Source organism: Polaribacter sp. IC066 (assembly GCF_007997085.1).
In the GTDB taxonomy this organism is placed as follows: domain Bacteria; phylum Bacteroidota; class Bacteroidia; order Flavobacteriales; family Flavobacteriaceae; genus Polaribacter.
Genome location: NZ_VORR01000027.1, coordinates 1 through 55839, shown reverse-complemented (window position 1 = coordinate 55839; position 55839 = coordinate 1). Strand labels below are relative to the sequence as shown.

The window sequence follows — 55839 nt, the reverse complement described above, 5'->3', positions numbered from 1 at the left end:
ATTTTTAGATTTGTAGTGGTTCCATTTAAATGGATATACCATTCCAGACAAAATATCCTAAAATTGTATACCAAAAAAGAGTATCCTCTGCTAATTTAACCATTAAAATTTCTTGATAAAGTAAATTACTTAAGATAATTACGACTACTACAAAAATACAACTTAATTAAAATAAGATAGTTAAGTTTTTTGTTCTTTTGATTTCTTCCCTAAAATGAAATTTCAATGATTTAAACCTGAAATAGAAAATAAAGGTAAAAAATAAGTAAAAACGAACGTTGAAATAGCAATTAATTGAAAAGTTGCATCATTCTAAATACAACTAAAATGAACTCAACTAGCCTAATATGTTACTTGCGGATTTAAGGTACTATACTTTTAGTGCTTTAAAATTTATATTTCTTCAAATAGACAGCTTAATTTACGGAAACATTTTTTTAGTCAGTTTCCTTTTTCAAAGCAGGAAAAAATTTATGAATAAAAAAAGAAATTGGCCTTCCATTAACGCATCCCTGTTTACAGGGATAAAAAGGCTAAAATATCCCTGTAAACAGGGATGCGTTAATAGAGCATTAGTACTGAAATAATTTTATTATTTTTGTTTTTATGAAAAGAAAAGATTGGACAAGTTTTTTTGTAAAAAAAGAATACCATGCTATTTTAGTGAAATTAATTTCTATGAGAACTGAAAAACGACTAACTCGAAGTAATGTAGGTGAAAGACTTAATTTAAGCGGCACTGCATATTCAAAAATAGAAAATGGTCATGTAAAGTTAGATATGCCAAGATTTTTATTTATTTTGAAGATATTTGATATAACAGTAGAAGAGTTTTTTAAAGATTTTAAAGAAAAATAATTTGTAGTACAACATAAAAACCCAAAACTAAAGTTAGTTTTGGGTTTTTTATATGTTCTCGATACAATTTTTCAAAAAAGAAAAATCACTCGAACTGACAGTTTAATAATTAATTATATAGAGGCCTTCATTAATTCTCTATTCATTCTTGCGATGTTGTCTAAAGAAATTCCTTTCGGGCATTCTACCTCACAAGCACCTGTATTTGTACAGTTTCCAAAACCTTCTAAATCCATTTGAGCAACCATGTTTTTAACACGATCTGCTGCTTCTACTTGTCCTTGTGGTAATAATGCATATTGAGATACTTTTGCGCCCACAAATAGCATTGCAGAGCTATTTTTACACGTTGCTACACAAGCACCACAACCAATACATGTTGCTGCATCCATTGCCGTATCTGCTGCATGTTTAGAAATAAGAGTTGCATTTGCATCTTGTGTGTTTCCTGATGTATTTACAGAAATATAACCACCTGCATGTTGTATTCTATCAAAAGCAGATCTGTTTACGACTAAATCCCTAATTACAGGAAAAGCTGCTGCTCTAAAAGGTTCTATAGTAATTGTATCGCCATCCTTAAACATACGCATGTGCAATTGACAGGTTGTTACGCCTCTATCGGGTCCATGTGCTTCTCCGTTAATATACATAGAACACATACCGCAAATTCCTTCTCTACAATCATGATCAAAAGCCACTGGCTCTTCACCCGCATTTACTAACTGCTCGTTCAAAACATCCATCATTTCTAAGAAAGACATACTTCCTGAAATTTCCGTCACTTTATAATCGACCATCTGACCCTTTGAACTAGCGTCTTTTTGTCTCCAAATTTTAAGTGTTAAATCCATTTTTTTTAGTTTTTGGTTTTTAGTTGTTTGTTGTTAGTTGCTGTTTCCATCAACTAACAACCATCAACCATAAACTATATTATTTATAACTTCTTTCTTTAACTTCTATATTCTCGTACTCTAAAGACTCTTTATGCAAAACGGCATCTTTTGGCTCTCCTTTGTATTCCCATGCAGAAACAAACTGAAAATCTTTAATTCTTTTTGCTTCACCTTCTGGTGTTTGGTGCTCTTCTCTAAAGTGCCCACCCGCAGATTCTTCTCTTACCAAGGCATCTTTTGCAAACAATTCTCCTAATTCTAGAAAATCTGCTACTCTACCCGCTTTTGCTAATTGCTCATTATATTCTGTATCTGTTCCAGGAACATTTACATTTTGCCAAAAGTCTTTTCTTAATGCAGAGATTTCTTCAATTGCACTTTCTAAACCTTCAGCATTTCTAGACATTCCACATTTATCCCACATAATTTTTCCTAATTTTTTGTGGTAATAATCTACAGAATGTGTTCCTTTATTGTTTATAAGGAAGGCAATTCTTTCTTTTACTTCTTTCTCGGCAGCATCAAATTCTGGAGTTTCTGTTGATATTTTTCCAGTTCTAATATCATCTGCTAAATAATCTCCAATGGTATATGGTAACACAAAATAACCATCTGCTAAACCTTGCATTAAAGCAGAAGCGCCTAATCTATTTGCTCCGTGATCAGAGAAATTAGCTTCACCAATTGCGTAACAACCAGGAATTGTAGTCATCAAATTATAATCAACCCAAACACCGCCCATTGTATAGTGCACTGCAGGATAAATCATCATCGGAGTTTCATACGGATTTTCATCTACGATTTTCTCGTACATTTGAAATAAATTCCCATATTTTGCCTTTACAATTTCTTGCCCTAATTCTTTAATTTTCGCTTCCGAAGGATTTGAAATATTATGAATCTTCGCTTGTTCTTTACCATAACGCTCAAAAGAAGCTGCAAAATCTAAATACACTGCTTCACCAGTAGCATTTACTCCATAACCTGCATCAGAACGCTCTTTTGCTGCCCTAGAAGCAACATCACGTGGTACTAAATTACCAAAGGCAGGATAGCGTCTTTCTAAATAATAATCTCTTTGTTCTTCTGTTAACTCGGTAGGTTTTTTCTTTCCTTCTCTAATGGCCAAAACATCTTCCATATGTTTTGGAACCCAAATTCTACCATCGTTTCTTAAGGATTCTGACATCAATGTTAACTTCGATTGGTAATCTCCAGAACGCGGAATACATGTTGGGTGAATTTGTGTATAACAAGGATTCGCAAAATACGCTCCTTTTTTATGCACTTTCCAGCCTGCAGTTACATTAGAACCCATTGCATTGGTCGATAAGAAATATACATTTCCATAACCACCAGAAGCAATTACAACAGCATGTGCAGAATGTCTTTCAATTTCTCCTGTTACTAAATTACGTGCAATAATTCCTCTTGCTTTACCGCCTACAATAACAACATCTAGCATTTCATGACGATTGAACATCTCAATCTTACCTCGAGCAATTTGTCTGTTCATTGCAGAATAAGCACCTAATAATAGTTGTTGCCCTGTTTGCCCTTTTGCATAAAAAGTTCTAGAAACTAAAACTCCACCAAAAGAACGATTGTCTAACAAACCACCATAATCTCGTGCAAAAGGAACCCCTTGTGCCACACATTGATCTATGATATTTGCAGAAACCTCTGCCAATCTATATACGTTAGATTCTCTAGATCTATAATCGCCACCTTTTACAGTGTCGTAAAATAAACGATATGTAGAATCTCCATCTCCTTGATAATTTTTTGCGGCATTGATTCCTCCTTGTGCTGCAATTGAATGCGCTCTTCTTGGAGAGTCTTGGTATGCAAATGCCTTTACATTGTAGCCTAATTCTGCCAACGTTGCAGAAGCAGAACCACCTGCTAACCCTGTACCTACAACAATAACATCTATATTACGTTTATTTGCAGGGTTTACAAGGTTGATATGATTTTTATAGTCTGTCCACTTATCTGCAATTGGACCTTTTGGTACTTTTGAATCTAAAGCCATAATTTTTTTTAAGATTAATGGTTAAAGTGATGATAAATTGCAATAAAAATAAAACCTGCTGGAATTATAATTGAATATGCCTTACCAATAGTTTGTAATGTTTTCTTTCTTCCTGCGGTGCCTCCCATCGACTGAAAAGCAGATGTAAAGCCGTGTGCTAAATGCAATCCTAGAAATATAAAAGAAATTGTATACGCTGCAACCCTAACAGGATTTGCAAACTTGTGAACCAATTCTTCATGATAACGAAAACCTTCTACACCTTCCATGGTTCCAGACCAATCTCCCTGAATAAATTTTGTATTCATTTCTGGAAACCAAAAATCTACAAAGTGCAAACCAATAAAGGCTAAAATTGTCAAACCACTCCAAATCATATTTCTACTAAACCAAGTAGAGTTTGCAGCTCCGTTATTTTTGGCATACTTAACTCCGTTTGCTTTTCTGTTTCTTAATTCTAGAACAAAACCCATCACAAAGTGAAAAACAACTGCAAAAATTAATATTGGCTGCAAAACAAATTGCACTAAAGGATTTGTACCCATAAAATGAGATACCTCATTAAAGAGTTCAGGATTTAAAACTGATAAAATATTTATTGATAAATGCTGTAATAGGAAGAACATTAAAAAGAATGCTGAAAGTGCCATTGCCACTTTTCTTCCAATTGAAGATTTGAAAAATCCGCTCATTGTTTAATTGATTATGTTTTGTGAGCAAAAATACAGCTAAAGGAAATGCATTACAAGGAATTTACAACGTTTTCGCTTATATTTAGAATAATTTTAAATAATTCTTACTTATTTTTATCAGAAGCCACTAAACACTTATTATTTTTCCATTTTCCTTTTAACGAGGCTAAACTTATTTTTGTTCCTTCGGATGTTAAAAAATTCCCCTCTTTATCCTTTTTGATAATTTTCATTTTCCCTGCCCTAATCGCATTCACTATTTTATAAAGGAGACTTTCTTGCGATGTTTCACTTCTTCTTTTAATCAATTTTAAACCCTCTTCATTGTTGTACAAATCCATGGTTGATGAAATTTTATCTGGTACAACACCGTCTTCTAATTCTTTTTTCTTAAACGTTAAGTAATTATCTTTTTCATGCGCTTTTCCTAAAGAGCGTGCTGCTCCTCTTCCTATTTCTTGGTGTAATCTTGCCAACCAGTAGGCATGTCTAAAAGCATCTACTTGGCCACCAGAAGCATCACCATCTAATAAATTTGTCTTTGCAACAGAATCTGAAACCTTATTGGCTTCTAAAGAAATTTTTAACGCTTTTTTTGCCTTAAAAGGATGAAGCACTACCCAAGTTTTTATAGGACAAGAGGATTTTAGAAAATTTTTGAAATTAGATTGCGCACTCAAAGAAATTGAAAAAGTGAAGAAAATTAGAATTAACGTTTTTTTCATTTTTAGAGTATGCTTTTATTTCCGTAAAGAAACCGTTTGTTATTTTTTTTAACGGCACTTGTTTAAAACGAGCGCTGGCGTCAGTTAGCGTCAAAAAAATATCTTATTCAATTAATTAACCTCAAATTCCGATTTTGCATCACCTATTTTAACAACATACTTTCCTTTTGCTAAATAGAAAACTCCATTTTTTGCTTCTTCTACATCAGTTTCTTTATTCGCTTTTTCAAAAGCTGTTTTTCCTTTTTTAGAGAAAGAAACATCAAAAATTGCTTCGTTAAAACCTTTGTTTGCATCCACGGAAATTGAATTTACAACCACATCTTTGTAATACACTTCTAAAGTAACTTTTTTATCACTATTTGAATAAAAGGGAATTTTAATTTCTGGTGTGTTTGCTTCTCTCCATTGGCTCCAAGAACGTCCCCAGTTATTACTTTTTCTAATGTTATCAACAGTAAAAATATGAGCAGGTTTTTCTAAAATTTCTACATTCATTTTTTGCAACGGAGCAATTGCTGCTTTGTATAAACTTCTACCATGCGTGGCAACAATTAAATGTTTTGCGGTTGGCTGAATAACCAAATCATGGACAGCAACATTAGGAAAATTTTTACTAAAAACATTCCAAGATGCGCCTTTATCAAAAGAAACATACAAACCATTGTCTGTACCCAAATACAAAAGGTTTTCATTTTCTGGATCTTCCTTGATTACATTTACAGCAGCTGTCGGAATCGATTCACCAATATTTGTCCAAGTTTGTCCATAATCATCAGACCTATATACATACGGTGTAAAATCATCAAATCTGTAACCGTTTAAAGTAACATAGACTCTTTCTTTTTTGTGTGATGATGCAATGACTCTAGAAACCCATAGATCTGTTGGAAAAGAATCAGAAATTTTTATCCAATCTCCTCCTCCGTTTTTCGAAACATGCACCAATCCGTCGTCAGAACCAGCGTATAGCAATCCGAATTGAAACGGACTTTCTGAAATTGAGGATAAAGTTCCGTAAGCAACATTTCCTTTTTTACCTCCTGTTGTTAAATCGTCTGAAATTGTTTCCCAATCATCACCCTGATTTAAAGATCTGTGTAATTTATTACCTCCTAAATATAAAATATCTTGATTGTGTTTTGATAAATGTATGGGCGTTTGCCAGTTAAAACGATACGGATTTTCGCCTAAAGTATGTTTTGGCTGAATGTATTTTCGCTTTTCTTTTTCTCTATCAATTCTATAATAATTACCAAATTGATAACCTGTATACACAATATCAGGGTTTCTATCATCTACCTGAACTTGCATTCCGTCGCCACCCATAATGGACTCATATGGGTTTTGACCCGATTGTTGCCAACCTTTATCTATTCTTGCATTGTTGTCTGCAACCCAAACACCATTATCTTGCAAACCCCCGTATACTTTGTAATTTTTTTGATTGTCTGCGTATACGGAGTAAAATTGCCCAACGGCTGGATCATTTAATTTCGTCCAATTTTCACCATCATCATAAGACATGTTTAAACCCCCGTCATTCCCGTTTAAAAGATGACCAGATTTCTTCGAATTTACCCACAACGCTTGGTGGTCTGCGTGTACATTTTCTTTACCAATAGAAGTAAAAGTTTTTCCGCCATCTTTCGATTTTATAATCGGAACCCCTAAAACATAAATTCCGTTTTCATCTTGTAAATCGACTCTAATTTCACCAAAATAATAACCATAAGAACTATAGACATCATCTAAAAAATTATCATGCGTTTTTTTCCAAGACGCTCCGCCATTGGTGGTTTTAAAAACTTCTGCACCGATTACTTGTGTATCAAATAACATAGCATTTGCATCTTCTAAATATTTTGCTAAATCGATGGGTTGCACATTTCGAGAACGCACCATTTGTTTTACATTTTCTGCGCTGTACTTTTCTTGAAATCCGTTATTCTTTAAAAATGTATTTAATTTTTTATCTGCTACTTGTAAGAAATCATCAGCAGACATTGCCTTAAAATCTTCTTTTGTTAATTCATCAGAAGATTTTTTATTTTTATCTTTTGGTCGTCTAAATTGACTATCGTGCAAGGCATATACTGTCTTTTCATTAAAAACAGCTAAACCAATTCTACCAACCTCATCTCCTACCGGAAAACCACTTTTATCAGAAATCTTTGTCCAAGAAGTTCCTGCATCTATACTTTTATAGATGGCAGAATTTTTACCATCACCATCAAAATTCCAAGCTTTTCGATTACGTTCCCAAGAAGCCGCATACATAATATTAAAATTTTCTGGCGCAACGGCAACATCAATAATTCCTGTATGTTCATCAATAAATAATGATTTTGTCCATGTTTTTCCTCCATCCGAAGTTTTAAAAACCCCTCTTTCTGCATTTGATGAATATAAATGACCAATAACACCCACAATTACCTCGTTTGTATTGTTAGGATTAATGAGTATTCTACTAATATGATGCGAATCTAACAAACCAACATTTTGCCAAGTTTTTCCTTTATCCGAAGATTTTAACAGACCAATACCTGCATACGAAGAACGTGATGAATTTTTTTCACCGGTTCCTACCCAGATAGTTCCAGAAGGCCAATCTACAGCAATATCACCAATGTTTTGTGTTGGAGAATTGTCTAAAACTGGTGTAAAGGTTGTTCCGTTATTATTGGTATACCACAATCCGCCAGAAGCGTACCCAACGTAAAATTCTGAAGTATTGCCTGGGTTTACAGCAACATCTACTACACGACCACTCATTACTGTGGGCCCAATATTTGTGAAATTAACGTTCTTAACTAATGAACTTTCTGTTAGTTTTTCTTTTTGGGTAATCGAATTTTTTATTGTTATTGAGCTTGTTGATTGTTGTTGAGAAAGTACTATTTGAGAAATCATCAACAATAAAAATAGAAAGTTTTTGTTCATTTTAGAAATTATTTTCTCTCTATATATAAATTTTAAGATGACTTATTTTTAGGCAAAAAAAGTATTATAAATAAGTGAGAGCGCTATGATTAATTATATTTTTTACTAAATTAGCACAAATTAATCAATTAATATTTACAAATTATGGGGATTTTATACACAATTATCATTGGAGCAATCTGCGGTTACATTGCAGATGTTTTAATGAGAGATAACGGTTTTGGATTGGTCATTAACATAATCATTGGTATTGCAGGTAGTTTTGTTGGAACTTGGGCTTTTGGAAAATTAGGAATTAACGTAAATGTTGGCTATCCTATTTTAAATGATATAATAGTTGGTGCGTCTGGTGCTGTACTTATTTTATTTATTGTCGGTATTTTTAAAAGTGGCGGCAGAAGAAGATAATATCCTCTAAAAAGTCTAAAATTAAAGATGCTTTATAGCATCTTTTTTTATGCTTAAAATTTAGCAATAAATATTATTGGACTATTAAGAGAGTACAAACAACAAATGAGCGTACATTTACGGCTTATTTAGAGACAATAAATATAGTTGTTTCTTTAAAAAAACAATTATGTCGTTCAAATCATTAGGATTATCTGATGCTTTAGTAAAAGCAGTAGAAGAAAAAGGGTACACAGTACCGTCACCCATTCAACAAAAAGCAATTCCACATATTTTAGAAGGAAGAGATATTTTAGCTTCTGCACAAACCGGAACCGGAAAAACAGCAGGATTTACTTTACCCGTTTTACAATATTTATCTGAAACAAAACATCCAAAATATAGACCTTTACGGGTATTAGTTTTAACACCAACCAGAGAACTTGCCGCGCAAGTGCATGAAAACGTTAGAGAATATAGCAAGTATGTAAATATTAAATCTACCGTAGTTTTTGGTGGTGTAAAAGCAGCTGCACAAATAAAAACCTTAAAACAAGGTGTCGATATTTTAGTAGCAACGCCAGGTAGGTTGTTAGATTTACACGATCAAAAAGCAGTTTCTTTTAAAAGAATTGATGTGTTGATTTTAGATGAAGCAGATAGAATGCTTGATATGGGTTTTGCAAGAGACTTAAACAAGTTGATTAGCTTTATGCCTGCAAAGCGTCAAAATTTGATGTTCTCTGCAACGTTTTCTAACGATATTAAAAAATTGGCAGAAGGAATTTTAAATAATCCTGTTTCTGTAGAAACGGCTCCACAAAATGCAACTGCACAAAAAGTATCTCATAAAGTATATCAGGTTGATAAAGGTCAAAAAACACCTTTAATGATTAAGTTGATAAAAGACAACGATTGGAGTCAGGTTTTGGTTTTTACAAGAACCAAACACGGCGCTAATAAATTGACAGAAAAGTTGATAAAAGCAGGAATTTCTGCAGCTGCCATTCACGGCAATAAAAGTCAAGGCGCAAGAACAAAAGCATTAAAGAATTTTAAAGATAACACTATAAAAATTTTAGTAGCAACAGATATTGCTGCCCGTGGTTTAGATATCCCTTTATTACCACATGTAATTAATTTCGAGTTACCCAATGTACCTGAAGATTATGTGCATAGAATTGGTAGAACAGGAAGAGCTGGTGCAGAAGGAGAAGCAATTTCTTTTGTTTGTAGTGAAGAAACTGAATATCAAAAGGAAATAGAAAAAGTTTTAAATGAAAAATTAAAAACATCTATTTTAGACGGTTTTGAACCTACCGATACTGCCCCACCAAAAAGAGCAGCATCGCAAAGTAAAGGTTCTTTCGGTAAAAAGAAAGGCAACGCTAATGCTCAAGGCGATAAGCCAAAAAGAAAACCTCATTTTAAAGGAAATACAACAGCAGGCTCTACTTCTGGACGCGGCAGAACCGGCGCTCCTAAAAAGAAGCGGTACTAGCTAATTTTATACATCACACAAAACCTGCAAGATTCTTGTGCTGAATTTATTTCAGTATCTAATTTTGCAGGTTTTTTTTGCTCGATTTGACGACGAGAAAATCCGCCACTAAAATAAGTTTCATACAAGAACCCGCATAGAAAACTTACTACAAAACCTATCTTATTTCAAGTTGCTGTTTATTATTCCTACCTTTGGCTACTAAATTTAAATACGCATGAAATACCAAGCTATAGAATCACAACTTTTTATTAAAAACCGTAAAAACTTTACCGCAGCAATGCAGCCTAAAAGTATTGCTGTTTTTAATTCAAATGATGTGTACCCAATAAGTGCAGATAGTACAATGCCTTTCGAACAACACAGAGATATTTTTTATCTAAGTGGTGTAGATCAAGAAGAAAGTGTATTGCTATTATTTCCAGATTGCCCCAATGAAGATTTACGAGAAATATTGTTTGTAACAGAAACGAATGCTCATATTGCTGTTTGGGAAGGTGCAAAATTAACCAAAGAAGCGGCTTTTAAAACCAGCGGAATCAAAACAGTATATTGGTTGCAAGATTTAGAAAAAATCTTGTTTGAAATGTCTACATATGCCAATACTTTTTACATTAATACCAACGAACATTACAGAGCAAGCTTAGAAACTGAAACTCGCGAAAATCGTTTTACAAAATGGTTGCTAGCTAAATATCCTGCGCATTCTGTGGCAAAAAGTAATCCTATTTTACAAGCTTTACGTTCTGTAAAAGACCCAATAGAATTGGATTTGATGCAACATGCCTGTAATATTACAGAAAAAGGTTTTAGAAGGATTTTAGACTTTATAAAACCCGGTGTTTGGGAGTATGAAATTGAAGCCGAATTATTGCATGAGTTTATAAGAAACAGGTCTAAAGGATTTGCATACACGCCAATTATTGCTTCTGGTAATAATGCAAATGTGTTGCATTATGTAGAAAATAATCAGCAATGTAAAGACGGCGATTTAATTTTGTTTGATATTGCTGCTGAATATGCAAATTATAAAAGTGATTTATCGAGAACAGTTCCTGTTTCTGGTAAATTTACGAAAAGACAGAAAGAAGTTTATAATGCTGTAAATCATGTTAAAAAAGAAGCGACAAAACTATTAGTTCCTGGAGCTTTATGGAAAGAATATCATAAAGAAGTTGGTCATTTAATGACTTCAGAATTGTTAAATTTAGGTTTATTAGACAAAGCCGATGTGCAGCATGAAGACCCAAAATGGCCTGCTTATAAAAAGTACTTTATGCATGGAACTAGCCATCATATTGGTTTAGACACCCATGATTATGGACTTTTACACGAGCCCATGACTGCAAATATGGTTTTTACAGTAGAACCCGGTATTTACATTCCTAAAGAAGGTTTCGGAATTCGTTTAGAAGATGATGTTGTGATTCAAGAAAAAGGAGAACCTTTTAATTTAATGGGAAATATTCCTATTGAAGCTGATGAAATTGAAGATATGATGCAAAGTTAGCCTTTGATCTTACTATTTTAAAAGCGGGCTTTATGCTCGCTTTTTTTTTTACCTCAACGAATTTATAAAACGAATTGTTTGGATATTAAAAGTCTGTGGTTGTTCTACATTTACAACATGACCACAATTATCAATTACAAAAAGTGAAGAAGTAACATGCTTTGCAACAATGTTTCTTATAGAAGGTAAAAACAAATGATCTTCAGCGCCCATCACATACAGCGTGGGTATTTTGATGTCTTTTGCTCTAAAAAACCGTAAAAGAGGATTGATTTCTGATGTTAATTTAAACCAACGAATAAATTCTTTTTGATATAGTTTTTTAGCTTCATTTACAAATAAAGACCTCGACTTTTTATGGTTCTTTTTTGGCATAATAATAAATGCGAAAAGCTTGTACAACAACATATAAGGTACAATAGATTTAAAAATTACACCTAGTTTTATAAGTACCTGAGAACGGAAATTCAATTTTATGATTGCGCCACCCATAATCATGCTTTGTACTAATTCTGGTCTTTTTTCTGCTAAATTTCGTATTAAAATTGTGCCTAAAGAAATCCCTATAAAATGTGATTTTTCAATCTTTAAGTGCTCTATAACCTCTACAATATCATTGGTAATAGAATCAAAAGTATATTTAGGGTTAAACGTATCTTTTAATCTTGGTTTGCTATTGCCATGACCTCTTAAGTCTAAAATTAGCACATTAAAATGTTTCTTAAAATCTCTAATTTGTTTAAACCAAATAGAACTACTTCCCCCTGCGCCATGCACAAAAGTTACCCATTTTTCAGAGGTTGAATGCGGATATGAATAGTAGTTTAACAAAGGTTTATATTAAATTTTAAATACCAAAAATAAGACTTTTAATTTTAAAAGCATTTAAGCTCGTGTTAATTAGTTTTTTATATTCATTTATCTCTTTATTTAGTTGCTAAAAAAAACCAACTTGCTCCTTAAAAATATCTTAAATACTATGTTATAAATAGTACCGAAAATTAGTGATTAGATTTATTCTTTTCGATTTTACAGAACCAAACATCTTGTGGCAGAAAAGAAGAATATTCCTTACTCACAATCTTTCTTCTCATTCATAGCTTTTATTTAACATGACTAGAAATTTTCTAGACCAATTCAGTATAATTATCATATTCATGTACTTTAGGATAATCCTAGATTTTAATTACGCAACAATTTTCTTATTCAAAAATAGTGTGTAGCATTACTATCTCTGATAACTCACAAGAATGTGGAGTGTCTGCCTTTGATTTGACGGTTTTTATGAACATATAAATTTTATATTTGAGTTACGGTAAAAAAGTATGACAATGAATCTAAAGTTATGATTTTATAATCAGTTATATGAGTCCGTTGATCACTATATTCATTGGTGTAATACAAAAATTACATTCTAGTTTAGGTTATAGCTCTCCGCTAGAAATAGAACTAAAAGGGTTTATTAAAAGTATAACCTAAAATAGTCAAAATTTACTAGGTAGCCCGACTTTACCTGTCAAATTATTTTGGAATAGAACCCGAAAAATAATTTAAGTTTTAAATTAAAGATAAGACTAATTTTAAGGATGGTAAACCTCATTGATTAACGTGCTCTTTTTAAATTCAACACTACAAAAACCAATAAAGCAGGCAATACCCAACCCAAACTATGCACTGCTAAAGGAATCATACTTTTAACTCCGGTTAAGCTTTCTCTGGGAATAATAAAACCTAAAAAATCTGTAATACTAAAAACAAAAGTTACAAAGACCACACCTCTAAACACTAGTTTCGAAGCGTATTTATCGGGTACAACATTTAATAAAATTAGTACAATTGTTATAGGATATAAAAACATTAATGCTGGCACCGCTAATGTAATGATAAAATCTACCTGATAACTCCCTACAATAACACCAATTAAAGACGCAACTGCTGCGGTAATCATATAAACTTTTTTAGAATTATTACAAATACCTTTCATATAATCTGCCGTTCCTGTTACAATACCAACAGCAGTTGTAAAACAAGCTAAAGCCACCAAAACACTTAAAAAAGTAGTACCAAGATTGCCCAACGTTTGTGTGCTTAAACTTGATAAAACATCAGTTCTTGAAGCATTTTCTGCAAAGGTTGAAGAGAATAAAGAACCGCTTAAAATTAAACCGCCATAGATTACGAACAAACCGATGCCTGCAATAAAACCTGCTTTTCTTATCAATGTTCTTTTTGCCTCAAAAGTTGTGTGGCTACTATAATCTAAAGAAATAATAATAACGGCGCCAACGACAACACCTGCAATGGCATCAAAAGTTTGATACCCTTCTAAAACCCCATCTATAAAAGGGTTTTTAAATGAAGACGGGGTTACACTTCCTGGCGCTGTAAAAAATGCAATTCCGATAATTATGAGTAAAATAATTACAATGATTGGGGTTAAAAACTGGCCAATTAGACTAATAATTCGAGACCTATTTACAGCAAAAATAAAGACTAAAACAAAATAAAAAATACTTGTTAAAATAGGTGCGGTATCAAAAAAAGGTTCGACGGCAATTTCATGAGTTACTGCAGCTGTTCTAGGCGATGGAATAGCCACTGCAATTATATAAATTAAGAAACAAAAAATAGTGCTGAAGACAGGAGAAACTTTCTTGCCAAAATCATATAAAGTTCCTTGTAATTTTGCGTGTGCAAAAATTGCCAAAATAGGAATTGCGATTGCCGTAATAATAAAACCCAAAACAACAATCCACCAATCTGGCCCAGAATTAAAGCCTAAAGTAGGTGGTAAAATTAAATTTCCTGCTCCGAAAAAGAGTGAAAAGAGCGCAAAACCTGCAATCCAAATTTCTTTTGTTTTGTTCATGGTAAACTTTCACTTGGTGGCCGAAATATACATATTTTTGTGTGATGCAAAAGTCAATCACTTTTAAAAATTCAAATATTTCTTTTTCTGATCATGGAAAAGGAATAACGGTAGTTTTAATTCACGGGTTTTTAGAAAATGCTACGATGTGGAAAAATATGATTCCAGAGCTTTCTAAAAAAAATAGAGTGGTTACGGTAGATATATTAGGCCACGGAAAAACAGCTTGTTTGGGGTATGTGCATTCTATGGAACTTTTTGCAGAAACCATTGATGCCGTTTTAAGACATCTAAAAATTAGAACTTATATTTTGGTGGGGCATTCTTTAGGCGGCTATATTGCATTAGCACTTGCCCAAAAAAAATCAACTAAAATAAAAGGGTTTTGTTTATTAAATGCTACCTCTAACGAAGATTCTGAAATACTAAAGACCAGAAGAATACGCGCTATTAAAATGGCACAAAATAACTTTGCCAATTTGGTAAGAATGTCTTTTATGAATTTGTTTGAAGAACAAAGTAAAACAGTTTTTAAAACTGAAATTGATCAAGCTTTACAAGAAGCATTACAAACTCCTATTCAAGGATATATTGCAGCACAAGAAGGCATGAGATTGCGCCCAAACAGAAATCATATATTAGCTAACAACACTTTTAAAAAATTAATCATAGTTGGCAAAAAAGATCCTGTTTTAAATTATCGAGTTTCCATACTAGAAGCCGAGGATACAAATTCAGAAATTATAATTTTACCTGGCGGTCATATGAGTTACATCGAAAACAGCGTCCAGCTCATTAGTGTTTTAAAAAGTTTTATAAAAAATTGTAAAACTTAGTGCTATCAAAAAAAAAGAAGTAAGTTTGTTTAGCCTAATTGTATAGTTAGCTAAACAAAAATTATATTTTAAAAATACTTTGATATGATTAAAAAAAAGGAATTAGTATTAGTTATTTTTGAAAAGCTTTTGTCGGAAAAAACTCGTGAGAAAACTGAAAAAATAATTCTTAAAATAGCGATCTTCAGTTTTTTTATTCATTTGGGAATTATCTATTGTATACAGTTTGGATTTTTAGATATTCTGCAAAATTCATCGTTATTTAACAACCCCATATCCGCAGTTTATACACCTTTTTCTTTTATTCTTATTTATGAGGTTTATTTGTTAATCTACTATTTACCCAAATCTTTTACCACCTACATCACTAAACAATACGAAATTATCACATTGATCATTATTCGTAAATTATTTAAAGATTTGTCAGATTTAGAGCTTACCACCAATTGGTTTGAAATAAAAGGTGATTTACAATTTACCTATGATTTGATTGCTTCTCTTTTACTCTTTTACCTAATATTTCTCTTTCAAAAACAAGGAAAGCGAAAAATAATTCATCAAATAAAAAGCAATGCTACTATTCAAAGGTTTGTAGAAAGAAAAAAATTAATTGCTATTATTTTAGTGCCATTATTTTTTGTAATCGCCTCATACACCTTAATCGATTGGTCTGCCGGAACTTTCGTGTCGTTAAGCACCTTACCAACATTTGAAAATATCAACAACCTCTTTTTCGATCAATTTTTTACTGTACTAATTCTAGTGGATGTTGTCTTACTATTAATTTCGTTTTTTTATACAAGCCAGTTTCATAAAATTATGAGAAACTCTGGGTTTATAATTTCAACCATTTTAATACGAATGTCTTTTGGGGTGAGCGGATTAATTAGCACTATTTTAATTGTTGTTGCGGTTCTATTTGGGTTAGCCATTATTTCAATTCATAATAAATACGAAAAAAATATTGAACCTAATGCAAGCAATGATTCGTTAGTTGATTCTAGTACTTCATAAAAAACTAGTTTTACCTTACATCATTTTTCTATATTATTTTTATAAATTACGTTGCTTTTACCAATACTCGTTTTAAAAATAAAATACTATTTTTATCTATTTTTTATTAACAGATACATAATTTTGTTATAGTTGGCGTATTCGATTTTATAATCGTGCTACTCTTTTTATTTTTTTCTAGTTTTCTCTTAACCGTTAAAACAGATAACAATTTAAGCAACAGGCTACTTGTGGCATTCCTCATCGTTACGGTAGTAAATATCAGCGTTTTTTCCATCCTTTTATTCAATTTCCGCTTGCCATAGCAATGCTTCATATTCGAACTTCAAGTTTAAAAAAAACCGCTACTTTTCCGCTATATTTTAGCTATCCTTTACCTCAATTTTCAGCCAAAAAAGAAATATTTAATTCACTTTTACCTTGCCTAATAAATATTACTATTTTTATTCCTAACTTTTTTTGGTTGATGAAAACTAAAAACTAAAAATTTTTAATACCTATAACCAAACTTTTCAAAGGTTGTTCTTAAATCGTTTTAGTGGCATAATTTCGGCATATTATTTTATTACTGAAAATGATGAAAGGAATCAATATCATACATTATTGTTAGAAAATTACAATTAGCCGCAGCATATAACGCTACGGTAAACGGAATAGCGCAAATTTACAGACAAAATGAAAGCACTATAAACTTTAGAATTTCAATTTCTTATAATTTTGGAAATAAACAGGAAAACAAAGAGGTTTTGGCAATGATGAAGAGCGAAGAAGGAGTATTCATAAACGCTACTTGCTTAAAAAACGCTAACTTCGTTTCATTGCATGTTGTAAAACACTGATTTTCAATTTGATTTAACGTGAGGACTAAAAGTCAAAAATTAGTATTTAAAACATTCTTTTCAAAACTAACAGGTTGATAAAAATTTAAACCTAAATTAATGAAAGAACAACTTTACCATATAAAAACAGCCGATAACGAAAGTATTGCTCTTTGGAAATTGAATTCAGAAACGATAACTGGAAAACACATTTTCTTAACGCATGGAGCATTTTCTAATAGAAAGATACTCGATGGTATTGCATCTTATTTAACAAAAAAAGGATTTACCTGTTGGATAATGGAATGGAGAAACCATGGTGAAAGTTCAAAAAGCACTCAAAAATTTAATCTCGAAACCATTGCAAAATTTGATCTAAAAGCAACCTTTAATTTTCTATTCTACCAACAAAATTTAAAAAGTATAGATTGTATTACACATAGTGGTGGTGGCATTATATTAACCATGTTCTTAATTAACAATCCTTGCTATAATTCAAAAATTAACAGCATAACCTTATTTGGCTCACAAGCATTTGCCGCCGGAGAAAAATTTAGTAGCAGAATAAAGATAATAGCCAGCAAATACCTAACCGCATTATTAGGCAAAGCGCCTGCTAAAACGGTTGGCTCTACAGAACACAGCGAGCGCTATTACACTATGAAACAATGGTATAACTGGAATTTAAAGAAAAATTTTATAGGCGAAAATAATTTTGACTATCTAAAAAAAATGAACACCGTTACAGTTCCTATCATCTCAATTTGTGCAAAAGGAGATACTTTTATAGCGCCAAAAGAAGCCTGTGAAAAATTTCTAAATGCCTTTAAAAATAAAAAAAATAAACTGCTTTTCTACTCACAAGAAAACGGAAATTTAGAAAACTACAATCATAGTAGAATTTTAAAATCTCAAAATTCTAAAAAAGAAATATGGCCAACTGTAGAAAATTGGATTGTACAAAACAAAACAATTGCTTATTAATTGCTACTGAAAAGTTAACAAAAGAGTAAGAACCTCACAAAACAATGATAAAATTTTTTAGAAAAATTAGACAAAAAATGCTAACGGAAAATAAGTTTAGTAAATACCTTTTATATGCAACGGGTGAAATTATTCTTGTAGTGGTTGGAATTTTGATTGCATTGCAAATTAATAACTGGAATGAAAACAAAAAAAACAAACAGCAAGAACTTATAATTCTAAAAAATATATTGCAAGATTTAGAAAAGGATAAGCTAGGGTTGACCAAAATTATTGACACCAGAATAAGCAAAGCGACTTCAGCAAAACAAATGGTGAGCTATTACGAAGGTGTTAAAATAAAAAAACTATCAGATTATTATTTTCATTGGACCAATGTACTTTATTGGGAAGTATATCACCCAAGAAATATTGCCTTTAAAGAATTAGTCAACTCAGGAAACACATCCATCATTAAAAATGCTGCCATTAGAAACACACTTCTAGACATTGATGCTTCTTATGAAGTACTATTTACTGAAAGAAATCATTTATATGACGATTATACAACTTATCTCTACCATCACTTCGCTGAAATTATAGATTATGGAGACGGAATTAAAGTTTGGTCGAACCCGAATATAAAAATAGAATTATCTGAAGAAGATGTTGCTGTTGCCTTGAAAAATAGAGCCATAAAAAATGGTTTTACATTAGCGTCTTTCAATCATATTCTACTGAAAGATCAACTAACTGAAATATTAAAAAATGTAGAAGCAACAATTGTAAGGATTCATCAAGAAATTGAAAATTAGACGCAAAAAACAGTCTCTTTATCAACAATAAGGAGTACCCAAAAAAGCGTTAGTTTGGCTTTCTCCCAAAAAAGCGAACTTGATTGCTATTTTGATATCAAATATTAAAACATTAAACATCAATATAAACGTTGGATAAAACTTTAAATTACTAAACAAAACTTTATGAAAAACTTCCATATATTTTTATCTATTTACTTATTTTTCAATTCTTTTTTATTAATAGCGCAAACTGCCTCGAACCAAATTTCACCGATTCTTACGGAAGGAAAAGCTGCAGACGTGGGTATTTCTGATAAAAGACTCGCAAGAATTGATTCGATGTGCATCACAGCAATTCGAGAAGGTAACTTGCCTGGATTGGTTGCTTTGGTTGCTAGAAATGGTAAAATTATTTACCACAAATCTTTTGGAACTTCAGATGCAATCACTAAAAAGAAGCTTTTAAAAGATGACATTTTTCGGCTGGCTTCCCAATCTAAAGCCATTACCGCAACTGCCGTTATGATGCTCTGGGAAGAAGGTAAATTCAGACTCGATGATCCAATTTCTAAATACATCCCAGAATTTAAAAACCCTCAAATACTTGATTCACTTTTATCAGACGGAACGTATTTAACAACTCCGGCTAAAAATGAAATTACAATTCGCCATTTATTAACCCATACTTCTGGTATCGGTTACGGCGAGCTTGATAGCGATCCAAGAATAAAAGAAATTTACAAGGAAGCAGGTATTGTTGATTTATTCACAACAAAAAAAATCACGATTGGTCAAAATATTAAGAAACTGGCAACACTTCCGCTTCATCATAATCCAGGTAAAGCTTTTACCTATTCAGAAAGTTATGATGTGCTTGGCTATTTCATCGAAGTTATTTCTGGAATCCCTTTTGATGTTTTCTTGCGTACTCGCATTTTTGATCCTTTAGAAATGGATGATACCTGGTTTTATTTACCTGAATCGAAAGCAGCCAGATTAGTATCCGTACAAACAAAAAAAGACGAACAATGGATTAATTATCCTACTACTTTTTATGATCCTCAATATCCTATTAAAGGAGAAAAGCAATTTTTCTCTGGTGGTGCTGGCTTAAGTAGCACGGCTTTAGATTATGCAAAGTTCTTGCAAATGTACCTTAACAAAGGTGAATTGAATGGTAAAAGATTATTAAGCCGAACCACTGTTAATGTAATATTGGCCAACCATATAAGTGATTTATGGGGAAAAGATAATGGCGCTTATTACGGATTGGCATTTAGGGTTCAAAATCAAAATGGAGAAGATTCTGGTGGAAGTGGAAGTTTAGGTTCTTTTAGTTGGGGCGGTTATTTTAATACACAGTATTTTGCAGACCCTAAAGAACAGATCATCGGAATTCTTTTAAAACAAACACAAAAGATTAAATCAGATGAAACAGGTTGGAAATTTCCAATATTAGTAGGACAATCTATTGATGATTAATTTTTAAAGCGATAAAGACAGCGTAGCTTAAAATTATAATTTTAAGCTACTTTTATTTACGAAATAAAAAGCAACTGTTAATTTAATAATCATTGCCAAAAGTACAAAAAAAAAAAAGGATATTAAATACCAAATTCATTTGATGAAAAGGATTGAAGAAATAGATGCTTTAAGGGGTTTTGCATTATTCGGCATTATTATGACCCATATGTTTGAAGGTTATTTGGCGAGTTTGACTCCACCTCAATACACCGGATTTAATATTTTACTTCCCATCGATACCTTTTCTAAAACGGTTATTCAAAATCTCTTTGTTGGGAAATTCTATGCAATTTTCTCGATGCTTTTTGGTTTAAGTTTCTATTTGATATTAGACAAAAAAAATGAGGCAAGCCCGCTAAAGTTTGCTTGGCGTTTAGTACTTCTTTTCCTGATTGGTTGTATTCATCATATACATTACCGCGGAGATTTTTTAACGGTTTATGCGGTATTCGGATTAGCTCTCATTCTATTTAGAAAAGTGCCCACGAAATTCATCTTAATTATTGGGTTATTCTTTGCCTTTAATATCCCCACGGTTTTAATCAAAACCATCGCATTAATTCAACCTCCAGTTCTAGAAAGCTTGCAAATCTCAACGAGCCCAAACCCTGTAGAAATGGCGATTAGCTATTATGATTTGATACTTAACGGTGAATACAAAAAATTACTTGTTTCGAATAGTACTACAGGGTTCTTAAATAAATACAATTATCTAAAATTTAGTGGTAGGCTTTGGGTAATACCTGGTCTATTCCTTTTGGGTCTATGGATCGGTAGAAAAAAATGGCACGAAAACCTAGATGAAATTCCACTTGCAAAACTCATTGGTGCTTCCTTTTTGATCGGAACGCTATCGTTATTACTTAATTACTCTTTGTCCACACCTTCCAATTCAGAAGTCGCTAAATATATCGGTTCCATTGCAAAAGATGCATCCAATATTTTTATACCCATACTTTATATTGGTTTAGTGCTTCTCTGTTATAAAGCAAAACTCACTAAAAATATTGTAAAACAATTAATTCCTGTTGGTAAAATGGGGCTTACAACCTATGTTCTACAGTCTTTTTTTGGCATTTTCATCTTTTACGGTTACGGATTAGGATTGTTACTAAAACTTTCAGGAACCGGCGCATTAGGACTTGGAATGCTATTCTTTCTGATACAAATAGTGTTCAGCAAATGGTGGTTCAGTAACTTTAAATTTGGACCCCTAGAATGGCTTTGGAGAAATGCAACCAATCGAAGTTGGCAATCTATTAGAATAAGAAATCCTAACAGTAATAAAACCGAATTACCCATTGAATGAACAACCTCGAGGCAGAGCCATCGAGGTATCAAGCGGAAAAACCCAGGTTTTCAAACTTTCCTCTTGACCACCGATGCAGAGCGTCGGGGAATTCTATCGATTAAACAAAAAGCGAACCACTAAAACTGGAGACATTAATTACTGTATTGGTTTGCTTGCCAAAGTAGCCCCTCGAACAATCAAAAATGAAACGAAACATTCAAAAAACCTTCATCTTTTTTTACCCCATTCAAAAATTGAAAGATTTTAAGTTCTCTTTTAGGGTATCAATATCAAAAATTACCCCTTTCTTTTTAATCCAAACAGTGCCAAGAAAAAAGAAATAACTAACAGTGCTGCTAAAAAAAGATAACTTGTAGTTAAAGTACTCCAATTAGAGATTGCGCCTAATAAAACAGGACCAATCAAAAAGCCAACAAATCCGAATCCAGAAACAAAAGAAATTGCCAAAGAAGTATCGATTTCTTCAGTTTTACCTGCTAATCTATAAATTTCAGGAATAATTACAGACAAACCAAAGCCTAAAAGTCCAAAACCTAAAACACTAATATATAAATTAGCGGTGATAATAAGCATGTAGGCAATAAAAGCAACTACAGATCCAAAAACAATCGTTTTTATAGCGCCTATTTTTTGGCTAACACCATCTCCAAGAAATCTGCCGATGGTCATTGTTAAGGAGAAAATGATAAAACCAAGACCCGCTTTACTTTCAGAAACTTGTACAACATCAAAAAGGAATAAGTTGCTCCAATGTTCCACAGCTCCTTCATTAAACATAATAATAAAGGCAATAATAGAAAGCACCAACAAAGGTTTTAAATAGCGGTACACAGCAACTTTTTCTATTGATTCTTGAACAGGAATATTTTTTATGTTTTCATAATTTTTAGCAAGTACAACCGATGTTAAAATGATAAAAATAGAAATTCCCAACATGTGAAATGAAGGATTAGAAAACTGACTCATCAACAAACTACCAACACCCGCGCCAATGAAACCACCCAAACTAAAAAAACCATGCGTTGCCGACATAAAATTCTGATTTTCTTTTTTTTCAATCGTAGCAACTAAAGCATTCATAGAAATACCTGTAAAACCAGAAAAAACGCCCATAATTAATAAACAAATACATAACGATATGTAGGTCGGCACTATTAAAGGAAGGTTAAATAATAGGGCTAAAGCGATAATCCCTGTTTTGGTAGAACGTCCAACCCCTATTTTTTTATTAAGATACGGCACAAACGGAATAGAGATTAACAACCCTAAAGCCGTAAAAAACAATGCAAACCCTATTTGCGCGTCATTTAAATCAAATTTCTGTTTGATGAATGGTAAATAAAGTATCCAAGTTCCTGTTAAAATATTTACGCAGGCAAAAACCCAAGAAGGCGAAAAATATTTTAAATCAGAAAGAATTAATTTTAATGATTTCATCGGGGGATATACTTCTTCTGCCTAAAACAATTTATTATTTTTCATCATTATTCAAAGAATTCCAACCTTGCGCTTTCAATTCAATTTCTTGGCTAGCTCTTGTAACTAATTGTAAACCTTGGCTTTTAGCAGTAATATGACCAATAATAGAAAAATGCGGATTTCCTTTTATCTTATCAAAATCGGCAATTGGCACTGTAAAAAGTAATTCATAATCTTCACCTCCGCTTAAAGCTACCATAGTAGAATCTAGCTCAAATTCTTCACAGGCAGAAATTACTTGCGGATCTAGAGGCAATTTATCTTCATAGACTTTGCAACCTACGTTACTTTGTGTACAAATATGAAAAAGCTCTGAAGATAATCCGTCAGAAATATCAATCATAGACGTTGGCTTTATCTCCATTTCTTTTAATAAACCTGCTACATCTTTGCGTGCTTCGGGTTTTAATTGACGTTCAATTAAATAGGTATAATTATCTAAATCTGGCTGATTGTTTGGGTCTACTTTAAAAACTTGTTTTTCTCTTTCTAATACTTGCAGTCCTAAATAAGCCGCACCTAAATCACCAGAAACCACGATTAAATCGGTTTCTTTTGCGGTATTTCTATACACAACATCTTCTTTGTTCGCTTTACCAATTGCTGTTACAGAAATTAAAATTCCTTTGGTAGAAGAGGTTGTATCCCCTCCAACTAAATCTACGTTATAACTCTCACAAGCCAACTGAATACCTGCATACAATTCTTCAATTGCTTCTAACGGAAAACGGTTAGAAACCGCAATTGAAACGGTAATTTGTTCTGCAACACCATTCATTGCATACACATCAGATAAATTTACCATGACCGCTTTATACCCTAAATGTTTTAATGGCATATAACTTAAATCGAAATGCACACCTTCTATCAACAAATCTGTAGTTACTAAAGTTTGCTTTTCAGAGGCATCTAAAACAGCGGCATCATCACCCACGGCTTTTACAGTAGACGAATTTGCAACTTTAAAATATTTTGTAATATGATTGATTAAACCAAACTCGCCTAATTCAGCCAAGGATGTTTTATTTTGATTTTTATCTTCTAACATAGCACAAAGATAGGCACAATATAAAAATTGTGAGAACTACTTTAGAGAGATTTTTTAAGGATTCTAATTATATCTATTATTTATGGTATATTTATGGCTGTTATTTTTAAAATAGCATCAATTCGTTTCTAACTAATTATTATTATCTAATCCTTAAAAATTAAATGATTAAAAAAACTCTTTTTTTACTCGTCTTTCTGGCAATAAGTTGTTCTAAAACCGAAATTGAAACTTCACCAATTGAAACCGAAAATCCAGTTGCACCTGAAACTACGGTCGGAAAATGTGTTGATGGTATGGCAGACGGATATCCTTGTGATGGATATGATTTATTAGCAAACATATCATTAACCGATTTAGACCTTTCAAATACGACTCCTGCTAATTTAACTGGCAACGATTCTTGGGGATGGACCGATACAACCACAAATAAAGAATATGCTTTAATTGGTTTAAACTCGGGTTTATCAATGGTAGATATTAGCGATCCTACAAAACCTGTTGTGCTTGGTTTTATCCCTACCGAAACAGTAAATAGCGATTGGAGAGATGTAAAAGTATACAATAACCATGCTTACGTAGTAAGCGAAGCTGCAAATCATGGCATGCAAATATTCGATTTAACAAAATTAAGAGAGGTGGTAAATCCTCCACAAATTTTTTCTTCAGACTTTACATTTAATTTTTTCGGAAGCGCTCATAATATTGTAATTAATGAACAAAATGGGTACGCATATCCTGTTGGCACGAGTAGAAATGGCACGTATAAAGGGGGGCCGCTATTTATTAATATTCAAGACCCTATAAAACCCAGAAATGAAGGTGGTTTTACCAATTACGCACACGATGCTCAAGTGGTTACCTATGCGGGTCCCGATACTGAACATGCTGGCAAAGAAATTTTAATTGGTAGCAATGAAACAGAAGTTGTTATTGTAGATATTTCAGACAAAAGCAACCCAATACAACTATCGGCAATCAGTTACTCAAATGTAGAGTACACGCACCAAGGATGGTTTACAGAAGATTTTAATTATTTTATTTTAGGAGATGAGCTAGATGAACTTCGTTTGGGAGGCAGAACAAGAAGCATCATTTTCGATTTTATAGATTTAGACAATCCTAAACTTCATTTCCAATATTTCGGAACTACCGAAGCCATAGATCATAATGGGTATGTAAAAGATAATATCTACTATCAAGCAAATTACACAGCAGGAGTTAGAATGATTGATGTTTCTGATATCGCAAATAAAAATATGACAGAAGTCGGTTTTTTTGATACGCATCCAGAAAAAAACACTGCAAGTTTTAATGGCGCTTGGAATGTATATCCTTATTTTGAGAGTGGTGTGATTGTGATCAGTGATATTGAAAAAGGATTATTTTTAATCAAAAAGTCTGAATAGCAATTTAAACATATCCATGAAGAAAATTTGCTACATCGCAATACTCTTTCTATGTATTCATTGCTCAAAAGATGATCGACCAGAAAACCCAACAACAAATTCTAATCAAATAGAATTTATTAAAACGTTTGGGGGTTCTAAAAATGATGTGTTGCAATCTATTGTAAAAACTTCAGATGGTGGTTACGCAACGCTAGGCTACACGCAAAGTAATAATTTTGATATCACCACCAAAACCGATGAAAGTTTCGATTTTTGGGTGATGAAATTTTCTTCTGATGACGCCGTACTTTGGTCTAAAACGTACGGAGGCTCTGATGATGATAGAGGTGCAGATATTATTGCAACCAGTGATGGCGGTTTTGCACTTTTGGGTTATAGTAAAAGTGCTAACAACAACCTCACCACAAATGCTGGCGCTCAAGATTTTTGGATTCTGAAAATTAGCGGTATGGGCACTATTTTGTGGCAAAAAACTTTTGGCTATGCTGGTGCAGATACTGGCATTGCGTTGCTACAAACCCAAGATAATGGTTATGTAGTAACAGGCGTTTTAGATGTTACGGCTTCTAACGGACAAGGAAATTCTAAAAGTGCTCAAAAACACGCAGGTGGCGATATTTGGGTTCTAAAATTGAATAATTTTGGAGATACAGAATGGAGCCAATATTATGGAGGCTCTTTTACAGACAGCCCTTTTGGCATTGAAGAAACAGAAGATAACAGTTATATAATTGCCGCTTCTTCAGACAGCGAAGATTTTAATATTTCTAACAATAAAGGAAGCTATGATTTCTGGATTTTAAAGATTGCTTCGGATGGAAATTTAATTTGGGAGAAAAGTTTTGGAGGTTCAGAAATTGATGAGGCAAGAGCAATCACTAAAACTAATGACGGCAATTTTTTAATTGTTGGCGATACCAGAAGTTCAGATAAAGACGTTAGTAATAATAATGGTGGTGCAGATTTATGGATGCTTAAAATAGCTTCGGATGGAAATTTAATCTGGGAAAAAACAATCGGTGCGACTAGTTTTGATGTAGCACGTTCCATTTCTAAAACAGATGATCATGGCTTTATTATTGCAGGTAATTCTAGAAGTTCAGATGCAGGTTTTACAAACAACGGTCAAAATGATGCTTGGGTCTTAAAAGTTGATACGAATGGAAATACCGTTTGGCAAAAATTTATAGGAGGTTCAGAAAACGATGTACTATTTGATGCAGTACAAGTAAACAATCAATCGATTATCGCTGTTGGAGAAAGCATTAGTGCTAATGGAGATATTCCTGAAAACAAAGGGTTTTCTGACGCATTGATTATAAAAATAAAATAAAAAATGAAAAAAATAATTTTGTTTTTTTTGATGACAATCGCTTTTTCATCGTGTGATAACGAGGAAGAAAACGGAATGGTAACGCTTAAATTTACGCACAATTGGAATGGAACTCCAGTTACAAATCAAGATTTTAATGATTTAAAATTCACCAATGCCAACGGAGAAAAAGTTAGTATTGAAAGGTTTAGATATCTTATTTCCAACATCAATATAATTGATAGTAAAAATTATTTTTTAATAAATCTTAAAGATACTTCTGGCACCGAAATAACCATTACAGATTTACAAAGAGGAACATCAGACTTAAAATTTACTTTTGGTTTTAATGATACAGATAATTTAGACGGCATTTATCAAGATTTAAATTCTGTTTCTTTTAATGTACCACAAATGTTAGGCGGCGGCTATCATTATATGCAATTTGATGGCAAATACAAAGATAACAACAACCAAGATGCAAATTTTAATTATCACGTAATTAGAGCGGTAAATAGAACAAATCCTGATAATTTGGCACTACAAGATACTTCTTTTGAGGTAGATTTAGGCGATATAAAAATCAACAATAACACCATTGTAGAAATTAAAGTGAACATAGCTGAATGGTTTAAAAACCCAAATACTTGGAATTTAAATGAACTAAACACCGTTTTAATGCCAAATTTCGAAGCTCAAAAAATGATGAGCGCAAATGGAAAAACTGTTTTTTCTTTGGGTGAAGTAACGCAGTAAGATTAAATTTTGCTAGAATTTATGATGAAGCTGATTCAGTCTTGAAAACTTTACAAACATTCTATGAGTTTAGAATCTCTTCAAAGTAAAACTTCTCGATACAAAATTCTTGAAAAAAGAATTTCACTCGAATTGACATTATGGAAATTAAAAATATAGCTCCATTTTTACCTCCTGCGATTTTGAGGAATAAAAAATGTACAAAACCTTTTAAAGTTAAGATGACAAAACAATATCTATTTCTTCTCTCCTTTTTACTTCTGATGCAATGCGCATCGAAAGAAGAAATGTACACGCCAATTCCGTACGCTTTAAAAGTACCTGTACTTTTTGCTGACAAATTAATTATGCCTATAATTCCTGCAGACAATCCACTTACAGAAGAAGGCGTTGCTTTAGGTAAAAAATTATTTTTTGATAAAATTCTCTCTGGTGATGAAACGCAATCTTGTGCAAGTTGTCATAATCCTAAAAATGCTTTTACAGACAATCAACAATTTAGTAACGGAATTGATGGTAACTCTGGAAATAGAAATTCAATGCCATTATTCAATTTAGCTTGGAATTTTGATGAACGTTTTAATTGGGACGGCAAAGATTTTAGTTTAGAAGAACAAGCTTTAGAACCGGTTTCAAATCCTGCTGAATTGCATGCTGATTGGCTAGATGTTACTCAAAAATTACAGCAGCATTCTCAATACCCTACTTTATTTTTACGAGCATTTGGCTCATCAACTATAGACTCAACTTTGGTCACCAAAGCAATTGCCCAATTTGAAAGAACCCTTATTTCTGGCAATTCTAAATTTGATCAATATTTAAACGGAGAAGTATCTTTATCTGCAGCAGAAGAAAACGGATTTGCAATTTTTATGGACGAAGCAAAAGGAGATTGTTTTCATTGCCATGGTAGTAATAACAATCCGTTATGGACAGATAATCAATTTCATAACAATGGTTTAGATCGTACTTTTACTGATTTAGGTTTGGGTGCTGTAACTGGAGACCCCGCAGATAACGGAAAATTTAAATCGCCGTCTATTAGAAATTTAGCCTTTACCGCGCCTTATATGCACGATGGCAGATTTACAACTTTAGAAGAAGTAATCAATCATTATTCAGAAGGTTTACAACCATCACCAACCGTAGACCCGTTAATGAAAAGAGTAAATAAAGGTGGTGTAAACTTAACTCCAAAAGAAAAAAACGATTTAAAAGCCTTCTTACTTTCTCTTTCAGACCTCGATTTTAAAGCCAATACTGCCTTCCAAGAATAATCAATAAAACCAATAGTTTTATTGGCGTTGTTAATGAAAATTTAACTTTTTTGTTCCACTTATATTGTATATTTGTGCACAATTTAGATTTAATCTATTTAAAATTATGATAAAAGTTTCAGACACAGCAAAGAAGAAGGTCGTAGAACTAATGACTGACGACGGCTTTGATGCTACAACCGATTTTGTAAGAGTTGGTGTAAAAAGTGGTGGTTGTTCGGGTTTATCTTATGATTTAACTTTTGACAAAAAACAAGCCGAAAACGATAAGCTTTTTGAAGAAAATAATGTAAAAATTATTGTAGACAAAAAAAGTTTCTTATATTTAATAGGTACTACACTAGAATATTCAGGAGGTTTAAACGGAAAAGGTTTTGTATTCAACAATCCGAATGCGAATAGAACTTGTGGTTGTGGGGAATCATTCTCACTCTAAAAAATAGCCCATCCCAACCTACTTAAGGGAAAGGAGAAAAAAATGAAAAATTATGAGTAAGTATACAGAAGACGATTTAGAGCAAGAGTTAAAAACCAAAGAGTACGCGTATGGTTTTTACACAGATATAGAAAGTGAAACCTTTGCAAAAGGTTTAAGCGAAGATGTAGTTCGTGCAATTTCTAAAAAGAAAAATGAGCCAGAATGGATGACCGAATGGCGTTTAGAGGCATACCGAGTTTGGGAGAAAATGAAAGAACCAGAATGGGCAAATGTTCGTTATGAAAAACCAAAATTTCAAGAAATCGCCTATTATTCAGCTCCAAAAGCAAAACCGAAACTAAATTCTTTAGATGAGGTAGATCCAGAATTACTAGATACTTTTAAGCGTTTAGGAATTTCTTTAGATGAGCAAAAAAAATTAGCGAATGTTGCTGTAGATATCGTAATAGATTCTGTTTCCGTGGCTACTACTTTTAAGAAAACGCTAGGTGAAAAAGGAATTATTTTTATGCCAATTTCTGAAGCAATTCAAGAACATCCAGAATTGGTGAGAAAATATTTAGGAACGGTTGTACCTACTTCAGATAACTTTTATGCCGCATTAAATTCGGCAGTTTTTTCTGACGGATCTTTCTGCTACATTCCTAAAGGTGTAAGATGTCCAATGGAGCTATCTACCTATTTTAGAATCAATGAAGGCGGAACAGGACAGTTTGAAAGAACACTAGTTGTTGCAGACAAAGGTAGTTTTGTTTCTTATTTAGAAGGTTGTACAGCACCAAGTAGAGATGAAAATCAATTACATGCTGCCGTTGTAGAATTAATTGCCATGGATGATGCAGAAATTAAATATTCTACAGTACAAAACTGGTATCCTGGTAATAAAGAAGGAAAAGGTGGTGTTTACAATTTTGTAACCAAAAGAGGTTTATGTGAAACCAATGCAAAAATTTCTTGGACGCAAGTAGAAACAGGTTCTGCCATTACATGGAAGTACCCAAGTTGTATTTTAAAAGGAAATAATTCTGTTGGAGAGTTTTATTCAATCGCAGTTACAAATAACCATCAACAAGCAGATACAGGAACTAAAATGATTCATTTGGGTAAAAACACCAAATCGACCATTATATCTAAAGGTATCTCTGCAGGTAATTCACAAAACTCGTATAGAGGTTTGGTACAAATAAATGCGAGAGCAGAAAATGCTCGTAATTTTTCTCAATGTGATTCGCTATTGATGGGCAATGCTTGCGGTGCACACACGTTTCCTTATATAGAGGTTAAAAATAAAACGGCGCAAGTAGAACATGAAGCTACAACAAGTAAAATTGGTGAAGAGCAATTGTTTTATTGCAATCAGCGTGGAATCGATACAGAAAAAGCAATCGCTTTAATTGTAAACGGATTTAGTAAAGAGGTACTAAATAAATTACCAATGGAATTTGCTGTAGAAGCACAAAAATTATTGGAAATTAGTTTAGAAGGTTCTGTAGGATAATCGTTTTTATGCTGTAAGATTTCAATGAATCTTGCAGCATACTACACACGCAATTAAAATGAAAAAAATGTTATTCTTATTTCTTACAATTAGTATTGTAAGTTGTAAAAATTCAGAAAAAAAGGCTGAAGCAGTTAAGAAGCCCGCCGTTAAGTTGTATCAATTGTCAGGTGGTTCTATTTTTGTAAAAAAACTAGAAGTTTTTTCACAAGATACAACCTATACAGGACAAACAAAACAGTTTGCAGATGCGTATTATGTAATTGCTCATCCAAAAGGAAACTTAATGTGGGATGCTGGTTTACCAGAGCAATTGGTTATGCCAGAGCCTTATGACGAGCCAAGTGGTGTTTACAGAATACAAAGACCAGATTCATTGGTAAATCAATTAAAATCGATTGGTTTTGAAATTGATGATTTTAAATACTTTGCCATGTCTCATTCACATTTTGATCATACAGGACACGCAAATTATATGAAAAATGCTACTTGGATTGTTCAAGAAAATGAATATAATTCGGTTGCTGGCGATTCTACAGAAGTAAAAAATCCTGCGGTAGCAGCACTTCGAAAAGTAGAAAAAATAACGGGAGATCATGATGTTTTTGGAGACGGAACAGTTGTTATCAAATACATGCCAGGTCATACCATAGGACATCAAGTTTTATATGTTGAAGTTGAAGGTTTAGAAAAACCAGTTTTATTAACAGGAGACTTATATCACTTTGAAGAGAATAGAACTCATAAAAGAGTTCCTTCTTTTAATTACGATGCAGAGGCAACCTTACATAGTATGGAGTTGTTTGAAGCTTTTGCAAAAGAAAAAAATGCAGAAGTGATTATTCAACATTCTCCAAAAGCATTTGAAAAATTAGAGAAATTATTAAAAATTTAAGATATTTATATCATGTTAAAAGTTAACAATTTACACGCCTCGATAGAAGGTAAGACAATTTTAAAAGGTTTAAATTTAGAGGTTAAAGCCGGAGAAGTTCATGCAATCATGGGCCCCAACGGTGCAGGAAAAAGTACTTTAGCCAACATTATTGCTGGTAAAGATGAATACGAAATAACCGACGGAATTATAGAATTAAATGGTGAGGATATTAGCGAATTAGCTCCTGAAGAAAGAGCGCACAACGGTGTATTCTTATCATTTCAATATCCTGTAGAAATTCCTGGAGTTTCTGTAACCAACTTTATAAAAACCGCTATTAACGAAACTCGTAAAGCAAAAGGTTTAGAAGACATGCCTGCAAAAGACATGTTAAAGATGATTCGTGAAAAATCTGAATTGTTAGAAATAGACCGTAAGTTTTTATCTCGTTCTTTAAACGAAGGTTTTTCTGGGGGAGAAAAGAAACGTAACGAAATTTTTCAAATGGCAATGTTAGAGCCAAAATTAGCAATTTTAGATGAAACAGATTCTGGTTTAGATATTGATGCGTTGCGTATTGTTGCCAATGGCGTGAATAAATTAAAATCTAAAGACAATGCTGTTATTGTAATTACGCATTATCAACGTTTGTTAGAATATATAGTTCCTGATTTTGTACACGTTTTATACAATGGTAAAATTGTAAAAACAGGTGATGCTTCTTTAGCTTTAGAATTAGAAGCAAGAGGGTACGATTGGATTAAGCAAGAACAAGAATTGGTGTAACCAATTTCTATTCTAAATTTCTAATTTCTAAATTTTGAATTTTGAATTTTAAATTAGAAACCTTAAAATATAAATAGTAAAAATTGAATACGATAGATTTATTTTCTGGTTGTGGTGGTGTTTCTTTAGGTTTTAAATGGGCAGGTTTTAGCGCAGTTTTAGCATCTGATATTGATGAAAATTGTGAAAAGACATTCGCTACAAACTTTCCTGAAACTCCATTTATTTGTGGCGATTTAGCTTCTATAAAAAAAGAAGATTTTGATAAACAGATTCACCAAGAAATAGATGTTGTTATTGGTGGACCGCCCTGTCAAGGTTTTAGTTTAGCTAATAAAAGAAGAAATACGGTCTCTGATGATCCTAGAAATAAATTGTTTTACGAGTTCGTAAAAGTGATTGATTGGTACAACCCGAAATCATTTGTTATGGAAAACGTAAAAGGATTACTCTCTATGAAATCAGGAGAAGTCATTAAACAAATTGTTGATGAGTTTGAAAATGCGGGCAAATTTGGTTACGAAGTAAAGTATCAAGTTTTAAAAGCATCTGATTATGGCGTTCCGCAGGCAAGACAGCGCGTAATTGTAATCGGCATTCGGAAAGATTTAGGATTAACTCCTGAATTTCCTGTAAAAAAATACGAGCAAGGTGTTACTGTAAACGAAGCAATTTCAGATTTGCCTACTATACACGCAGCACAAGGATCAGAAACACAAAAATACACCAGAAAAGCACAAAATGCATATCAAGAGTTTATGAGAAAAAACTCTAAAAGTGTAAAAAATCATATTGCCATGAGGCACACACAAAGAGTCATAGATCGCTTTAAAGCCATTAAAAACGGCCAAGGTTTATTAGATGTTTGGGAAACTCATGGGTCGGTTCAAAGAGGAAATCCTTCTAAAAAATCGACTGTAAAATTTAGTCAGAATAATCAACGATTGCACGGTGATAAACCTGCACCAACCATTGCGGCATCATTTCAAAGTAATTTTATTCACCCAAAATTAGACCGAAATTTTACTGCTAGAGAAGGCGCTAGATTGCAATCTTTTCCTGATGATTTTGTATTTGAAGGCATGCGAACAAAAATGAGTTGGGAAAAAGGATTAAGCCAGTATCAACAAATAGGCAATGCAGTACCGCCTTTATTAGCTTATGAAATTGCAACAACACTAAAACAAGTTTTAGAAAACAAAAATACTGAAGAAATAATGCCAACGCATAAGCACGAACACTTTAGTTTACCAGAAATAATTTATAATCATTAAATACCATTTTGTAATGGAATTAAAAGAAAAAATAGTATCCTCTTACGTAGCTTTTGAAAATGACGTAGATACCAATTCTGCTATTCACGATATAAGAACAGCTGCTTTAGAAAATTTTGAAAAAGTTGGCTTTCCTACTAAAAAGTTAGAAGCTTGGAAATACACCAATTTAAATAGCGTTTTAAAAAACGACTTTAGTATTTTCTTAAATAAAGATAACTCTGTAGAATTCGCAGACGTAAAAAAATACTTTATTCACGACATCGATACGTACAAGATTGTATTTATTGATGGTAAATACAGTTCTTTTTTATCCGAAACAACACACGATGCCATTGATGTATGCTTAATGTCTTCTGCGTTATCAAAACCCAAATACAAAGCAGTTATTGAAAACTACTTTAATAAAGTAGCTAAACAAGACAACTTGACTTCTTTAAATACCGCTTTTGCAAGTGAGGGTGCTTATATTCATATTCCTAGAAATGTTGAAGTAGAAAAACCAATACAAATTATCAACTTTACAACAGGTTCTGAAGCGGCAACAATGACGCAACCTCGTAATTTAATTGTGGTTGATGAAAATGCGCATGTTCAAATTATAGAACGTCATCAAAGTTTAACATCAAATCCCGTTCTATCAAATGTGGTTACAGAAATTTTTGCAGCAAGACACTCAACGGTAGATGTTTATAAAATTCAAAATGATAAATTAAATGCTTCTTTGGTCGATAATACCTATATTGATCAAAAGTCTCATAGTGTAGTTTCTGTACATACGTTTTCTTTTGGTGGCAACATCACCAGAAACAATTTAAACTTTTATCAAAATGGAGAACACATCGATTCTATCTTAAAAGGAATTACCATTATTGAAGGCAAGCAGCATGTAGATCATCATACGTTAGTGCATCATATTGAGCCAAATTGCGAATCTCATCAAGATTATAAAGGAATCTTTAATGATCGTTCTACAGGTGTATTTAATGGGAAAGTTATTGTAAATAAGGAAGCTCAAAAAACAAACGCTTATCAAAAAAACAACAATGTTTTGGTGAGTGATAGAGCTACTATTAATGCAAAACCTCAACTAGAAATTTTTGCTGACGATGTAAAATGTTCTCATGGTTGTACCATTGGTCAATTAGATGATGAAGCGCTATTTTACATGCAACAGCGAGGAATTCCTGAAAAAGAAGGGAAGGCTTTATTAATGTATGCTTTTGCAAATACAGTTTTAGATAGTGTAAAAATACCAGAAGTAAAATCTAGAATTACAAAGTTAATTGCCAATAAATTAGGCATTAACATTGGTTTTGACTTATAAGATATCAAAACTATTTCTAAAATATAAACCACGCAAAATGCGTGGTTTTTTTATGTTCTAAAAATACTGTAACTTTAAAAAAACGAAAACTATGAACAAAACAATAAAAACGATATTACTAGTAGCAGGTGTTATTTTATTAGCCTACGGAATCTATACAATGGTTGTGCCAGAAACTAAAGTTTCAATTGGTGATTTAGATTTGATAAAATTACAAGATAATACAAACGCCTATATTACCATTGGATTAGGAATTGCAGCTGTTGCTTTAAGTTTGATTAAAGAAAAAGGTTAAGAATTACAATGAATATAACAATACAAAATTACTTATTTTAGAGTGATTTTTTTATGGATTAAAATTGTTTCATCAATCATATCATCCGCTAAATTAACCGATTTAATGAACAAAATTTGAAGCATATATAACCTTTGGAATTCATATGTAATGTATATTTTACTGTAACTACATAAACAAATGAAGTATCTAATTCATTACTTATATCTTGTTTCCCTCTCAAACAATTGAATTCTATTTTCTTGATTTTAAAAGCATTTACAACACTTATTGTTACATAAAACAGCATCTTTTCTTTTTCTTATTTACAGGCTCCTAAACCAGATCTCTCTAATTGGTCAGGATTAAATTTAAGGTTAACATTGCATGAAATGAATCACAACAGCATCCTAAAATATGATATCTCATACTATTAAATGGCTGCAATAATCTCACTTAAAAACAAATCAACATCTGCGTTATCTTTTAAACCCATTCTAACAACAACCAAATCTTGCTCTGGAAAAACATACACTTTCTGCCCTTGAAAGCCGCTAAAATAATACATGCTTTTAGGTACATTAGGGTATTTACCCCCAGCATTTAATCGAATTTGAGCACCGTATGACCCATCAGAAGTAGGAGTTGGTGAAGTAGCGTAAGTAACCCAATCTTTAGAAAATATCTTTTCTCCGTTCCAAGTTCCGTTATGTAAATATAACAGACCTAATTTAGACCAATCTCTAGCAGTTGCCCAAGCGTATGACGAGCCCACATAATTACCAGCCAAATCTGTTTCTACCAGCATAGAGTTCATGCCTATTTTATCAATTAACTCGGCATACCAAAAATCTAAATATTCCTGATGTGTTTTAAATTGCTGACGTAAAATACCTGATAATACATTGGTAGTTCCAGACGAATAATTCCAAGTTTCATTAGGCTTACCTACCATTGGCATTTCAATTTGTCTCTTGGTCATATCGCTATCTAAATACAACATTTTTACCACATCGGTCACACTACTATACTCCTCTACCCACTTTAAACCAGAGTTCATTTGTAATAAATTATGAATAGTAATATCTTTTCTTTCATCCGTTTTCCATTCCTCTATTGGTGCTTTCTTAAAAATGTTCATTTTATTTTGATGCTCTAAAACGCCAAATAAAGTACCCACAATACTTTTTGCCATAGACCAACCTAAAATTTTAGAATCTTGGTTAAAACCGTCTGCATACCGTTCTGTAATAATCTGGTTTTTATACACCACGACTGCGGCTCTCGTTTGATTTTCAGCATCGAACAAAACCTCTAACGTTTTCTCTAGTTTCTTATAATCTACATTCGTAAAAATAGTGTCTTTTTGTGGGGCATTTCCATATGGAAAAGAAGTTATAGTATCAGGAATGCCTCTTTTTGGAACTAGATATTTTCTATTTATATCTTCTTTTTCTAAAGCTAAAACGCCGCCTAAACCTTCTCTATAAAAAGCTTTTCTTGTTGATAAACCAAAAGCGCTTGCCGTTGCCGTTTTTTTATCTCGATTAATTGTGTTGTTTGCGAACTTAACAGGAGAAAAATTAGTGTCTGTTGTGTCTGTAAACGCCAAAGTTCTGTTCGCTACAAAAACTGATGAAACGGTGTTCTTTGCAGCAAAGCCTGCCATTAAACGTATCTTTACATAATTATAAACAATAGCAATTATAATAATTACGGCTATTAAAAGTAAAATTCTCTTGAAAATTTGCATAGTTAAACAGAGTTTGATGATGTAAAAATAAGAAATTCATATTGTCTTTTTTATTCGTTTAACAAATCAACGTTTATCTTTGCACTTAAATATGTTTTGTATGATTAATGTTGATAGAATTCGTGCTGATTTCCCAATTCTAAAAAGAATGGTTCACGGGAAACCTTTGGTTTATTTTGATAATGCTGCTACTTCACAAACGCCTCAAATTGTTATCGATACCATTGTTGATTATTACAGTAATTACAATTCAAATATTCATAGGGGAGTGCATACCTTAAGCCAAGAAGCTACCGATAAATATGAAGAAGCCCGTATTAAAGTGCAACATCATTTTAACGCAAAAGAAGCGTATGAAATCATTTTAACAGCAGGAACTACACATAGTATAAATATTGTTGCATCTGGCTTTACATCGCTTTTAAATAAGGGAGACGAGCTTATTGTTTCTGCTTTAGAACACCATTCAAATATTGTACCTTGGCAAATGTTGTGCGAAAAAACAGGCGCAATTTTAAAAGTAATTCCGATGAACGAAGAAGGTTCTTTAGATATGGAAACCTACCATGAGCTTTTAAACGAAAAAACAAAATTAGTATTTTGTAATCATGTTTCTAATGCTTTAGGAACGTTGAATCCTATCGAAGAAATTATAGCAGCTGCTCATAAAATTGGTGCTGCTGTTTTAATTGATGGTGCGCAAGCAACTCCGCATATAAAACCAGATCTTCAAAAACTAAATGCCGATTTTTATGTTGCATCCGCACATAAATTATGTGGCCCAACAGGCGTTGGCTTTTTATACGGAAAGCAAGAGTGGCTAGAAAAATTACCTCCATATCAAGGTGGCGGAGAAATGATTGCTACCGTCTCGTTTAAAAAAACAACCTATGCAGGTTTGCCTCATAAATTTGAAGCAGGAACACCAAATATTTGTGGCGGAATTGCCTTTGGCGCTGCTTTAGATTACATAAACTCTGTAGGTTTTGACAATATAGCAACCTACGAAGACGAGCTTTTACAATACGGAACGCAAGAGCTTTTAAAAATTGAGGGTCTTAAAATTTACGGAACATCGGCAAAAAAAACAGCTGTCATTTCCTTTAATATTGATGGAATTCATCCCTATGATATGGGTGCTATTTTAGATAAACTAGGCATTGCTGTTAGAACAGGACATCATTGTGCACAGCCTATTATGGATTTCTATAAAATACCAGGAACGGTGAGAGCTTCTTTTTCTTTTTACAATACAAAAGAAGAAATAGATGTTTTGGTAGCAGGAATAAAAAGAGCAAAAAACATGCTAATTTAAACTAAAAAAGTAGGTCATAAAAAAAAGGTTGAGAATTAAATTCTCAACCTTTTTTATTTTATAAATCTAACGTATTCTATCTAAAAGATTGAGAATAAACAACCGCTAACTCTGCTGCTTTATTAACATTATTAGAGGCTACAAAGTTAGAGCCATATTGGTTATCAATTGCTTCTAAAATTTTATTAGCCATTAAACCATAACCTCTTGTGGTTAAGTGAATACCATCTAAACTCACCAAACCACCAGATACAAAACTAGTTGTAAGATTAAACGCATCAAATCGTATACCTGTAGACGCAGCAGCATTTAAAATAACATTTAAATCTGCAACTGCTAAATTATTTGCACTTGCAATACTTATGATACTTGCATTATATGAATCTGTTGCTGTTTGAATAGCCGCTTTTTCTTCTGGCGTTAATACCCATTGATCTCCTAAAGGAACCGTAACACCGTTGATTAATTGTGGGTTTCCGCCAACAATTGTTCCTATAAAGCCTGAGCTAGTTAGCAATAAAAAATCGTCTGGTGTTGCTTGTCTAAATTTTGGAATTGCAGCAAAAGCAGAATCAATAGCGCCTAAATCTGTTAAATCTTCATCTATAATTACAACTGCATTTTGACCAGCTGCAAAAGATATTGTTCTTCTATCTAACTCTTCTTGTGTAAATAAACCTGTACCTGCTAAAGCGGCAAAAGCTTGTTGCATTCCGCCATTATAACCCGCATAACCTCCGTTTACAGCACCTGCGGTTGCAGCATCCATTGGTACTGGATTATGGGGCACTGTAGTAAAGAAAGGTAAATTTACAATTGATGGAACTGTTACAATAACTCCTTTTGCACCTGTAGAAGTTAACGCGGTAACCATACCATTCATTACACTTGCAAATACTGCAGGCGATGTAATATCATTGCTTCCATAAGTTGCTGGATTCACATTGGTCGTTTGTACCGTTCCTGATCCGCCAGAAGTAGCAAAAGACAATACGTCATTACCACCAATTTCTGAAATGCTAAAAAAAGTTGGTGCTTGCGCCATTGCATCTCCTAAAACAGTTGCTGTTTCTGAACTAGACATTCTTGCAAAATAAGGATTTGCTGTACCCGCTATAACACCTGGTACGCTTCCATAACCTGGAGCAACCATATGAAAACTTTTTGCTCCTGGTATGCCAAAATTATTAAAAGAACCAGAAACCTTACTAGTTACCTCTGTTGTTGGAGTTGCATTTAATCTTACAGGACCTGCACCATTAAAATACAACCTTGGCTCTGAAATTACCTGTCCTCCAAATGTTAAACCTCCAATATTATCATTTACTAAAGGTTGATTAAAATCTCCGCCGCCCATAGCAACCATTTGGTTTGCCATCATTTTTGGAAAAGAATTTTGTTGTCCTGCTAAAAAGACAGTACCGTCTACTACTCCTCCAGAAAAAGAGGCTCCTATAGCCACAAATTTAGAGAAATCTGCAGATCCAGAATTTGCTACTGAATATACTACTGTTTCTTCTACAATTTCTTCTAATTCATTATCAACATCACAAGAAACAAAGCCTAATGATATTAAAAACAAACCTAAATATTTATAATTTTTCATAAAATGTCTTACTTATTTGTTAGTTATTTATTGTCCAAGAAAGATAGTATTGAGAACCTATTGCACCCACACCTGGAGCACTTAAATATTCTTGCCCTGTTAAGTTTGCGCCCCCTAATTTAAAGATAGATTTAAGGCTAGGTACACTGTAGTTAATTTGTGCATCTAATACAATTCTCTCTTCTATATTCCCATCTACAAATGTAGATTCCCATCTAAATTCATCTTGCCATCTTGCATTAAAATTGAAACCAAAGTTTTTAAATAAATCTGTTTTACCAAATTGTAATTTCAATTTGTGCTCTGGTGTGTTAAAACCAGCTTCAAAACTTGGATCAGCAGCTTGATCAAACTCAAATTTAGCGTAGGTATAATTTAAACCTAAATCAAACCCTTTAAATATTTTTGTATTTAAACCGATTGAGGCTCCGTAAGAGCTAATATCTTCATTTGTATTTGTGTATACTCGAACATTTTTAAGTACATTATCTGTACCACGTGTTTGCACATCTCTGTTTGCTATAAAGTCTTCGTATTGGTTAAAGTACACACTTAAATCTACTATAATTCTAGAACCACCTGTTGGAACTATACCACGATATCCTACTTCATAAGCAGTCACTTTTTCTGGTGATACCAAATCTATATCTGCTGCTATAGTACCATTACTACCAACTACAAAAGAATTTTCATAAGCGTCTCTTATGCTTACAGATTGAGTAGATCCATCAGCACCTAAATATTCTACACTTTTATCTAAATTATCGGGTGCAGAACCCACTAAAATAGCTTGACCTACATCTAAACCAATATATTGATCTTGCGTTGTTGGATTTCTAAAACCTGTTTGAAAAGAAGCTCTAAAATTTTGATTCTTATCTTCACCAGCAGCATAGGCAAATGAAACTCTTGGAGAAAAATTACCGTCAAAATTTTGTGCTTTATCATACCGAATAGAAGCTGTAACTTTTAAACGATCGTCTTCTAAAAAATTCTTTTGAGCTTGCGTATAGATACCAAATTCATCTATATCGATAGGACCATCTGCATCTGTAAAAATATTTCCAAAAGAATTTAAAGAATATCTTCTCATAGAACCACCTACTTGTATTTCTGCGAAATCTATAACATCTCTAAAATTGTAATTAGCATCTCCATGATATAATTTAGTTTCATCTCTAAACTTTGCGCCGGTTAATAAACTTGGGTCTGAAGTAATTGTGTCAAAAGCTTCTTGAAAACCTGGTGTTCCTGGCACTAAACGATTTCTATCTGCAAAAGCTCTTGCAGATTCATGAGAGCCTGTTGTAAGGTACGCTCCTGCATATTCTCCAAACCAATTTGCATCTCCACTCCAAGTTCTATTAATATTTATTCCTGCGAACAACGTGTTATAAGAATCACCAGCATTTTCAGAGGTCATATATCCTCTTACAAAAAAGTTTTTCCCTTTAACCTCTAATTTATGTTGTTGTAATAAAAAGTTTTTAATAGCATACTTCTGGCCTCCTAACCATTGCGTAGTTCCTGTACCTACTTTAGAATTCCAAATAAACTCTAAACGGTCATCTCCAAAAGGGCGGTAATTTAAAGAGCCACCAAATTTAACGCTTTTTACGCCATAATCCATTAAGTCATTTTCATTATAACCGGTTCTACTTACTCTACCGATTGCTCCGCCTAAATCAACTGCAACCTCATCTCCAAATACATTAACACCATTATAAGCATTATCAGATTCTCTAGTTCCCGAAGACAATTCAGAACCCCTACCAAAAACATTATTTGTATTTCTATAATCTGTTGCATGCCAATCTTCGCCTTCTAAAACAGCAAGCGTTGCTTTTACCGCAAGCTTATTAGAAAAAGCATGTGCCATTCTAACTTGAAAATCAGTAAATTCATTGTTCCCAGCAGCTGCTTGACTTGTAATACCCCCCTTTAAAGAAACGCTAATCCCTTGATAATCAAAAGGATTCTTACTATTCATAAACAGAATACCATTAAAAGCATTTGCCCCGTACAATGCAGAAGAAGCACCTGGTAAAAGCTCAACTGTGTTTACATCTAAATCAGACATCCCTAATAAATTACCAATTGCAAAGTTTAATGCTGGTGATGAATTGTCCATCCCATCTACTAATTGCATAAAACGAGTATTCCCAAAAGAAGCAAAACCTCTTGTATTTACAGATTTAAAAGTTAAACTATTCGTATTTACATCTACTCCTTTTAAATTTTCTAATCCGTCATAAAAAGAGGGTGCCGATGTATTTTTTATGGCTCTAGCATCCATTCTTTCAATGGTTACTGGAGATTCCATAATACGTTCTGGTGTTCTAGAAGCAGAAACCACGATTTCATCTAAAGAAGTTTCGTTTTCTGTTAAAAGAACGTCAACTTTTTGATTATTCTTTGTAATTTGAACCTCTTCCATTTTAAACCCTAGCATAGAAACCTCTAGCGTAAATGGAGGGGTATCTGTAACCTCTAAAACAAAAATCCCATCAAAATCTGTTGTTGTACCCACAGCTTTTCTAGAAACTTTAATATTGGCGCCAGGAAGTGTTTCTCCTGTTTTTGCATCTTTAACTGTACCGGTAATTGTGGTTTGTGCCACCATTGTTGTACCACCAAAAGCTATAAATGCAACTAATAATAATTGTTTTATCATAATTTGAATTGTTTGTTAAACTATATGCAAAATACAAAAAATTTTGATTTATGAATTATTTAACAACTTTTTTTTCTTTTTTAACATTTTAAGACCATTTTTTCGCGATTCCTACAATTGATAAATAATCCTTAAAATGATCTAATTTTTGTCTTTTATTCTAAAATCAGTTCATATTCTGAATGCTCTAAAACCTTTTCTTTAGAAATCCAATACGGAATCCACTCGCCTGTTTTCCATTTTTCTAATTGCGATTTGTAATAGGGATGAAAAATTCTTGCAGCACTGCCTCCAGACAAAATACCTATCATTTTTTCATCATCATTCATGTCTGCTACCATTCTAAAAGAGCTAAACCAACTCGTATCAAATTCTCGTTCTCTGTTTTTTATAAATCCGCCTCTGTTCAACGTTTGGTTAGAACCTGCTTTCGCAAACACCTCTGCCCCCAACAAATCACTTCCAAATCCTTCTTTACGCAAAGGACTAAAAAAACGAACTGTATGAATTTTACCCCAAGTCCAATTTTCTTGATTGTCACCTAACCTTTCTGTTAAAAGTTGTTGTGTTTTAATACCTGCTTCTACAATCAAATCTTTAAGCGTTTCTTTTTCAGGAGTGTTTATATTATCAATAAAATTATTCTCTGATGCAATAAAACCATCTACTTTCTGATTCCAATAATACACATTTTCCCAGTACATGTCTTCTATATCGTCTGGCAGCTCGTCATTCATTACCAGATATAATAGTTCGTTGTATAACACGTTATAAACAGAAGCACCTATTGAATTAATATCTTCTTGATACGTCCATGCTGCTAAAATAGTTGCCAACTCTTTTGTTTCTTCCTTTTCTGCCAAAGCAGCTATAAATACTGGTGTAAACAATTCGGCTTGCATATTTTTCACATCAAAAATCATAGTCCATAAATCGTCTGCTGCAAATTTTTTGTTTTCTGATAATATTTCTGTGATTCTTTGGTATCGATAGTACGGCGAAAAATGATTTGAATAATAATACGGATACTCATCTGGGCGCGTATCGTGATTTGCTGTCCCAATCCATCCTCTTTCTGGGTTTACCATATTTGGTAATTCCTCTTTAGGAATAAAGCCTAACCAAGTATCGTCTTCGTTTCCTTTTGTTGGCACTTCACCACCATTATTTTTTCTTATCGGAACCAAACCTGTAGATTGATGTGCAATACTGCCATGAACATCTGCTATGGCATAATTAAAAAACATATTGTCCATTCCTTTTAATCCGTCTCTAAATTCTGCTACATTTTTGGTTTCTAACAAGCGATCAAAACCAATAGAATTACTTTTAGTTTCTGCTAAAGACCATCTTAAACTTACCACATCATCTGTTAAAATATTAAACACCGCAAAATCTGAAATGACTGGACCGTTTTTTGTTGCTCTAATTTCTAACGCAACATCTAAACTATCTTTTACTTTAATGATTATTTTACGTTTTTCAAAAGGTGTTTTTTTATCTTTATACCTATAAAATTTGCCTTCAGTTTCCTCAATAAATAAGTCTTGACTATCGCCATACGCATTTGTAACACCAAAAGAAACAAATTCATTTCGGCCAGATAGTAATCCTGGTATTCCTGGTGTTGCAATACCTACTGCTTTAAATTCTGGACACATTAAACCAATAGGATAAAAAGTACCAGGAAGCATCCTAGCATCTACGTGAGGATCATTTGATAAAATAGGTTTTCCTGATTTTGATTTTTTTCCTGAAATTGCCCAATTGTTAGATCCTAATTTTGGATACGATAAAAAAGGCGTTGGTAAAGCTTTAAAACTATTGTCGTTCCTATTTAAAGAACCCATTGAAACGGAATCTGTAGTAAAACTTAATTTTTTAGTTCTATCTAAATTAATAGAAAGAGGTAAAAGTTCTAGGGCTTTATCTGTGCTAGCAGCAAGATTTAAACTTAACACCTCATCCTCTAAATTCTGACTGTGAAATAGCCCTATAAAATGCGTAATCGAAACAATTTCTTCTGGTGTTAAAGGTTTTGGTTTTATGCCTAATAGACTTAATTCAATCGGGAATTCGTCTTTACCTACTTTTAAATATTCATTAAAACCTTCGCAATACCAAGTCAGCATTTCTTTTGTTTCTTTATCTAAATATGGGTAACTTTTTTTAGCATTGCCAACCAAATTAAGCACCTGCATTTTAATATCAGATTGCAACATAGAATTGCCAAGCAAACTTGCAGCTTCTCCTTTTATAATAGCCCTGTAAAATTCAATTTGAAAAAGACGATCTTGCGCTAATACAAAAGCTTGACCTCTAATGACGTCTTCTTTATTTTCTGCAATTACGTAAGCAATTCCGTTTTCATCTCTATGAATCTGAATTGGAAACTTGTTTTTAGAAATTTTAAAACTCCCCTCTCTTTTGTAGTTATTGCTATTGGCTGCATACCAAACAGCACCTGTAATAAATAGTGCTACTATTAAAAGTATATAAAGTATCGTTTTTTTCATCTAAAAAGTTTTTTACATATTACATAATTTCTAGTATTTAAAGTGGTTTTAACTGATTTTATTTTTTGGTATCATTTTTATTTTTCCACTTTGCTTTTAAATTAATTCTCTTTTTTGATGCACACAGTATCTTTTTTTGATTTATCCGTGACATTTCTTACTTAAATTTACAGCACTTTTAAATATAATTTAAAACGAACAAATTGTACATTTGTACTTTAAAATTTATTTTTTTTGGAAATAATAAAAAATACTTCTAATTTTTCTTCTTCAGAGCAAACGTTTGTAACCATAGGTACTTTTGATGGCGTTCATTACGGGCATCAACAAATTATAGAAAAGTTAGTTTCTGAAGCTAAAAAAGCAAACAAAAAATCGGTAGTACTTACTTTCTTTCCGCATCCTAGAATGGTACTTCAAAAAGATAATTCTTTAGAATTGATTAATACTATTGATGAACGCGCTGCTTTATTAGAAAAAACAGGGTTAGATTATTTAATTATACATCCTTTTAGTAAGGAGTTCTCTAGAATGTCTGCACTAGAATTTGTGAGAGATATTTTGGTAAATCAATTAAATATATCCAAATTGATTATTGGCTATGATCATCATTTTGGCAAAAATAGAGAAGGAAATATTACACAACTCACAGAGTATAGCCACGTATATAGTTTTAACGTTGAAGAAATTCCTGCACAAGACATCGATAGTGTTTCTATAAGTTCTACAAAAGTTAGACGTGCTTTGCATGCCGGCAACCTTAAAACCGCCAACAACTATTTAGGATATAATTTTATGCTGAATGGTACAGTAGTAAATGGCAAAAAATTAGGTGGTAAAATTGGCTACCCAACAGCAAATATTGATATTAAAGAAACCTACAAACTAATTCCTAAAACGGGCGTTTATGTTGTAAAATCTGCAATTGATAAAAAAATAATTTTTGGGATGATGAACATTGGAAGCAGACCAACTGTAGACGGAAACTACCAAACGATAGAAGTTCATTTCTTTGATTTTAATCAAGATCTATACAATAAGAATTTGACCGTTGAACTTATGTACTTTTTACGTGACGAACATAAATTCGATTCGATCGATTCCTTGGTGCATCAGCTTAAAAAAGATGAGGAAATTGCTAGAGATTACATTGCTAAAAATTTAGATTAATTTTTGCTATATTTGATTCATAAAACAATTGATTATGACGACAATCAAAATAGAAAACGAAGAGAACCTAAAAAAACTAACTTTTTAAATTTAGATGAATTGATTGACTATCTTTTGACAAAAGAAGGTTATGGTATTTTACATGCTGTCGATAAAAATAAACTTACTTCAATACAAAAAAAGCGCATAGATACAGCTTTAAAAACTGAAAAATATAAAATGCTTAACATCTAAAAATCGATGTATTTGAACTAGATAATACGATCATTAAATATCTAAATAAAAGGAACATTCTTTCTCAATACATAAAAGCAAAGTTGCTTTTAAAACAAGAACAATTTTCTTCTGTTAATTTTAAAAAACGCAAACCATTATCTGCTGGCATCTATTATTTTCGCGGAAATCAAAAACATAGAGCTTTAGGGGGTTTTTGATGGACAAGATTTCATTGTCACAAAACAACGTCAGGAAGGCATTTTCACAATTTACAAAATCTAAAAAAGACCTCACAGGTTTTAAAAACCCGTGAGGTCTTTGTATTTAAAATAATTTCTTTCGTTAGTCTAGGAATCTGCGTTAAGGATTGAGCCTTTCGTCAAGCTCAAGACAGGCTGATGTTTGAGTTCTTTTTTGTTTTTCTACAAAAAAACGAGTGCCTTTCGACTTCGCTCAAGATAAACTCTAGCCTGACCCTTTGGGTAACGTCCAAAAAAGGCACTTTAATTCCCTATTCCGACTAAGCTCATTATAAACTCTAAGGAAATACTATTGAGCTAACTTTTAGGTTGACTCTTTCCATAACATTTAAAAGAATTAAGTTTGTAGTTTTACGCTATTATTTATGTGTAAAATAACCTTTACACAAAGATGAAATACACAAGAATGTTTCTTCCCTTTGGGAAGATTAAGATGAGCTTATTTAATTCGTGAATTCATGTCGGAATTATTTCACAAATTATATATTTGCATTTCATAATTCTTACAGAAAATGTTACAAGTACAGTTTATTAGAGAAAATAAAAGCACCGTTTTAGAAGGATTGGCAAAACGTAATTTTGCAAATGCTGAAACAATTATTGAACACGTTTTAACGGCTGATGAAAACAGGAGAGCTACTCAAGTTGAGCTAGATACTACCTTGGCTGAATCTAATAAAATGTCTAAAGAAATTGGAGGTTTTTTCAAATCAGGTGAAATACAAAAAGCCAATATTCTAAAAGAAAAAACAGGGCAGTTAAAAGAAAAAGCTAAAGAACTTTCTGAAAATTTACTTGGTTTTGCAGATGAATTACAGTCACTTTTATATCAAATTCCGAATATTCCTCACGCTTCTGTAAAAGCAGGAAAATCTGTAGAAGATAATGAAAACATTTTTAGCGAAGGAGTCATTCCCGATTTAGGAGAAAATGCACTTCCTCACTGGGAATTAGCAAAAAAATACGACATTATAGATTTCGAATTAGGAACTAAAATTGCGGGTGCTGGTTTTCCGGTTTACAAAGGTAAAGGGGCAAGATTGCAACGTGCGCTCATCAATTATTTTTTAGATAAGAATATTGAAGCGGGGTATACAGAAGTGCAAGTTCCTCATCTGGTAAATGCCGAATCTGCCACTGCAACAGGGCAATTGCCGGACAAAGAAGGGCAAATGTATCATTCTAATGAAGATGATTTGTATTTAATACCTACTGCAGAAGTGCCGATTACCAATATGTTTCGTGGCAATTTAATGCAAGAATCAGAATTTCCTATTTGTTGTACGGGCTATACGCCTTGTTTTAGAAGAGAAGCAGGAAGTTATGGTGCGCATGTGCGTGGCTTAAACAGATTGCATCAATTTGACAAAGTAGAAATTGTACGCATTGAGCATCCTGATACTTCTTATGAAGCTTTAGACGGAATGGTAGCACACATCAAAAACATTTTAAGAGAATTAAAATTACCCTATCGAATTTTAAGATTGTGTGGCGGCGATACTGGTTTTACAGCAGCGTTAACATTCGATTTTGAATTATTTTCTACGGCTCAAGATCGTTGGTTAGAAATTAGTTCTGCCTCTAACTTTGAAACGTTTCAAGCCAATAGATTAAAACTTCGTTTTAAAAATAAAGAAGGCAAAAGTGAATTTGCACATACTTTAAACGGAAGTTCTTTAGCGCTACCAAGAGTTTTAGCAGGGATTCTAGAAAACTATCAAACAGCAGATGGCATTAAAATACCTGATGTTTTAGTTCCGTATTGCGGATTTGATACTATCTAGTTGATGGTTTTTGGTTGATGGTTTTTAGCCGATAATTATCAAGAAATACACTTTTTAAATATAGATAAAATTAATTTTAAAAGTGTTTTTCATCAGTTAATAACTGCTTATGGAAAACTATAAACCTGCTGATTAATTTGAAACCACCGCAATCATTAATCGTTTGTATTTATTCATTTCTAAAAGCGCCTGTAAATAAGCACTTATTTGGCCGTTTTGCATAAACATCATAGAACTTTGTTTCGCGATTTCGTATTTGTTGGTTAAGTCGATCATTTTATGATTTTAATTGATTATTTACTCTTTAGACAATATCCATGCCAAAATGTTACAAAGAAATGCTTCAAATAAGCTTGGTTTAATAAAATTTTAACATTTTTGTTAAGTATCTTTGAATCTTATGAAAAAACTTATTGTACTTATATTTCTGATTTACAGCACCTTTACTTTTAGTCAAGAAGAAGAAGATCAGAATACTTTTTTTTTAGCAGAAACCTACTATAGAGAAGGAGAGTATGAAAAAGCGACTCAAATTTATAAGAAATTGTATGATAAAAGTCCTTTTAATACTTCTTACTTAAATCGATTAATTAGTTGTTACCAAGAAACAAATGACTTTAAAATTGCTGAAGATTTATTAAAAAAGAAGCTTCAAAAAAGTCCTAATCAAACGTATTTAAATATTTTTTTAGGCTATAATTATGACCGTCAACAGTTAAAGGAACAAGCCATAATTTATTACGATAAAGCTATAAATTCTTTGGATAAAAATGAGTCATATGCCGGCATTATCGGCCGTCTTTTTAAAGAGTATAATTTGCTTGATTATGCGATTTTATCTTATGAAAAAGCCATGGAAAAGAATGATAATGCCAACTATAATTTCCAAATAGCACAGATTTACGGAGAAAAAGGCGATTTTAAGGAAATGTTTGAATCGTATATTAATTTACTTGATAAAAACAGTAGTTACCTAAACCTAATTCAACGCTATACAAGCAAATACATAACGGATGATGCAGAAAGTGAAACCAATATTTTATTTAGAAAGACCCTTTTAAGAAAGGCGGCGAGTAACCCAAAAGATGAATGGAACATCTTATTAAGTTGGTTTTTTTCGCAACAAAAAGAATATGGGAAAGCGTTGATTCAAGAAAAAGCTTTGTATCAAAGAAATCCTACAGACGTATCAGAAATTTTTAGTTTGGGTACATTAGCGTTTGAAAATAAAGGCTACGAAACAGCGCAACAATGTTTTGATTTTGTTGCTGAAAAATCATTCTTAATAGAAGAAAAAATTGAAGCTAATTTATATTTGGCAAAAATTGCAGTAGTTACTGAAAACCCCGAAACTGAAAACTTATTTCAATCCTTATTTACGCAATTTGGAAAAAACACACAAACCATAGAGATACTCGTTGAATATGCAGATTTTTTAACCTTTTCTAAAAATGAACCCGAACAAGCAACTGCTGTTTTAGAGGAAGCAATCAGCTATTCATCGTCTAAATTTGACGAAGCAAGAATAAAATTGAAACTGGGCGATGTCTTGGTTTTTAGAGGAATGTTTAACAAAGCATTAATTTATTTTTCTCAAATTCAAACACAATTAAAAAACCACGAATTAGCGCAACAAGCCCGTTTTAAAGTTGCCCAAACTAGTTATTTTAAAGGCGATTTTACTTGGGCAAAAGCACAATTAAAGGTATTAAAAGGCTCTACAACCCAGTTAATTGCAAATGACGCCGTAGATTTATTTTTAAGAATTACAGACAATGAACCGGTAGATTCTATTCCGTCTGGTTTAAAACAGTTGGCAAAGGCAGAACTTTTTGCGTATCAAAATAAAAACGAGAAAGCTCTACAAGAAATTTCTGATTTGTTTACATCCAAAGACATTTTTATGAATGGCTTAATTCCGGGTGAAGTTATTTATGATGATGTCTTGTTTTTGCAGGCAAAACTATACAGTAAGTTGAGAAAATATGAAGAAGCTATTGTAAGTTTAGAAAAAATTATTGCTGCTGATAATCAAGGTATTTTAACGGATGATGTGTATTTTATGATGGCAGAAATGTATCATTATAATTTAAACAACATCGAAAAAGCACAAGAATATTATCAGAAAATAATTTTTGAACTTCCTTCTAGTATTTATTTGGTAGAGGCTAGAAAAAAATTTAGAAAATTGAGAGGAGATACTATATAGTTTCTGGTTATTTGTTTTTGGTCTATTGTTTATCCAAAGATATTAAAACCAGCATTGCAAATAAAAACGAACCACTAATCACCAACAACTAAACAAATGTACATATACAACGTAACAATAAACATTGATGAAACGGTTCATGAAGAATGGTTAACTTTTATGGAAACGCATATTCCTGATGTTTTAAACACCGGCAAATTTATCTCTGCAAAATTCACAGAAGTTTTGGTTGAAGAAGATATGGGCGGCAAAACCTATTCCATTCAGTATACTGCAAATTCTAAAGAAGATTTAGAAGCTTACTACAAAGAAGATGCTGATAAATTAAAAGCAGAAAGTCTCAAAAAATTCGGCAGTAAAATGCTAGCTTTTAGAACAGAGTTAAGAATAATCAAGGAATTTTATCCTACAAATGTGAGCGATTAAAATGAAAAGATTCTTTTATCGAAATAGAAATTTAGTGCTAGTTTTAGGGATTCTATTATTAATTTCAGGTGCTCTTATGGGATATCTATTTTACGGAACAGAACCGCATGAAACTTATGGTGGTATTCTTTGCGGATTAGGCTTTGGTGTTTTATTGATTTATTTTTCTATAAAAGATTGATGCTAAAAATGTACTAAATTTTATGAAAATCATTTTTTTATAGCCGAACCATTGCCAGAGACTTAAACTCTTCGAAATGCTCTAACCGACATTCGTTGCATAAATTGTCTTTTCGACTTTAGCAATAAAGAATTTTAAAATCTAAATCTTAAACACAGTTTAAAATAAAAATAGCTCTATAAACTTTTCAAAATACAAAAGAAAGTCTTCGGCAAGTTCTCACTGACATTCGGTAAACTAAAATTCTCAAAATACTTTTAAGTACATAACTTCTATCCTAAAAACTAGCACCCAACCCAATAGAAAAAGCATCAATTTTAGAAACACCAATTTTAAAATGTTCATAACCAGATGAAATATGATAATTCTTTATATGATATTTTAAAAGCACTTTCGTTTTATGCACTTCTTGCTGATTAATGCTCGTCCATTTATGAGAAAAATCGATACTAATTGGTTTTGCCACAAATAATTCTGCACCAAAACCCAAACCAAAACCAGTTTTATCAACATCGCTACCAACATGCATTATTCCCAAACCAAACCAAGCTTCAAACCTTTGTGTTCTTATTCTGTAATAATTTATAAGAGCTGAATACAACGAAAAATTATCGGTTGTATTATTTACGTTTTCCGATAAATACAGATAATCAACATCCAAAGCAAAACGTTTTAAAAAACGAAAATTAACGCCCAAATTGTTGCCATATAAATTGCTGTTTTCTCTTACAAAATTGTTCGTAACATCAAATCTGCTAATCTTATAATTCATGGAATCTGTATAAATAAAATTACCATAACGTTGCTCTTTGTAAGGATAATTAGAAATTTCTGCATCATGCATGTTGCCGTTAAACTCCCAAGGAGATTCTATAGCCAACCCATAAGCCGTATAGGCAGCAGCAAACCACAAAATTCTTGCAAGAGGGTTTTCAATTTGAATATCATTATTGTTAGAACTTGTAGTTTTAGAAGTCCTTTTTCCAATATTCCCAGTTGATTTTTGGTCTTTTAAACTCTTTTTTCCTTTGTCTAATTTTCCTTCTTGAGAAAACGAAATGCTGCTAAAGCTGAATAAAAAGAGCGTAATGAAGAGAATTTTTTTACACATTTTGGTTGATTTAAAAGGCCATTCACCAATAATTATGCCGACAATACCTGTATATTTGTTTCAGAAGATTAAAAAGAACACATGTGTCTGTAAAAGCAAAAAAACATTTAGGTCAGCATTTTTTAAAAGATGAAAGCATTGCAAAAGATATTGCAGATGCCTTAACAGAAACAGGGTACGATGATGTCTTGGAAATTGGTCCAGGAATGGGCGTTTTAACCAAGTATTTACTGCAAAAAAAACCAAAAATCACGGTCATGGAATTAGACCGCGAGTCGGTAGCGTATTTAAGAGACGTTTTCCCGATAGAACAGCTCAACTTAAATACATCCAAAGAAAAATTTGAAATTATAGAAGGCGATTTTTTAAAGAAAGAAATTCAAGAAATTTTCCCAAAAAAGCAAGTAGCCATTATTGGCAATTTTCCATATAATATTTCTACTCAAATTGTTTTTAAAGCCATAGAAAATAGAGAATTTGTACCAGAATTTGCAGGGATGTTTCAAAAAGAAGTTGCCAAAAGAATTGCAGAAAAAGAAGGCTCTAAAGTATACGGAATTCTATCTGTTTTAACGCAAGCTTTTTTTGATGTTGAGTATTTGTTTACAGTACCACCAACCGTTTTTGATCCGCCTCCAAAGGTAGATTCTGGCGTAATACGATTCATCAGAAAAAAAGATTACTCGCTTCCTGTAGATGAAAAGTTGTTTTTTAGAGTGGTTAAAACCGCTTTTAATCAACGTAGAAAAATGCTGCGTTCTAGTTTAAAGTCTTTTAACCTATCAGATTCTTTAAAAGAAGAACCCATCTTTGCGAAAAGACCAGAACAATTATCAGTTAAAGAGTTTATTGTACTCACTCAAAAATTAGCAGCGAATGGTATTTGAAATTACCGATAAATTTTTAGACCACCTTTCTGAACTAATCATTTCTAATAAGCATACAGAGATAACAACATTATTTTCTGAAGTGCATTTTGCAGATATTGCAGAACTTTTAGATGAAGTAGATTTTGATGAGGCAATTTATATTATCAAACTTTTAGACAGCGAAAAAACATCTGAAATTTTAACAGAGATCGATGAAGTTACGCGTGAAAAAATCCTTGAAAACTTATCTGCAAAAGAAATTGCAAACGAAGTTGGTGAAATGGATTCTGATGATGCCGCAGATATTATTGGCGAACTTTCTGAAGAAAGACAAATACGTGTTATTAACGCACTTGAAGATCTAGAGTTAGCTGCCGATATAAAAGAATTATTGTCTTATGCAGATAATACAGCAGGCGCCTTAATGGCAAAAGAACTCGTAAAAGTATATGAAACTTGGACCGTTGCCGGCTGTATGCGCAGAATTAGAGGCCAAGCAAAAGAAGTAACCCGAGTGCACTCTATTTATGTGGTAGATAAAGAAGATAAATTGGTTGGCCGTTTGTCTTTAAAAGATTTAATTATTGCAAAATCTGACCAGCAAATTGCCGATATTTCTAAAGCGACTGTAGATGCTGTAAACGTGTACGAAAACGATTATGAAGTTGCAAGAATCATGGCAAAATACGATTTAGAGGCCATACCTGTTGTAAATGATCAAAACGTATTATTGGGTAGAATTACCATTGATGATATTGTAGATGTTTTAAAAGAAGAAGCAGAAAAAGATTACCAAATGGCTGCTGGTTTAACACAAGATGTAGATTCTGACGATAGTATTCTAGCGCTTACAAAAGCCCGCTTACCTTGGTTATTTTTAGGCTTACTTGGCGGTGTTGGTGCTTTTTTAATTATGGGTCTTTTTGAAAATACTTTTGAAGAAAATGCCGTTTTATTCTTTTTTACACCCCTAATTGCTGCCATGGCAGGTAATGTTGGCGTGCAATCATCCGCAATTATTGTGCAAGGTTTAGCCAACGACGACATAAAAGGTAGTGTCTATAAAAGATTGATTAAAGAAATGCTTTTAGCGGCTTTAAATGGCTTTATTTTAGCCCTTTTTCTATTCTTTTTTGTGTGGGCTTATGAAGGTAAAATAAACACAGCTTTGGCTATTTCGGCGTCTTTAGTAATTGTGATCATTGTTGCGGGTTTAATTGGTACGTTTGTACCTTTATTTTTAAATAAACGAGGTATAGACCCTGCAATTGCAACAGGACCATTTATAACAACCTCAAACGATATTTTCGGAATTCTAATTTATTTTATGATTGCAAAAATGATTTTAGGAATTTAGAAATTTTCTTTTTTGAAGCTATTTCCTGCTTTCAACTATATCTTTTTGTGAAAAACAAAAAGGATGCCGTTTCAATCAGGGCTAAACTTGTTAAAGAAGTTTTATCATTTAAAAGATGATACTTTGTACATAAATTATTCTCTTTTTTAAGGATACTTGGTGATGCTTTCTAACAAGTACTTAAACAACGTTTTATAGTTAAAGGTCGTTTAAACATAATTTTAGATTTGAATAATTCTTTCCTGATAAAAATTTTTCGAGCGTTTGTAAATTAGAACCTTTAAAAAAAATTGAATGAGATAACAGTGTTTTTCGACATAGTCAAAAAAAATTTTTGAGGTTAATTCTTTTACGGCTTTATAAAGTTAACTTTTCGTTATTAAGTCTTTTAATAAAAAAAAACATCTCGATACAATTTTGCGAAAAAACAAAATCACTCGATGTGACAGTGCGCAACTAGTAGCTATAAGAATAGCTGCTATCTGTTTGCTGAAAATTTATTTTTTTAGGAATTTTTTATCAAAGACATTGTGTAAAATGTACCTCATCGTCTAAACTTATAACAAAACTATTTCGCTCATAACAAAAAACATCTCGATACAATTTTGCGAAAAAGCAAAATCACTCGATTTGACAGTGCGCAACTAGTAGCGGTAAAAAGACCTGCTATCCGTTTGCTCAAAATTTATTTTTTCAGGAATTTTTTATCAAAGACATTGTATAAAATGTACTTCATCCTCCAAGCTAATAACAAAATTATCTCGATCATAACAAAAAGCATCTCGATACAATTTTGCGAAAAAGCAAAATCACTCGATGTGACAGTCAGGGCAGAATCATACTTTTATATTTAATATTTTGAGCAAATAGTCTTCATTCCATCCAGCTTCAAGCCTTTTACTTTTTACAGATAGTTTTTTAGAGTTTTCATTTTTCAGTAAGTTTAAAGCAAT

General features: G+C 32.6%; 45 protein-coding genes and 1 pseudogene. 31 read left to right on the top strand and 15 right to left on the bottom strand.

From position 1 onward, the window contains the following. Positions 1-606 precede the first annotated feature (606 nt). The gene (locus ES044_RS10590) at positions 607-858 is read left to right on the top strand and encodes a helix-turn-helix domain-containing protein (RefSeq protein ID WP_147119325.1); all 252 of its coding nucleotides are present in this window, start codon (positions 607-609) and stop codon (positions 856-858) included. Positions 859-971: 113 nt separating this feature from the next. Here the strand turns inward: ES044_RS10590 and ES044_RS10585 are convergent, their stop codons facing one another. The 5 genes from ES044_RS10585 to ES044_RS10565 form a co-directional block, all read right to left on the bottom strand. After that, positions 972-1712 (bottom strand): succinate dehydrogenase/fumarate reductase iron-sulfur subunit, encoded by a 741-nt coding sequence (locus ES044_RS10585; protein WP_147119324.1) that lies wholly within the window; start codon positions 1710-1712, stop codon positions 972-974. Positions 1713-1791: 79 nt separating this feature from the next. Further along, positions 1792-3789: a fumarate reductase/succinate dehydrogenase flavoprotein subunit gene (locus ES044_RS10580; protein WP_147119323.1), complete on the bottom strand. Its 1998-nt coding sequence runs from the start codon at positions 3787-3789 to the stop codon at positions 1792-1794. Positions 3790-3803: 14 nt separating this feature from the next. Continuing rightward, positions 3804-4481 carry a succinate dehydrogenase cytochrome b subunit gene (locus ES044_RS10575; protein WP_147119322.1) on the bottom strand — a complete coding sequence of 226 codons (678 nt, stop codon included), beginning with the start codon at positions 4479-4481 and terminating at the stop codon, positions 3804-3806. Positions 4482-4585: 104 nt separating this feature from the next. Then, positions 4586-5206 carry a DUF6973 domain-containing protein gene (locus tag ES044_RS10570; protein ID WP_147119321.1) on the bottom strand — a complete coding sequence of 207 codons (621 nt, stop codon included), beginning with the start codon at positions 5204-5206 and terminating at the stop codon, positions 4586-4588. Positions 5207-5317: 111 nt separating this feature from the next. Beyond that, on the bottom strand, positions 5318-8149 hold the full coding sequence (locus tag ES044_RS10565; protein ID WP_189663273.1) for a VPS10 domain-containing protein: 2832 nt from the start codon (positions 8147-8149) through the stop codon (positions 5318-5320). Between the two features lie 144 nt (positions 8150-8293). Here ES044_RS10565 and ES044_RS10560 point away from each other — a divergent pair, with 144 nt between their 5' ends. The 3 genes from ES044_RS10560 to ES044_RS10550 all read left to right on the top strand — a co-directional run bounded on the left by ES044_RS10560 (position 8294) and on the right by ES044_RS10550 (position 11547). Further along, a complete protein-coding gene (locus tag ES044_RS10560) occupies positions 8294-8557 on the top strand; it encodes a GlsB/YeaQ/YmgE family stress response membrane protein (RefSeq protein ID WP_147119320.1) in 264 nt (87 codons plus the stop codon). A gap of 169 nt (positions 8558-8726) precedes the next feature. Then, positions 8727-10037, top strand: a complete 1311-nt coding sequence (locus ES044_RS10555) for a DEAD/DEAH box helicase (RefSeq protein ID WP_147119319.1) — start codon at positions 8727-8729, stop codon at positions 10035-10037. 217 nt (positions 10038-10254) lie between these two features. Further along, on the top strand, positions 10255-11547 hold the full coding sequence (locus ES044_RS10550; RefSeq protein WP_147119318.1) for an aminopeptidase P family protein: 1293 nt from the start codon (positions 10255-10257) through the stop codon (positions 11545-11547). 48 nt (positions 11548-11595) lie between these two features. On the opposite strand, the gene ES044_RS10545 is transcribed toward ES044_RS10550, so the two are convergent. Continuing rightward, on the bottom strand, positions 11596-12378 hold the full coding sequence (locus tag ES044_RS10545) for an alpha/beta fold hydrolase (RefSeq protein WP_147119317.1): 783 nt from the start codon (positions 12376-12378) through the stop codon (positions 11596-11598). Positions 12379-12899: 521 nt separating this feature from the next. Here ES044_RS10545 and ES044_RS10540 point away from each other — a divergent pair. Next, a pseudogene (locus tag ES044_RS10540) lies at positions 12900-13026 on the top strand (IS3 family transposase); the annotation flags it as partial. Between the two features lie 124 nt (positions 13027-13150). Here ES044_RS10540 and brnQ read toward each other — a convergent pair. Next, positions 13151-14416 carry a branched-chain amino acid transport system II carrier protein gene (brnQ, locus tag ES044_RS10535; protein WP_147119316.1) on the bottom strand — a complete coding sequence of 422 codons (1266 nt, stop codon included), beginning with the start codon at positions 14414-14416 and terminating at the stop codon, positions 13151-13153. Positions 14417-14460: 44 nt separating this feature from the next. Here brnQ and ES044_RS10530 point away from each other — a divergent pair, with 44 nt between their 5' ends. The 6 genes from ES044_RS10530 (at position 14461) to ES044_RS10505 (ending at position 21677) form a co-directional block, all read left to right on the top strand. Beyond that, positions 14461-15252: an alpha/beta fold hydrolase gene (locus ES044_RS10530; protein WP_147119315.1), complete on the top strand. Its 792-nt coding sequence runs from the start codon at positions 14461-14463 to the stop codon at positions 15250-15252. An 84-nt stretch (positions 15253-15336) separates the two neighbouring features. Beyond that, the gene (locus ES044_RS10525; RefSeq protein ID WP_147119314.1) at positions 15337-16266 is read left to right on the top strand and encodes a hypothetical protein; all 930 of its coding nucleotides are present in this window, start codon (positions 15337-15339) and stop codon (positions 16264-16266) included. A gap of 938 nt (positions 16267-17204) precedes the next feature. After that, entirely contained in the window at positions 17205-18068 is an 864-nt protein-coding gene (locus ES044_RS10520) for an alpha/beta hydrolase (protein WP_147119313.1), read from the top strand. Between the two features lie 44 nt (positions 18069-18112). Further along, complete coding sequence (locus tag ES044_RS10515) at positions 18113-18862, top strand: DUF6090 family protein (RefSeq protein WP_147119312.1); 750 nt, start codon at positions 18113-18115, stop codon at positions 18860-18862. A 165-nt stretch (positions 18863-19027) separates the two neighbouring features. After that, positions 19028-20326 carry a serine hydrolase domain-containing protein gene (locus ES044_RS10510; protein WP_189663272.1) on the top strand — a complete coding sequence of 433 codons (1299 nt, stop codon included), beginning with the start codon at positions 19028-19030 and terminating at the stop codon, positions 20324-20326. Between the two features lie 142 nt (positions 20327-20468). Next, complete coding sequence (locus ES044_RS10505) at positions 20469-21677, top strand: DUF418 domain-containing protein (RefSeq protein ID WP_147119311.1); 1209 nt, start codon at positions 20469-20471, stop codon at positions 21675-21677. A gap of 279 nt (positions 21678-21956) precedes the next feature. Here the strand turns inward: ES044_RS10505 and ES044_RS10500 are convergent, their stop codons facing one another. After that, positions 21957-23117 carry an MFS transporter gene (locus tag ES044_RS10500; protein WP_147119310.1) on the bottom strand — a complete coding sequence of 387 codons (1161 nt, stop codon included), beginning with the start codon at positions 23115-23117 and terminating at the stop codon, positions 21957-21959. A gap of 34 nt (positions 23118-23151) precedes the next feature. Next, complete coding sequence (gene thiL / locus ES044_RS10495) at positions 23152-24207, bottom strand: thiamine-phosphate kinase (protein ID WP_147119309.1); 1056 nt, start codon at positions 24205-24207, stop codon at positions 23152-23154. Between the two features lie 164 nt (positions 24208-24371). On the opposite strand from thiL, the gene ES044_RS10490 reads away from it, so the two are divergent. The 11 genes from ES044_RS10490 (at position 24372) to ES044_RS10440 (ending at position 35460) form a co-directional block, all read left to right on the top strand. Then, positions 24372-25616, top strand: a complete 1245-nt coding sequence (locus ES044_RS10490; protein WP_147119308.1) for a choice-of-anchor B family protein — start codon at positions 24372-24374, stop codon at positions 25614-25616. Between the two features lie 16 nt (positions 25617-25632). Next, entirely contained in the window at positions 25633-26952 is a 1320-nt protein-coding gene (locus tag ES044_RS10485) for a hypothetical protein (protein ID WP_147119307.1), read from the top strand. Between the two features lie 3 nt (positions 26953-26955). Continuing rightward, a complete protein-coding gene (locus tag ES044_RS10480; protein WP_147119306.1) occupies positions 26956-27687 on the top strand; it encodes an MbnP family protein in 732 nt (243 codons plus the stop codon). A gap of 221 nt (positions 27688-27908) precedes the next feature. Further along, a complete protein-coding gene (locus ES044_RS10475; RefSeq protein WP_189663271.1) occupies positions 27909-28964 on the top strand; it encodes a cytochrome-c peroxidase in 1056 nt (351 codons plus the stop codon). 106 nt (positions 28965-29070) lie between these two features. Continuing rightward, complete coding sequence (locus ES044_RS10470) at positions 29071-29400, top strand: HesB/IscA family protein (protein ID WP_147119305.1); 330 nt, start codon at positions 29071-29073, stop codon at positions 29398-29400. Positions 29401-29452: 52 nt separating this feature from the next. Next, positions 29453-30901 carry a Fe-S cluster assembly protein SufB gene (sufB, locus tag ES044_RS10465; protein WP_147119304.1) on the top strand — a complete coding sequence of 483 codons (1449 nt, stop codon included), beginning with the start codon at positions 29453-29455 and terminating at the stop codon, positions 30899-30901. 67 nt (positions 30902-30968) lie between these two features. Beyond that, positions 30969-31796 carry an N-acyl homoserine lactonase family protein gene (locus tag ES044_RS10460; RefSeq protein WP_223269185.1) on the top strand — a complete coding sequence of 276 codons (828 nt, stop codon included), beginning with the start codon at positions 30969-30971 and terminating at the stop codon, positions 31794-31796. A gap of 12 nt (positions 31797-31808) precedes the next feature. Then, positions 31809-32564 (top strand): Fe-S cluster assembly ATPase SufC, encoded by a 756-nt coding sequence (sufC, locus tag ES044_RS10455; protein ID WP_147119302.1) that lies wholly within the window; start codon positions 31809-31811, stop codon positions 32562-32564. Between the two features lie 83 nt (positions 32565-32647). Beyond that, positions 32648-33838: a DNA cytosine methyltransferase gene (locus ES044_RS10450; protein ID WP_147119301.1), complete on the top strand. Its 1191-nt coding sequence runs from the start codon at positions 32648-32650 to the stop codon at positions 33836-33838. 13 nt (positions 33839-33851) lie between these two features. Further along, on the top strand, positions 33852-35165 hold the full coding sequence (gene sufD / locus ES044_RS10445) for a Fe-S cluster assembly protein SufD (RefSeq protein WP_147119300.1): 1314 nt from the start codon (positions 33852-33854) through the stop codon (positions 35163-35165). A 91-nt stretch (positions 35166-35256) separates the two neighbouring features. After that, complete coding sequence (locus ES044_RS10440; protein ID WP_147119299.1) at positions 35257-35460, top strand: hypothetical protein; 204 nt, start codon at positions 35257-35259, stop codon at positions 35458-35460. A gap of 412 nt (positions 35461-35872) precedes the next feature. Here ES044_RS10440 and ES044_RS10435 read toward each other — a convergent pair whose 3' ends face one another. Continuing rightward, positions 35873-37192 (bottom strand): serine hydrolase domain-containing protein, encoded by a 1320-nt coding sequence (locus tag ES044_RS10435; protein WP_147119298.1) that lies wholly within the window; start codon positions 37190-37192, stop codon positions 35873-35875. 100 nt (positions 37193-37292) lie between these two features. On the opposite strand from ES044_RS10435, the gene ES044_RS10430 reads away from it, so the two are divergent. Beyond that, positions 37293-38507, top strand: coding sequence for an aminotransferase class V-fold PLP-dependent enzyme (locus ES044_RS10430; RefSeq protein WP_147119297.1), 1215 nt, complete (start codon positions 37293-37295; stop codon positions 38505-38507). 76 nt (positions 38508-38583) lie between these two features. Here the strand turns inward: ES044_RS10430 and ES044_RS10425 are convergent, their stop codons facing one another. The 3 genes from ES044_RS10425 to ES044_RS10415 form a co-directional block, all read right to left on the bottom strand. Next, positions 38584-40113: a G-D-S-L family lipolytic protein gene (locus ES044_RS10425; RefSeq protein WP_147119296.1), complete on the bottom strand. Its 1530-nt coding sequence runs from the start codon at positions 40111-40113 to the stop codon at positions 38584-38586. 19 nt (positions 40114-40132) lie between these two features. Continuing rightward, positions 40133-42787, bottom strand: coding sequence for a TonB-dependent receptor (locus tag ES044_RS10420; RefSeq protein WP_147119295.1), 2655 nt, complete (start codon positions 42785-42787; stop codon positions 40133-40135). Between the two features lie 155 nt (positions 42788-42942). Next, positions 42943-45303 carry a penicillin acylase family protein gene (locus ES044_RS10415; RefSeq protein ID WP_147119294.1) on the bottom strand — a complete coding sequence of 787 codons (2361 nt, stop codon included), beginning with the start codon at positions 45301-45303 and terminating at the stop codon, positions 42943-42945. A 234-nt stretch (positions 45304-45537) separates the two neighbouring features. Between ES044_RS10415 and ES044_RS10410 the strand changes: the two genes are divergently transcribed. From ES044_RS10410 to serS, 3 genes are all read left to right on the top strand, one after another. Then, positions 45538-46473 carry a bifunctional riboflavin kinase/FAD synthetase gene (locus ES044_RS10410; protein WP_147119293.1) on the top strand — a complete coding sequence of 312 codons (936 nt, stop codon included), beginning with the start codon at positions 45538-45540 and terminating at the stop codon, positions 46471-46473. A 12-nt stretch (positions 46474-46485) separates the two neighbouring features. Continuing rightward, positions 46486-46707: a hypothetical protein gene (locus tag ES044_RS10405; protein ID WP_147119292.1), complete on the top strand. Its 222-nt coding sequence runs from the start codon at positions 46486-46488 to the stop codon at positions 46705-46707. A 754-nt stretch (positions 46708-47461) separates the two neighbouring features. Then, positions 47462-48733, top strand: a complete 1272-nt coding sequence (gene serS / locus ES044_RS10400; RefSeq protein WP_147119291.1) for a serine--tRNA ligase — start codon at positions 47462-47464, stop codon at positions 48731-48733. 132 nt (positions 48734-48865) lie between these two features. Here the strand turns inward: serS and ES044_RS18555 are convergent, their stop codons facing one another. Then, positions 48866-49009: a hypothetical protein gene (locus tag ES044_RS18555; RefSeq protein ID WP_189663270.1), complete on the bottom strand. Its 144-nt coding sequence runs from the start codon at positions 49007-49009 to the stop codon at positions 48866-48868. A 124-nt stretch (positions 49010-49133) separates the two neighbouring features. Here ES044_RS18555 and ES044_RS10395 point away from each other — a divergent pair, with 124 nt between their 5' ends. The 3 genes from ES044_RS10395 to ES044_RS10385 all read left to right on the top strand — a co-directional run bounded on the left by ES044_RS10395 (position 49134) and on the right by ES044_RS10385 (position 51549). Further along, positions 49134-50942, top strand: a complete 1809-nt coding sequence (locus ES044_RS10395; RefSeq protein ID WP_147119289.1) for a tetratricopeptide repeat protein — start codon at positions 49134-49136, stop codon at positions 50940-50942. A 96-nt stretch (positions 50943-51038) separates the two neighbouring features. Further along, positions 51039-51368 (top strand): DUF4286 family protein, encoded by a 330-nt coding sequence (locus ES044_RS10390; RefSeq protein WP_147119288.1) that lies wholly within the window; start codon positions 51039-51041, stop codon positions 51366-51368. A gap of 1 nt (position 51369) precedes the next feature. After that, positions 51370-51549: a hypothetical protein gene (locus ES044_RS10385; protein ID WP_147119287.1), complete on the top strand. Its 180-nt coding sequence runs from the start codon at positions 51370-51372 to the stop codon at positions 51547-51549. A 277-nt stretch (positions 51550-51826) separates the two neighbouring features. Here ES044_RS10385 and ES044_RS10380 read toward each other — a convergent pair whose 3' ends face one another. Continuing rightward, the gene (locus ES044_RS10380) at positions 51827-52660 is read right to left on the bottom strand and encodes a hypothetical protein (protein WP_147119286.1); all 834 of its coding nucleotides are present in this window, start codon (positions 52658-52660) and stop codon (positions 51827-51829) included. An 83-nt stretch (positions 52661-52743) separates the two neighbouring features. Here ES044_RS10380 and rsmA point away from each other — a divergent pair, with 83 nt between their 5' ends. Next, complete coding sequence (rsmA, locus tag ES044_RS10375) at positions 52744-53547, top strand: 16S rRNA (adenine(1518)-N(6)/adenine(1519)-N(6))-dimethyltransferase RsmA (RefSeq protein ID WP_147119284.1); 804 nt, start codon at positions 52744-52746, stop codon at positions 53545-53547. Continuing rightward, positions 53537-54886 (top strand): magnesium transporter, encoded by a 1350-nt coding sequence (gene mgtE, locus ES044_RS10370; protein ID WP_147119283.1) that lies wholly within the window; start codon positions 53537-53539, stop codon positions 54884-54886. Before rsmA ends, mgtE begins: the two co-directional genes overlap by 11 nt. The last annotated feature ends 953 nt before the right edge of the window (positions 54887-55839 follow it).

Excerpts from the sequence above, each read along its gene's own strand:
- ES044_RS10385 (WP_147119287.1), top strand. The coding sequence starts at position 51,370 with ATGAAAAGATTCTTTTATCGAAATAGAAATTTAGTGCTAGTTTTAGGG.
- ES044_RS10590 (WP_147119325.1), top strand. The coding sequence starts at position 607 with ATGAAAAGAAAAGATTGGACAAGTTTTTTTGTAAAAAAAGAATACCAT.
- ES044_RS10585 (WP_147119324.1), bottom strand. The coding sequence starts at position 1,712 with ATGGATTTAACACTTAAAATTTGGAGACAAAAAGACGCTAGTTCAAAG.
- sufC (WP_147119302.1), top strand. The coding sequence starts at position 31,809 with ATGTTAAAAGTTAACAATTTACACGCCTCGATAGAAGGTAAGACAATT.
- ES044_RS10460 (WP_223269185.1), top strand. The coding sequence starts at position 30,969 with ATGTTATTCTTATTTCTTACAATTAGTATTGTAAGTTGTAAAAATTCA.
- mgtE (WP_147119283.1), top strand. The coding sequence starts at position 53,537 with ATGGTATTTGAAATTACCGATAAATTTTTAGACCACCTTTCTGAACTA.
- sufD (WP_147119300.1), top strand. The coding sequence starts at position 33,852 with ATGGAATTAAAAGAAAAAATAGTATCCTCTTACGTAGCTTTTGAAAAT.
- brnQ (WP_147119316.1), bottom strand. The coding sequence starts at position 14,416 with ATGAACAAAACAAAAGAAATTTGGATTGCAGGTTTTGCGCTCTTTTCA.
- ES044_RS10490 (WP_147119308.1), top strand. The coding sequence starts at position 24,372 with ATGATTAAAAAAACTCTTTTTTTACTCGTCTTTCTGGCAATAAGTTGT.
- ES044_RS10475 (WP_189663271.1), top strand. The coding sequence starts at position 27,909 with ATGACAAAACAATATCTATTTCTTCTCTCCTTTTTACTTCTGATGCAA.
- ES044_RS10430 (WP_147119297.1), top strand. The coding sequence starts at position 37,293 with ATGATTAATGTTGATAGAATTCGTGCTGATTTCCCAATTCTAAAAAGA.
- ES044_RS10390 (WP_147119288.1), top strand. The coding sequence starts at position 51,039 with ATGTACATATACAACGTAACAATAAACATTGATGAAACGGTTCATGAA.
- serS (WP_147119291.1), top strand. The coding sequence starts at position 47,462 with ATGTTACAAGTACAGTTTATTAGAGAAAATAAAAGCACCGTTTTAGAA.
- ES044_RS10420 (WP_147119295.1), bottom strand. The coding sequence starts at position 42,787 with ATGATAAAACAATTATTATTAGTTGCATTTATAGCTTTTGGTGGTACA.
- ES044_RS10435 (WP_147119298.1), bottom strand. The coding sequence starts at position 37,192 with ATGCAAATTTTCAAGAGAATTTTACTTTTAATAGCCGTAATTATTATA.
- ES044_RS10530 (WP_147119315.1), top strand. The coding sequence starts at position 14,461 with ATGCAAAAGTCAATCACTTTTAAAAATTCAAATATTTCTTTTTCTGAT.
- ES044_RS10515 (WP_147119312.1), top strand. The coding sequence starts at position 18,113 with ATGATAAAATTTTTTAGAAAAATTAGACAAAAAATGCTAACGGAAAAT.
- ES044_RS10485 (WP_147119307.1), top strand. The coding sequence starts at position 25,633 with ATGAAGAAAATTTGCTACATCGCAATACTCTTTCTATGTATTCATTGC.
- ES044_RS10440 (WP_147119299.1), top strand. The coding sequence starts at position 35,257 with ATGAACAAAACAATAAAAACGATATTACTAGTAGCAGGTGTTATTTTA.
- ES044_RS10505 (WP_147119311.1), top strand. The coding sequence starts at position 20,469 with ATGAAAAGGATTGAAGAAATAGATGCTTTAAGGGGTTTTGCATTATTC.
- ES044_RS10555 (WP_147119319.1), top strand. The coding sequence starts at position 8,727 with ATGTCGTTCAAATCATTAGGATTATCTGATGCTTTAGTAAAAGCAGTA.
- ES044_RS10480 (WP_147119306.1), top strand. The coding sequence starts at position 26,956 with ATGAAAAAAATAATTTTGTTTTTTTTGATGACAATCGCTTTTTCATCG.
- ES044_RS10395 (WP_147119289.1), top strand. The coding sequence starts at position 49,134 with ATGAAAAAACTTATTGTACTTATATTTCTGATTTACAGCACCTTTACT.
- ES044_RS10380 (WP_147119286.1), bottom strand. The coding sequence starts at position 52,660 with ATGTGTAAAAAAATTCTCTTCATTACGCTCTTTTTATTCAGCTTTAGC.
- ES044_RS10470 (WP_147119305.1), top strand. The coding sequence starts at position 29,071 with ATGATAAAAGTTTCAGACACAGCAAAGAAGAAGGTCGTAGAACTAATG.
- ES044_RS10425 (WP_147119296.1), bottom strand. The coding sequence starts at position 40,113 with ATGAAAAATTATAAATATTTAGGTTTGTTTTTAATATCATTAGGCTTT.
- ES044_RS10500 (WP_147119310.1), bottom strand. The coding sequence starts at position 23,117 with ATGAAATCATTAAAATTAATTCTTTCTGATTTAAAATATTTTTCGCCT.
- ES044_RS10560 (WP_147119320.1), top strand. The coding sequence starts at position 8,294 with ATGGGGATTTTATACACAATTATCATTGGAGCAATCTGCGGTTACATT.
- ES044_RS10570 (WP_147119321.1), bottom strand. The coding sequence starts at position 5,206 with ATGAAAAAAACGTTAATTCTAATTTTCTTCACTTTTTCAATTTCTTTG.
- ES044_RS10525 (WP_147119314.1), top strand. The coding sequence starts at position 15,337 with ATGATTAAAAAAAAGGAATTAGTATTAGTTATTTTTGAAAAGCTTTTG.
- thiL (WP_147119309.1), bottom strand. The coding sequence starts at position 24,207 with ATGTTAGAAGATAAAAATCAAAATAAAACATCCTTGGCTGAATTAGGC.
- ES044_RS10550 (WP_147119318.1), top strand. The coding sequence starts at position 10,255 with ATGAAATACCAAGCTATAGAATCACAACTTTTTATTAAAAACCGTAAA.
- ES044_RS18555 (WP_189663270.1), bottom strand. The coding sequence starts at position 49,009 with ATGATCGACTTAACCAACAAATACGAAATCGCGAAACAAAGTTCTATG.
- ES044_RS10575 (WP_147119322.1), bottom strand. The coding sequence starts at position 4,481 with ATGAGCGGATTTTTCAAATCTTCAATTGGAAGAAAAGTGGCAATGGCA.
- ES044_RS10520 (WP_147119313.1), top strand. The coding sequence starts at position 17,205 with ATGAAAGAACAACTTTACCATATAAAAACAGCCGATAACGAAAGTATT.
- ES044_RS10415 (WP_147119294.1), bottom strand. The coding sequence starts at position 45,303 with ATGAAAAAAACGATACTTTATATACTTTTAATAGTAGCACTATTTATT.
- ES044_RS10565 (WP_189663273.1), bottom strand. The coding sequence starts at position 8,149 with ATGAACAAAAACTTTCTATTTTTATTGTTGATGATTTCTCAAATAGTA.
- ES044_RS10580 (WP_147119323.1), bottom strand. The coding sequence starts at position 3,789 with ATGGCTTTAGATTCAAAAGTACCAAAAGGTCCAATTGCAGATAAGTGG.
- ES044_RS10510 (WP_189663272.1), top strand. The coding sequence starts at position 19,028 with ATGAAAAACTTCCATATATTTTTATCTATTTACTTATTTTTCAATTCT.
- sufB (WP_147119304.1), top strand. The coding sequence starts at position 29,453 with ATGAGTAAGTATACAGAAGACGATTTAGAGCAAGAGTTAAAAACCAAA.